Origin of the sequence: Ureibacillus sp. 179-F W5.1 NHS, from assembly GCF_045369345.1 — a bacterium.
Taxonomy (GTDB): Bacteria; Bacillota; Bacilli; order Bacillales_A; family Planococcaceae; genus Ureibacillus; species Ureibacillus halotolerans.
In genome coordinates, this window is record NZ_JBIQFG010000026.1 from 1 (window position 1) to 41,772 (window position 41,772).

36 protein-coding genes, 1 rRNA gene and 1 riboswitch are annotated in these 41,772 nt (G+C 38.0%); of the genes, 5 read left to right on the forward strand and 32 right to left on the reverse strand.

All coding sequences use genetic code 11. From position 1 onward, the window contains the following. Positions 1 to 193: 193 nt before the first annotated feature. From ACH0B5_RS11895 to ACH0B5_RS11975, 17 genes are all read right to left on the reverse strand, one after another. Positions 194 to 1,954: a methyl-accepting chemotaxis protein gene (locus ACH0B5_RS11895; protein WP_122972597.1), complete on the reverse strand. Its 1,761-nt coding sequence runs from the start codon at positions 1,952 to 1,954 to the stop codon at positions 194 to 196. Between the two features lie 276 nt (positions 1,955 to 2,230). Continuing rightward, complete coding sequence (gene rlmD, locus ACH0B5_RS11900) at positions 2,231 to 3,592, reverse strand: 23S rRNA (uracil(1939)-C(5))-methyltransferase RlmD (RefSeq protein ID WP_406927865.1); 1,362 nt, start codon at positions 3,590 to 3,592, stop codon at positions 2,231 to 2,233. Positions 3,593 to 3,706: 114 nt separating this feature from the next. Further along, entirely contained in the window at positions 3,707 to 3,820 is a 114-nt protein-coding gene (gene cydS, locus ACH0B5_RS11905; protein WP_406927866.1) for a cytochrome bd oxidase small subunit CydS family protein, read from the reverse strand. Between the two features lie 12 nt (positions 3,821 to 3,832). Then, complete coding sequence (locus ACH0B5_RS11910; RefSeq protein ID WP_122972595.1) at positions 3,833 to 4,858, reverse strand: cytochrome d ubiquinol oxidase subunit II; 1,026 nt, start codon at positions 4,856 to 4,858, stop codon at positions 3,833 to 3,835. Next, positions 4,855 to 6,201: a cytochrome ubiquinol oxidase subunit I gene (locus ACH0B5_RS11915; RefSeq protein ID WP_122972594.1), complete on the reverse strand. Its 1,347-nt coding sequence runs from the start codon at positions 6,199 to 6,201 to the stop codon at positions 4,855 to 4,857. Before ACH0B5_RS11915 ends, ACH0B5_RS11910 begins: the two co-directional genes overlap by 4 nt. A 258-nt stretch (positions 6,202 to 6,459) precedes the next feature. Beyond that, the gene (locus tag ACH0B5_RS11920; RefSeq protein ID WP_341362725.1) at positions 6,460 to 7,383 is read right to left on the reverse strand and encodes a diacylglycerol kinase; all 924 of its coding nucleotides are present in this window, start codon (positions 7,381 to 7,383) and stop codon (positions 6,460 to 6,462) included. Between the two features lie 100 nt (positions 7,384 to 7,483). Next, positions 7,484 to 8,053 carry a thioredoxin family protein gene (locus ACH0B5_RS11925; RefSeq protein ID WP_122972592.1) on the reverse strand — a complete coding sequence of 190 codons (570 nt, stop codon included), beginning with the start codon at positions 8,051 to 8,053 and terminating at the stop codon, positions 7,484 to 7,486. Between the two features lie 119 nt (positions 8,054 to 8,172). Beyond that, positions 8,173 to 9,618 carry an Asp-tRNA(Asn)/Glu-tRNA(Gln) amidotransferase subunit GatB gene (gatB, locus tag ACH0B5_RS11930; RefSeq protein WP_122972591.1) on the reverse strand — a complete coding sequence of 482 codons (1,446 nt, stop codon included), beginning with the start codon at positions 9,616 to 9,618 and terminating at the stop codon, positions 8,173 to 8,175. 2 nt (positions 9,619 to 9,620) lie between these two features. Then, the gene (gene gatA, locus ACH0B5_RS11935; RefSeq protein ID WP_341362726.1) at positions 9,621 to 11,084 is read right to left on the reverse strand and encodes an Asp-tRNA(Asn)/Glu-tRNA(Gln) amidotransferase subunit GatA; all 1,464 of its coding nucleotides are present in this window, start codon (positions 11,082 to 11,084) and stop codon (positions 9,621 to 9,623) included. A gap of 25 nt (positions 11,085 to 11,109) precedes the next feature. Next, positions 11,110 to 11,403, reverse strand: coding sequence for an Asp-tRNA(Asn)/Glu-tRNA(Gln) amidotransferase subunit GatC (gatC, locus tag ACH0B5_RS11940; RefSeq protein ID WP_122972589.1), 294 nt, complete (start codon positions 11,401 to 11,403; stop codon positions 11,110 to 11,112). A gap of 324 nt (positions 11,404 to 11,727) precedes the next feature. Further along, positions 11,728 to 12,906 carry a CamS family sex pheromone protein gene (locus ACH0B5_RS11945; protein ID WP_341362727.1) on the reverse strand — a complete coding sequence of 393 codons (1,179 nt, stop codon included), beginning with the start codon at positions 12,904 to 12,906 and terminating at the stop codon, positions 11,728 to 11,730. Positions 12,907 to 12,920: 14 nt separating this feature from the next. Continuing rightward, positions 12,921 to 14,921, reverse strand: a complete 2,001-nt coding sequence (ligA, locus tag ACH0B5_RS11950; protein ID WP_406927867.1) for an NAD-dependent DNA ligase LigA — start codon at positions 14,919 to 14,921, stop codon at positions 12,921 to 12,923. A gap of 43 nt (positions 14,922 to 14,964) precedes the next feature. Continuing rightward, positions 14,965 to 17,223, reverse strand: a complete 2,259-nt coding sequence (gene pcrA / locus ACH0B5_RS11955; RefSeq protein WP_406927868.1) for a DNA helicase PcrA — start codon at positions 17,221 to 17,223, stop codon at positions 14,965 to 14,967. 68 nt (positions 17,224 to 17,291) lie between these two features. Next, the gene (gene pcrB / locus ACH0B5_RS11960; protein ID WP_406927869.1) at positions 17,292 to 17,987 is read right to left on the reverse strand and encodes a heptaprenylglyceryl phosphate synthase; all 696 of its coding nucleotides are present in this window, start codon (positions 17,985 to 17,987) and stop codon (positions 17,292 to 17,294) included. Positions 17,988 to 18,165: 178 nt separating this feature from the next. After that, on the reverse strand, positions 18,166 to 18,483 hold the full coding sequence (locus ACH0B5_RS11965) for a YerC/YecD family TrpR-related protein (RefSeq protein WP_122972584.1): 318 nt from the start codon (positions 18,481 to 18,483) through the stop codon (positions 18,166 to 18,168). Positions 18,484 to 18,504: 21 nt separating this feature from the next. Further along, the gene (locus ACH0B5_RS11970; RefSeq protein WP_406927870.1) at positions 18,505 to 19,554 is read right to left on the reverse strand and encodes a DUF3048 domain-containing protein; all 1,050 of its coding nucleotides are present in this window, start codon (positions 19,552 to 19,554) and stop codon (positions 18,505 to 18,507) included. A gap of 16 nt (positions 19,555 to 19,570) precedes the next feature. Then, a complete protein-coding gene (locus ACH0B5_RS11975; RefSeq protein WP_406927871.1) occupies positions 19,571 to 21,301 on the reverse strand; it encodes an adenine deaminase C-terminal domain-containing protein in 1,731 nt (576 codons plus the stop codon). A 199-nt stretch (positions 21,302 to 21,500) separates the two neighbouring features. Between ACH0B5_RS11975 and ACH0B5_RS11980 the strand changes: the two genes are divergently transcribed. Next, positions 21,501 to 22,085, forward strand: coding sequence for a hypothetical protein (locus ACH0B5_RS11980; RefSeq protein WP_406927872.1), 585 nt, complete (start codon positions 21,501 to 21,503; stop codon positions 22,083 to 22,085). Between the two features lie 63 nt (positions 22,086 to 22,148). On the opposite strand, the gene purD is transcribed toward ACH0B5_RS11980, so the two are convergent. The 13 genes from purD to ACH0B5_RS12045 all read right to left on the reverse strand — a co-directional run bounded on the left by purD (position 22,149) and on the right by ACH0B5_RS12045 (position 35,680). Then, a complete protein-coding gene (gene purD, locus ACH0B5_RS11985) occupies positions 22,149 to 23,405 on the reverse strand; it encodes a phosphoribosylamine--glycine ligase (protein WP_122972580.1) in 1,257 nt (418 codons plus the stop codon). A gap of 98 nt (positions 23,406 to 23,503) precedes the next feature. Next, positions 23,504 to 25,030 carry a bifunctional phosphoribosylaminoimidazolecarboxamide formyltransferase/IMP cyclohydrolase gene (purH, locus tag ACH0B5_RS11990; RefSeq protein ID WP_406927873.1) on the reverse strand — a complete coding sequence of 509 codons (1,527 nt, stop codon included), beginning with the start codon at positions 25,028 to 25,030 and terminating at the stop codon, positions 23,504 to 23,506. Between the two features lie 77 nt (positions 25,031 to 25,107). After that, positions 25,108 to 25,674: a phosphoribosylglycinamide formyltransferase gene (gene purN / locus ACH0B5_RS11995; protein ID WP_341362735.1), complete on the reverse strand. Its 567-nt coding sequence runs from the start codon at positions 25,672 to 25,674 to the stop codon at positions 25,108 to 25,110. Continuing rightward, the gene (gene purM / locus ACH0B5_RS12000) at positions 25,674 to 26,729 is read right to left on the reverse strand and encodes a phosphoribosylformylglycinamidine cyclo-ligase (RefSeq protein WP_122972577.1); all 1,056 of its coding nucleotides are present in this window, start codon (positions 26,727 to 26,729) and stop codon (positions 25,674 to 25,676) included. The genes purN and purM overlap by 1 nt, the downstream gene beginning before the upstream one ends. Before the next feature lie 14 nt (positions 26,730 to 26,743). Then, entirely contained in the window at positions 26,744 to 28,171 is a 1,428-nt protein-coding gene (gene purF / locus ACH0B5_RS12005; protein WP_122972576.1) for an amidophosphoribosyltransferase, read from the reverse strand. Continuing rightward, positions 28,147 to 30,375, reverse strand: a complete 2,229-nt coding sequence (purL, locus tag ACH0B5_RS12010; protein WP_406927874.1) for a phosphoribosylformylglycinamidine synthase subunit PurL — start codon at positions 30,373 to 30,375, stop codon at positions 28,147 to 28,149. Before purL ends, purF begins: the two co-directional genes overlap by 25 nt. After that, on the reverse strand, positions 30,365 to 31,045 hold the full coding sequence (gene purQ, locus ACH0B5_RS12015) for a phosphoribosylformylglycinamidine synthase subunit PurQ (RefSeq protein ID WP_341362737.1): 681 nt from the start codon (positions 31,043 to 31,045) through the stop codon (positions 30,365 to 30,367). Before purQ ends, purL begins: the two co-directional genes overlap by 11 nt. A 2-nt stretch (positions 31,046 to 31,047) precedes the next feature. Then, positions 31,048 to 31,296 (reverse strand): phosphoribosylformylglycinamidine synthase subunit PurS, encoded by a 249-nt coding sequence (purS, locus tag ACH0B5_RS12020; RefSeq protein WP_341362738.1) that lies wholly within the window; start codon positions 31,294 to 31,296, stop codon positions 31,048 to 31,050. A gap of 2 nt (positions 31,297 to 31,298) precedes the next feature. Further along, positions 31,299 to 32,009 (reverse strand): phosphoribosylaminoimidazolesuccinocarboxamide synthase, encoded by a 711-nt coding sequence (gene purC / locus ACH0B5_RS12025; RefSeq protein ID WP_341362739.1) that lies wholly within the window; start codon positions 32,007 to 32,009, stop codon positions 31,299 to 31,301. A gap of 93 nt (positions 32,010 to 32,102) precedes the next feature. Further along, on the reverse strand, positions 32,103 to 33,398 hold the full coding sequence (gene purB, locus ACH0B5_RS12030; protein ID WP_341362740.1) for an adenylosuccinate lyase: 1,296 nt from the start codon (positions 33,396 to 33,398) through the stop codon (positions 32,103 to 32,105). A 14-nt stretch (positions 33,399 to 33,412) separates the two neighbouring features. Then, positions 33,413 to 34,537, reverse strand: coding sequence for a 5-(carboxyamino)imidazole ribonucleotide synthase (gene purK, locus ACH0B5_RS12035; RefSeq protein ID WP_122972570.1), 1,125 nt, complete (start codon positions 34,535 to 34,537; stop codon positions 33,413 to 33,415). After that, positions 34,534 to 35,022 carry a 5-(carboxyamino)imidazole ribonucleotide mutase gene (gene purE, locus ACH0B5_RS12040; protein ID WP_406927875.1) on the reverse strand — a complete coding sequence of 163 codons (489 nt, stop codon included), beginning with the start codon at positions 35,020 to 35,022 and terminating at the stop codon, positions 34,534 to 34,536. Before purE ends, purK begins: the two co-directional genes overlap by 4 nt. A gap of 196 nt (positions 35,023 to 35,218) precedes the next feature. After that, positions 35,219 to 35,318, reverse strand: a riboswitch (purine riboswitch). Positions 35,319 to 35,491: 173 nt separating this feature from the next. Continuing rightward, entirely contained in the window at positions 35,492 to 35,680 is a 189-nt protein-coding gene (locus tag ACH0B5_RS12045) for an NETI motif-containing protein (protein ID WP_122972568.1), read from the reverse strand. 215 nt (positions 35,681 to 35,895) lie between these two features. Between ACH0B5_RS12045 and ACH0B5_RS12050 the strand changes: the two genes are divergently transcribed. The 4 genes from ACH0B5_RS12050 to ACH0B5_RS12065 all read left to right on the forward strand — a co-directional run bounded on the left by ACH0B5_RS12050 (position 35,896) and on the right by ACH0B5_RS12065 (position 39,344). Then, positions 35,896 to 36,609 (forward strand): response regulator transcription factor, encoded by a 714-nt coding sequence (locus ACH0B5_RS12050; protein ID WP_341362742.1) that lies wholly within the window; start codon positions 35,896 to 35,898, stop codon positions 36,607 to 36,609. Next, the gene (locus ACH0B5_RS12055; RefSeq protein ID WP_406927876.1) at positions 36,599 to 37,966 is read left to right on the forward strand and encodes a sensor histidine kinase; all 1,368 of its coding nucleotides are present in this window, start codon (positions 36,599 to 36,601) and stop codon (positions 37,964 to 37,966) included. The genes ACH0B5_RS12050 and ACH0B5_RS12055 overlap by 11 nt, the downstream gene beginning before the upstream one ends. Then, positions 37,963 to 38,715, forward strand: a complete 753-nt coding sequence (locus ACH0B5_RS12060; RefSeq protein WP_122972565.1) for a PepSY domain-containing protein — start codon at positions 37,963 to 37,965, stop codon at positions 38,713 to 38,715. The genes ACH0B5_RS12055 and ACH0B5_RS12060 overlap by 4 nt, the downstream gene beginning before the upstream one ends. 104 nt (positions 38,716 to 38,819) lie before the next feature. Beyond that, the gene (locus tag ACH0B5_RS12065) at positions 38,820 to 39,344 is read left to right on the forward strand and encodes a PepSY domain-containing protein (RefSeq protein WP_241559334.1); all 525 of its coding nucleotides are present in this window, start codon (positions 38,820 to 38,822) and stop codon (positions 39,342 to 39,344) included. 49 nt (positions 39,345 to 39,393) lie between these two features. Here the strand turns inward: ACH0B5_RS12065 and ACH0B5_RS12070 are convergent, their stop codons facing one another. Further along, complete coding sequence (locus ACH0B5_RS12070; RefSeq protein WP_341362744.1) at positions 39,394 to 40,488, reverse strand: mechanosensitive ion channel family protein; 1,095 nt, start codon at positions 40,486 to 40,488, stop codon at positions 39,394 to 39,396. A gap of 1,209 nt (positions 40,489 to 41,697) precedes the next feature. Continuing rightward, positions 41,698 to 41,772: ribosomal RNA gene (rrf, locus tag ACH0B5_RS18090) — 5S ribosomal RNA — on the reverse strand; the annotation flags it as partial.

Below are 41,772 nucleotides of genomic sequence, written 5' to 3' on the forward strand. Positions count from 1 at the left end.
AATTCCATCTCCATTACCACTCTAAAAGTATATTTTCACACGTGCAGAGCACGTGGTTTTAAAAGAATTAATAAAAAGAACGATTTCCCATTAGGAATTCGTTCTTCTATCTTTATACTCACTCCTGCTACGTAACTACTTCATAGCATTCAGAGAGTACATCCCACACAGAGTGCTTATTTTGTTAACTAACCTATACTCTAAACTGCTTCACCAAATCATTTAACTCAATTGCTAGTTTGGCAAGCTCTTCGGAACTCGATGCAACTTCTTCCATTGAACTGCTTGTTTGCTGAGCCGAGGCAGAGGTTTGTTCGACACCTGCTGCAGACTCTTCCGAAATAGCCGCAATCTCTTCAATGGACGAATTCATTTCCTGACTTGTGGATTTCATTAGCGTTAGATGATCACTAACGACACTAATTGCCGAAGCCATTTCTTTAACAGAATCATTAATTTTTCTAAACTTCTCTCCTGTTGTTTTCAGCTGATTCGTTCCTTTTTCGACTTCTGAATATCCCGTTTGTAGTGAGTCTACCACGCCAGATGTATCCCCTTGGATTCTACTAACAATTTGTGTGATATCCGTTACAGATTTGGACACCTCTTCCGCAAGTTTTTTCACTTCTTCTGCAACAACTGCAAACCCACGTCCGTGTTCGCCAGCACGTGCTGCTTCAATTGCTGCATTAAGGGCCAATAAGTTCGTTTGTTCAGCTACATCTTTTATGACTGTAACTAATTTAGAAATTTCATTGGATTGAACATCCAACTGCTGTACCTTCACAACGGAATCTTTAACGATACGATCAATATTTGACATTTGCTCAACAGATTGTCGCATCAATTTGGCACCGTCTTCGGTCAATTGTAATACTTCATTTGAAGACTGATAAATTCGTTCGCCATTGTCATTTGCTTCTTCTACTTTTTCCACATACATCCCCATTGATGTCGAAAGATCACCAGACAGACTTGCTTGCGATTCGGTACCAGATGCAATTTCCTCCATTGTTTTAGAGATTTGCTCTGTTCCTACTTTTACTTCATTTGCGGATTGTGTCATTTCCTCACTGTGGGACGAAATCAACTGGGAGGCGTTTGAGATATTTTGAATCATATTTTTTAAATTAGTATGTAAGTCATTGAGCCCATTGGCTAATTGTCCCGTTTCATCTTTTGACTTAATGTCCAGTTCATCAACTGTTAAATTCCCATTAGCGATATGGGTCATTTGTTCCGTTACTTTTTTAATCGGATTCGTCACATTATTAGCAAATAGCCAAATCACTACAATACCAATCAGTAACGTTATCCCCATAACGATGAAATTTAATGACAGAATTTCACCAGCAGGTTTATTAAAATCTACCATATAGGTACCTGATACCACTACCCAACCCCATTCAGGGAATTCTTTAGAGTAGGAAATTTTTTCTCCGAATTTATTTGGGTTATCAATAAACGGAGCGATAAAATCGGTATATCCTCCCCCATTGATACCTCTTTCAATATATTCTTGGACGTAATATGTACCATTTTCATCCTTTTTATCCCAAAGGTTCTGCCCCTCTTTAGAAGGGTGAGCAACAAAAGTTCCTTCGCGATCAGTAATAAACATATAACCATTTTCACCTAAATCAATATTTTTGTTAATTGGTCTTTTTTTGTCTTCTCCCATTTCTCCTAATATCGCTATTTTTACTTTTTCCTGCGCATCCTCAAGGGAAAGTTTGCCTTCTTCTACTTGCTGATTGAGTACATCCATCATTTCAATGGTTTGTTCCACACTATTTTTTAAATTTGTTTGACCCAGTTCATCTAAACTACTACTACTCTTTTCATAACTAAACACACCTAAAACAATCAATGGAATCGTCAATAATAAAATGGAGACAGTCAGTAACTTCCGTTTAATCGTTCCAGTTAAAAATGCAAGCAAATTGAATTTCATTCTTATTATCCTCCCCGAAAATTAATAAAAAAGCATTCACTAATCTATAAGCACTAAATAATATAACAGATGTAGGTCTTTAGACTAGAAGTTATAGTATAAACTTATTAGTCTTACTTTTCTATACTATCTACGAACTTTAGTATATATTTCGTCAAAATTAGCAATAAGAGGAAAAACTTTTTTCATTAAATTCAAATCAAGCTCAACGGATAATAACTAGTTTTCTAAGTAATAAAAAAACGAATTCCCCATCAGGAATTCGTTCTTCTTACTTTATACTAATTCCAACCACGCCACCGCTTCACAGTGCGTCGTTTGCGGGAACATGTCTACGGGTTGGATTTCTTTTGTTTTGTAGCCGCCATCCTCGAGTACCCGTAAGTCCCGCGCTAAGGTCGCTGGATTACAGGAGACGTAAACTACTCGCTTTGGTTTTTGCTCAATAATGGTATTGAGCAATGCCTCATCGCAGCCTTTTCGTGGTGGATCGACGACTAGTACATCCGCTTTTTTACCTTCAGCATACCAACGTGGAATTACTTCCTCTGCTGGGCCGGCTTCAAAATACGTATTTGTAAAGCCGTTTAATTCGGCGTTACGTTTAGCATCTTCAATGGCTTGTTCTACGATTTCTACTCCTAGCACTTGTTTTGCTTTCTTCGCTAAAAATAACGAAATCGTCCCAATCCCACAATAAGCATCAATAACCGTTTCATCCCCGGATAATTGGGCATAATCTAACGCTTGCTTATATAGCACTTCTGTTTGTACAGGATTTACTTGGTAGAAGGAACGAGCTGAAATTTCAAAGCGGACATTACCAATTGTATCCTCAATAAAATCTTTTCCCCAAAGGGTAATCGTTTCATTTCCTAAAATCACATTCGTTTTTTCGATATTAACGTTTTGTACAATCGATGTCACATTTGGGACAAGCTTGCGGATCAATGCGATTGCTGCGTCTTTTTGTGGGAACTTATGTTTATTCGTCACTAACACGACCATTACTTCCCCTGTTGCTCGCCCTTTTCGAATAACGACGTGGCGAAGCATGCCTCGATGGGACTCTTCGTTGTATGGTTGTAAACCGATGTCCATTAGTTCCTTTTTCAAGTTCGCCATGATTTGATCTGCTTCCTCTACTTGAATAATACAACGTTCCATGTCGACAATATCGTGGGTTTTTGATTTATAAAATCCCGCAATCGGACCCGTTTCCGTTTGAGTAAATGGAATTTGAGATTTATTACGATAATTCCACGGATCTTGCATACCTTTCACTGGCAATATTGGCGCATCGATTTTGCCAATCCGTTTCATAACGTTACGTACCATGTTTTCTTTCCATTTCAGCTGCCCTTCATAAGATAAATGTTGCAGCTGGCAACCACCACATTTTCCAAAATAAATACATGGGGCTTTCACTCGATCTGGAGATTCTTCTTTTATATCTACGATTTTTGCAAAGCCGTAATTTTTTAAAGTTTTTAATACATGTACTTCAACCGTTTCTTGTGGAAGGGCGCCTTGAATAAACAACGGATAACCGTCGATTTTCGCCACACCATTTCCATCATGGGTTAAATCTTCTACTAAAACGATTTTTCGATCATTTTTCTTTACTGGTGCTACCATGTTCCGTCCTCCATTCAATTCTTCTATTGTAAAACAAGTGGAGGGTAAAAATCTCTACTTTTGCACGAAATTTATCTCATTTTAAAAAAGAGCTACTTTAACAGCAGCCCTTCCTCATTTTACTTCTTCATCCTTTACGATTTTATCCATCGGTGCTAATAGAAATGCCAGCACAATTGACACAATAGTTATTATAAAGGGGGCGACAAAAATCATGAACTCGTTCATTTTGTATCACTCCTATGCATGATCGTTACTCTTGCCAGTAACATAGTCTTTATTGAATAAAAATAAACGGAACAATAAATATAGGGATGGAAGCAATAAACATAAACCAAGTATAAAGGCAATGACTAAAGCAATCGCCATCTCTTTATTTGTAAATCCAGCGTGTATTGTTAAATATGGATATAACAAATACGGATAATGGGAACCACCATAGGCAAAAAAGGCAAAGGCAAATTGAAGTATTAATAAAATTACTGCCGTACCATATGACCTCTTTTTCCAAATAAACCAAACCGTAACTAAAAATAATAATCCCGAAAGTGCAAATAAAGGCCATATAGCGACGATGTTCTCATAATGTTCTACATTATGACCGCGTAACTCTACGATAATCCCGAAGGCTGTAATAATTAATGGGACAGACCAGATTAGGGCATATTTTCTCATTAAGTTACTTGCTTCTAAATCCTTAGCTTTCCATGCATACCAAGTTAAAAAGACCGCAGATATATAAAGAACTGCTGAAATACTTAATAACACAATGCTCCAAGAAAGGGGGCTTGTATATAGCGCCCAATAATCTAATACAGGCTGTCCGTTTACCATCTCAACGAAGCCACCTTCCGAAATGGTAAAAACGACTGAAAGGGATGCAGGAATTAACAACCCCGCTAGCCCATAGGCAAAGGCATACCCTTTATGGCCTGCTGAACCATAAGATTCAAAGGCATAATAGGAACCCCGGATGGCTAACAACAATAATGAAATGCTCACTGGCACAAGTAAAATCGTTCCATAATAAAAAGCTGTTTGGGGAAAAAATCCAACGATACCTACGAAAAAGAATACAAGAAATACGTTCGTCACTTCCCAAACCGGTGATAAATAGCGCTTAATAATCTCCGTTAGAATATGGGATCGATCGGTTAATAAACTATAGGCATTAAAAAATCCTGCTCCAAAATCAATGGATGCCACAATGACATAACCAAATAGAAATATCCATAATACAGAAATTCCTAACACTTCAAGATTCATCGCACTTCACCACCCTTTTCCGATTCCCTGTCTTCAATTTCCTTTTCAATAGGATTGGAACGAAACATTCTTGATAAGACGACGATACTACCTATCCCTAGCACAATATATAAAATACAAAATAGAAGGAGCATCAAATCTACATTTCCACTTGTCGTTGCCCCTTGCTCTGTCCGCATTATCCCTCGCAATATCCACGGTTGCCTTCCGACTTCTGCTAACCACCAACCCGCTTCAATGGCAATGACCGATAACGGGCCTCCCGCTACGACTACCCATCGATACCATTTGCTTGCGATAAACGACCAGCCACGCCATTTCCCGACTAAATAAATAAAGGAAACAAGAACCATGAACATCCCGATAAACACCATTAAATTAAATAAATAATGGATATAAAGGGGAGGTCTTTCATCTTCCGGAAATTCATTTAACCCAATTACTTCAGCCATCGGATTACTAAAGGCTAATATACTTAACCCATAAGGAATGGTAATTTCATACTTTACCTCTCCATCATTCATAATCCCGAATAGGATAAGATCGGCCCCTTCCTCCGTCTCAAAATGCCATTCGGCAGCTGCTAACTTTTCTGGCTGATACTCAGCCAAATATTTTCCTGAAAAGTCCCCAATAATGGCCGATGCAATCGAAAAAATAAGACCACATTTCATTACAAGATAAAGTGCTTTCTTATGATAAATATGATCTGAACCCTTTAATAAACGGAAGGCTGCGATGGATGCCAATATAAACGCTGCAGTCATAAAGGCTGTAACGAGGACGTGGGTTACTTTTGTTGGCATTGCAGGGTTAAACATGGCGATTAACGGTTGAATATTGACTAACTTTCCGTTTACTACATCGAACCCTTGAGGCGCGTTCATAAATGAATTGACGATTGTGATAAATACCGCTGACATCGATGCTCCGATGGCAACAGGTATGAGCAACAGCATATGCTTCTTTTGACTATCAAAACGATCCCAAGTATATAAATAAATACCTAAGAAAATTGCTTCAAAGAAAAAGGCAAAGGTTTCCATAAATAAAGGTAACGAAATGACTTGTCCTGCTAGCTCCATAAAGTTTGGCCATAATAGAGAAAGCTGTAAACCAATTGCCGTCCCTGTAACAACCCCAACGGCTACCGTAATGACAAATCCTCTAGCCCAGCGTCTTGCCAGTAAAATGTAATGTTCATCATTATTTCGATAACCGACCCATTGGGCAATCATAATCATCAACGGAACGCCGACGCCGATTGTTGCATAAATAATATGAAAAGATAAGGTTGTTTCAGTTAGTACTCGACTCCAAAACACCGCTGACTCGTTAATCAAAAATAAGTCCTCCCTAACTAAATAATCGACCTAAAATCGATAGCAACATAATTGCTGCTACTCCAAAACTTAAGTAAATTAGCCATTTTTCTTGTTTTTTATACATTTGTCTCTCCCCTTACAGCCATTATGCCCATTTTTGTAGAAGTTGAACGGTGTTAATTAGAACTGGTAGTATCCTTTCAAACATTTTTTCAAAATAAAAAACCTGTATAAACGTTAGTTTACCCTAACATTTATACAGGTCATTCCTGCTAATTACACTCGGTCCAATTCACGAATATCCTCGATTGGAACGAATACTTCAATATGGCGTTTTAAGTTAGTAAAAGTAACGGGTGCATCCCCACCATACTCACCATCTAAGTTAATATGAATCGTTTCATTTTCTTCCACGTTGGAAACTTTCACTACACTTGCCTTTCGGTAAATCACATTCGGATCATTTAAGTGTTCCCCGCGGAGTGCTAAAGATGCCACTTTTATAAAATCCGCAATGCTACATTTCTTCAGGATCATCATAGTGAATAATCCATCGTTAATACTTGCATCTGGTGCTATTTTTTCAAACCCACCAACAGAGTTTGTTAATCCACATAAAAACATCATGGCATCTCCTTCGAAAACTTCCCCATCAAATTCGATGCGCATATTCGTCGCTTTTATGGAAGGAATCATTTCAATTCCTTTTAAATAATAAGCAAGTTGACCGAGAAGTGTTTTCATTTTACTCGGTACTTCGTATGTTAATTCCGTTATACGCCCACCTGCAGCAATATTAATGAAATAACGGTCATCATTTATTAACCCGACATCGACTGGTATTGTATCGCCTTTTATAATGATATCGATGGCCTCGTCGATTTTACGCGGAACTCGAATTGCCCTTGCAAAATCATTCGTCGTTCCCATTGGTACTACACCTAACTTCGGTCGATTTTCATAAGGACTCATCCCTGCTACTACTTCATTTAGTGTACCATCACCACCAGCAGCAATGATAATATCAAAACCTCTTTCTACAGCTTGTGCGGCTGCTTGTTTCGCATCTCCTTCACAAGTTGTTGCGTGGCATGATGTTTCGTACCCGGCAATTTCAAGCTTCTCTAAAACTTCAGGTAAGTTTCTTTTAAAAAGCTCTCTACCTGATGTGGGGTTGTAAATGATTCTTGCTCTTTTCATTTTATCTTCCATCCTATACTTCGTAATATGTATAAAACTTTTCAACAAAAGGGAAAGTCCTAAGTAAGAAGAACTTTCAAAGGACCTTTCCGTTAAAACTTTATTTTTGTATAGCTTTTGATAGTACTTTTTTCATATCTTCGTAAACCCATTGTGCACATTGAGGATCATGAACAAATTTGTCCTGCATAGAAGTATACATTTCTTTTTGCTTTTGTTCAAATGTTGGGTCTCCTTTTTCTGGTAATTGTGCCCGCATTTCTGTCACTAATTGTTGTAATTCTGGTGCACGAGGCCCCCATTTCCCAATCACTTCACCTTGTTCATTTAACAATAAATAGATTGGAATAGCCCTTCCGCCATTTGTTAAATAGCGATCGATTAAATCGGTATCCGCATCTCGGAAAGCGCAGCGAATTTCTAAATCCGCTTCTTCAGCTATTTTACGAATAACCGCATTATTTAGCATCGCATCGCCACACCAATCTTCCGTAATGGCTAAAATATGAGGTTTTTCCTCTTTTAATAATGGGAAAAGTTCATCATTCGGATTTACATTGAAATTTTCGTATACTGCAAAACTTTTCTCTTTTAATATAGGCGTCGTCATTTGTTCCATATACTGGGCCATTGGGATGGATTCTTCAAAATATTGTTGTTCTGTTTTCATTATTTACTCCCCCTTTTTCTTTTATTTTGCATAAAATGTGGGCAAATTACAATTTTTAGGATTGGACGAAGAAACCCCTACAAACCAACTTTCATTGGAATGATAGGGGCAAATACTAATTAGCGTTTATTAATTTCTTCAAGAAGGATTTTGTTTACCATTGGTGGGTTCGCTTGTCCTTTAGAAGCTTTCATAATTTGACCTACTAAGAAGCCAATTGCACGGTCTTTACCGTTTTTAAAGTCTTCGATAGATTGCGGGTTCGCATCTAACACTTCTGTTACTAAGCCAAGTAATACAGCTGGGTCAGAAATTTGAACTAACCCTTTTTCTTTCACAATCTTCTCAGCATCTCCACCGTTTTTCACTAATTCACTGAAAACTTTTTTCGCAATTTTAGATGAAATTGTACCATTTGCAATTAATTTCACCATACTTGCTAAATTCTCTGGTGTTAATGCCGTTTGACTAATTTCAATTTGTTCTGCGTTTAAGTAAGCTGACACATCACCCATTAACCAGTTCGCAGAAAGCTTCGCATCCGCGCCGGCAACGACCATTTCATCAAAGAAATCTGAAATCTCTTTGTTCACAACTAGTACACTTGCATCGTAATCGTTTAACCCAAGCTCTTCAACATAACGTTTTTTACGAGCATCTGGAAGTTCAGGAATGGATTGACGAACGCGTTCTAACCATTCATCGTCAATTTTTAAATCAACTAAATCCGGCTCTGGGAAGTAACGGTAATCATCTGTACCTTCCTTCACACGCATTAAAATTGTTTTACCAGTTTTTTCATCGAAACGACGAGTCTCTTGCTTAATTTCGCCACCAGACATTAACACTTCTGCTTGGCGTTTTTCCTCATATTCAAGACCTTTTCGAACAAAGTTGAAAGAGTTTAAGTTTTTAAGCTCTGTTTTTGTACCGAATTCTTCTTGACCGTATGGACGAAGGGAAATATTCGCATCACAACGTAAAGAACCTTCTTCCATACGCACATCGGAAACACCAGTGTATTGAATAATTGATTTTAACTTTTCAAGATAAGCATAAGCTTCAGCTGGCGTACGAATATCTGGCTCTGATACGATTTCCACAAGTGGCGTACCTTGACGGTTAAAGTCAACTAATGAATAACCATCACCGTGGGTTAATTTACCCGCATCTTCTTCCATATGAAGACGGGTAATACCAATTTTTTTCGTATACCCTGGTTGACCGTCTGTACCTTCGATTTCAATTTCAATCCAACCATCATAGCCGATTGGTTTATCAAATTGAGAAATTTGGTAAGCCTTCGGATTGTCTGGGTAGAAATAGTTTTTACGGTCAAATTTTGTTTCTTGGTTTATTTTCATATTTAAAGCTAAGGCAGCCTTCATCGCAAAATCAACAACGTTTTTGTTTAACACAGGTAATACACCTGGATATCCAAGGTCGATTACTGTCGTGTTTGTATTTGGTTCAGCACCGAAATGGTTTGGTGCTGGAGAGAAAATTTTCGATTCTGTTTTTAATTCTACGTGTACTTCTAACCCGATAACTGTTTCAAAGTTCATATTTATTTACCCTCCCAAATTTGAGGAGTTTGTTTATGAAATTCTGTCGCTTGTTCGTAAGCGTAAGCCGTGCGATAGATTGTTTCCTCATCGAAATGTTTTCCGATAATTTGTAAACCTAATGGTAAGCCATTTTCAAATCCACATGGAATAGAAATAGCAGGAACACCAGCTAAATTAATCGGAATGGTTAAAATATCATTCGCATACATCGTTAATGGATCGTTGATGTTTTGACCGACTTTGAAAGCAGGTGTCGGTGCTGTTGGTCCAACAATTACATCATAGTTTTCAAATACTTTATCGTAATCTTCTTTAATAAGCGTACGAACTTGTTGAGCTTTTTTATAGTAAGCATCGTAAGTTCCAGCACTTAAAGAGTACGTTCCAAGCATAATACGGCGTTTTACTTCATCACCAAAACCTTGGCTTCGTGTTTCTTTATAAAGTTCCATTAAGTTTTTCACGCCTTCTGCACGGAAACCATAACGGATACCGTCAAAACGGGAAAGGTTAGATGAAGCTTCTGATGATGAAAGGATATAATAAGCTGCTAAAGCATATTTAGAATGAGGAAGGGATACTTCTTCTACAGTAGCACCTAACCCTTTTAAAACGTCAAGAGCTGCTAATACGGAATTTCTAACTTCTTCGTTTACCCCTTCACCTAAATATTCCTTTGGTACCGCAATACGTAAACCTTTAATGTCGCCATCTAATTTCGATACGTAGTTTGGTACAGGTACATCTGCTGAAGTTGAGTCGTTAGGGTCTACCCCTGCAATTGCTTCAAGAAGTAGAGCATTGTCATAAACGTTACGTGTAATTGGTCCGATTTGGTCTAATGATGACGCGAAGGCCACTAAACCAAAACGAGATACACGACCATAAGTAGGCTTCATACCTACTACGCCACAATATGCAGCTGGTTGGCGGATTGATCCACCAGTATCTGAACCTAGAGAAAATGGCACTTCACCTGCTGCAACGGAAGCTGCAGATGCGCCAGAAGATCCCCCTGGTACATGCTCAAGATTCCATGGGTTTTTCGTTGTTTTATAAGCGGAGTTTTCATTAGATGAACCCATCGCGAATTCATCCATATTCAATTTCCCCACGGTTACCATACCTGCTTCACGTAGTTTTTTAACTACTGTTGCATCATAAATTGGCATAAAACCTTCTAAAATTTTAGAAGCACAAGTTGTTTCTAAACCTTCTGTTACGATGTTATCTTTAACACCGATTGGTAAGCCGAATAATGGTCCCCGTTGTTCAAATGGAACTTTGTCCAACTCTAAGCTTTGCTCCATTGCTTTTTCCTTATTTAAAGCTAAGAAAGCTTGTACATCGTCATCTAGTTTTTCGATGCGAGCAAATGCTTCGTTCGTTAAATCAGCGATTTTCATCTCGCCGTTATGTAAACCTTCTTGTAATTCTTTCGATGAACGTTCAAATAACGTCATGAAGTTCCCTCCTTTTTATCGCGGTTTAGTCTTCTAAAATTGGTGGTACTTTTACTTGACCATCCACTTGCTCTTTTACGTTTAACATCATTACATCACGATCTAAACCTTTTTGGGCAACGTCTTCACGCATAACGTTAACGATCGGTAGAACGTGGGATGTTGGTTTGACATTCGTTGTATCTAATTCGCTCAATGTTTGGGCAAAATCAGTAATTTTTTCTAATTGGTTTGCAAATTTCTCTGCTTCTTCATCAGTAATCGCTAGTCGCGCTAAATGGGCAACGTGTTTTACTTCTTCTTTTGATAATTTCGCCATTTCATTACACCTCCGTTATTCTAAAGCGTGGCAATAATCAATAATAATACCATTTTTCTCATAAAAAATCACAAAATAGGACAAAAACCTGAAAGTTCTTGCACATCAATGGTCATCTACTACAAGGCCTTCATTACTTCCTATATAATCAACTATATTATCGCCTTAAACCGCGCCAATTCAAACCTATTAATAAAAATATCATAAATTAAAGGCAAATTTAATCATTTCCTAATAGATTGAGCTATTCCTTTCATACTTCAACATAAAAAAGTAGCATTAGAATGTTCTAATACTACTTTCCTAAGAAGTGATTAGTCCATATTAATAATCATAAATATGAACAAACGGCTCTTTATCACTACGTTCTTTTATTAAAAGGGCTTCCGGTCCGTTTATCGAAGTAATGCTAACTTCTATATCCACATCTTTAGGCAATTGTTGAACAATAATTCCCGATAAATATTGGGTAAATCCGATGATCTCCGTCGTACCATAAAATTGGATTGGAACCTCAATGGACAACTTTGTGAGCGTGTTATTTTGATAGAATCCTCTACCTATAACACTTGTATAATTGGAGAAATATTCATCTACTTCATGTTTAAAGTTTTGGAAGCTTTCATTAACTTCACGATATACCGCTTCTGGTGAAGACATTGGGAATGTTACGTATGCCTCATTCACATCTTGCCATTCTCCTAAATCCGATTGCCCCTTTTCTGAAATGTTATATGCAAAATAGGATCCAGGTATGATTGCATTATTTGCTTGCTGTTTAAACAAACCAATTACAATTGGAACATCCTTCAGTTCAGGACGTTGACGTAAACGGGAAATGACTTCTTTTGCGATTTCTTTCCCTTTTTGCTCGATTTCAGCATCTGGAATTTTTTCTTCAAAAGTGTCCCCGTACTGTTCTTTTTGGTAGTAGTAGATGGAATTTAAAGCAAGTCCAATCGAAATACCACCAAGTTTTACTTTATTATCATCTGTTTTAACTAGATAATTTTGTTCGACGATATGGGCAAGATAAATGGGTGCTTCTTTCGCCCTTGTTTCAGGGTCCATTTTTTCGCCGCTTTTATTAACATCAGCTGGATTTAACCCTCTTAGTTCTTCTGGTTCATCGGGATTTTGGTTACTACGAGCAAGCCAGTTACTAATTGTATCGCTATCTAAGTACTGACCTTCTTGGAAGAAGTAATTTTCTGTATCAAATACATTTTGTGAAAGGCGCATTAGTCCTTCTTCTACTTCTTTAATGTCGTACTTCGTATTAATATTAGACACGACTAATCCACGGCTAGCACTTTCCTTATACGGAACTAGCGTTTTATAATAATTATCATTTAATTGCATACTTGGGATGATTGTCGTTTCAACTTCTGCTTCAGTTTCATCTGTATCTTGTAACACTTCTGTATCTTCTTTGAATGAAGGTACACAACCTGTTAGCATTGCAACAACGACCATCGCCGGAATCCAGCGAAATCGGTTCATCGTTTGAAACTCCTTTACTGTTGTAATTGTTCAATTAGGCGGTTTTCGTCCCAAACTTCGATGCCTAGTTCATTTGCTTTAGTTAATTTTGAACCTGCATCTTCGCCGGCAATAACAAGGTCTGTCTTCTTACTTACACTACCTGTTACCGTTCCACCCAACTCTTCTATTTTCGCCTTTGCTTCATTGCGTGTCAATTGCGATAATTTTCCAGTTAAAACAATCGTTTTCCCTGCGAATGGATTGTTACCCATTTCCACTTGTACCTTTTTACCTTTATACAGCATGTTGACACCGGCTTCTTTCAGTCTCGTGATCAACGCTTGCACTTCATCACTGTCAAAATACGTAACGATGGAGTCAGCCATCTTACCACCGATTTCATAAATCGCCGTAATTTCTTCTTCCTTCGCTGCCATCAGGGCATCCATCGATTCGAACGTTTCTGCTAATAATTTGGCCGCTTTTTCACCAACATGGCGAATTCCTAGTCCAAACAGCAATCTTTCCATCGAATTTTCCTTTGAACGTTCAATTGCTTCTACTAAATTTTTCGCTGATTTTTCGCCCATTCGTTCCAGTTTTACAAGCTGCTCTGCTTCTAAGTGATAAAGGTCACTTACATCACGAATATAATTTTCACGAAGAAGTTGTTCTACTACCTTTTCTCCTAAACCGTCAATATTCATCGCGTTTCTTGAAACGAAATGTTTAATACCTTCAGCAATTTGAGCAGGACATGTTGGATTGACACAACGTAAAGCTACTTCACCTTCAATGCGGACAAGCTCGCTTCCACAAGCAATACAATTAGTTGGCATTTCAAAAGGAACAGAGTTTTCTGGACGCTGTTCTAAAATGACACCAACAACTTCCGGAATAATATCTCCTGCTTTATGAATGATCACGGTATCGCCAATACGAATATCCTTTTCGCGAATTAAATCTTCATTATGAAGGGATGCTCTTCCAACAGTTGTTCCTGCAACTTGAACCGGAGTTAAAATAGCGGTTGGTGTAATGACCCCTGTTCGACCTACCGTTAGTTCGATATCTAGTAAAGTTGTCATTACTTCTTCTGCAGGGAATTTATAAGCAATGGCCCAACGTGGACTTTTTGCTGTATAGCCTAATTCATCTTGATGAGCATAGCGATTTACTTTTACGACAATCCCATCAATTTCATACGGAAGATGAGGGCGATTTTCAGTCCACTTATTAATGAACGCAAGAACGTCGTCAATTGTTTCACAAAATTCCCGCTCTTTATTGGAAGGGAATCCTAATGTCTCTAAATAATCAAGCATTTCTGCATGGGAATCAATTCCATAAGCTTCCCCATCCCCACCAATGGCATAGATGAATGTGGAAAGGTTACGACTTGCCGCAATTTTCGGGTCAAGCTGACGAAGGGAACCAGCTGCCGCATTACGCGGGTTAGCAAAAAGTTCTTCCCCTTTATCGGCACGAGCTTTATTTAATGCTTCAAAGGATTTTTTCGGCATATATGCTTCTCCGCGCACTTCAATTGTTACAGGTTCGTTTAAACGAAGGGGGATGGCATGGATCGTTTTTAAATTGGCCGTTATATCCTCTCCAACAGTACCGTCCCCTCGGGTTGCCCCTTGAACAAATACGCCATTCTCATAGCGTAATGAGATAGCTAATCCATCAATTTTCAATTCACAAACATAGGAAAAATCGTTCCCAATCGATTGGCGAATTTTACGGTCAAAATCCCTTAAATCTTCTTCACCAAAAGCATTGGATAAGCTTAACATCGGATAATTATGAGTTACTTTCTTAAATCCTTGTAACGGAACACCGCCAACACGTTGAGTCGGCGAATCTGGATAAATTAAAGAAGGATTCTCTTTTTCCAATGCAATTAATTCATTTAAAAGCTGATCATACACCGCATCAGACACAAGGGGCTTGTCTAAAACATAGTAGGCATGACCGTACTTATGAAGAAGTTGATTTAACTCGGCAACTCGTTTTTCAATATCGTTCATTTTATTCCTCCATCTTTTCATCCATTACGAAGATAGTTCCCTTTTACCCTTTCGTAATCGGAGCAAATTTAGCAAGTAATCGTTTGATTCCTATACTTGGGAAGGCGATATCTAATTCCATGCCGTCCCCCTCACCTTTCACACTAACAACCGTTCCAGTCCCCCATTTACCGTGGACAGCTTTATCTCCAGCTTTCCATTGGAGTTGGTCACCGCCAGTCGATTGAAGGTTCGCAATTTGTGGCTTCGTTTGGACATTCCCTATCGTTCTTCGTCTTTGACTTTGAGCCCGTTGGCTACGTCCGGTACTAAATGGTAATTCATCCGCATCTATACGATGGCCGGATTTTGAAATTTGTTCGATAATGTCTTCCGAAATTTCTTGTAAAAAGCGGGAAGGCATATTGTAGCTTGAACGGCCAAATAGAGTACGAGAACCAGCACAAGTTAAATATAAACGTTGCTCCGCCCGCGTAATCCCAACATAAGCAAGTCTCCGTTCTTCTTCCATTTCCGCTGGATCGTCTAAAGAACGGGAATGGGGGAAGACATTTTCTTCCATACCGATAATAAATACAATCGGGAACTCTAATCCCTTTGCAGCATGCATCGTCATTAAGATAATACTTCCCTTTAATGTATCCTCTTTATCTAGAGCATCGATATCTGCTACTAGCGCTAAATCTGTTAAAAAGGCAATTAAAGATTTATCGTCACTACGCTCTTCGAAAGCCTTCGTAACAGATAAAAATTCTTCTATATTTTCTAAACGGCTTTCTGATTCAATCGTTTTTTCATTTTCAAGCATTGCCCGATAACCGGATTTTTCGATCACTTGTTCAACAAGCTCCGTAACGGATAAATACTCTTGCATTTTCGTAAATCCTTCGATTAACTCTCGGAATTTATCAACCGCACCTGCTGCCCTCGGAGTTAAGCCCATGAACAAAACTTCCTTCATCGCATCAAAAATGGAACGGTCTTGTTGAATAGCATATGTAGCCATTTTTTCGAACGATGTAGCCCCAATATTTCTTTTTGGCTCATTAATGATCCGAGCAAGGGATAAGTCATCATCATTGTTGGCAATTAATCTTAAATAGGCTAATAAATCTTTAATTTCTTTTCGATCATAGAATTTTGTTCCACCGACGATTTGGTAAGTCATATTCGATTTAACGAGCACTTCCTCCATCACACGGGACTGGGCATTCGTACGGTAAAGAATCGCAAAGTCATCTAATGAACGGTTTTCTTTTTCCATTAGCTTTTGGATTGTTTGCACAACAAATTGAGCTTCATCTTGTTCATTATAAGCTTTATAAAGAACTATTTTCTCTCCTTCTAAATTGTCCGTACGAAGTTTTTTAGGATATCGACTTTCATTATGTTCAATGACATCATTGGCTGCTTGTAAAATCCGTTTTGTTGAACGGTAATTTTGCTCTAATAAAATAACCTTTGCATTAGGGTAATCCTTTTCAAAGGATAAAATATTGCCGATATCAGCTCCACGCCATCTATAAATGGACTGATCTGAATCACCAACGACACAAATATTTTTAAATTTTTGTGCAAGTAATTGAACAAGTTTATATTGGGAATGGTTCGTATCTTGATACTCATCCACATGAATATATTGGAATTTATTTTGGTAGAAATCCAACACATCTGGAACACGTTCAAACAACGTAATCGTTGTCATAATTAAATCATCAAAATCTAAAGACTGATTACGTCGAAGTCTTTTTTCGTACCCCTCGTACACTTGTGCAACGACTTTCTCATAAGGATTGTTCGGGTTGCTATTTGCTTTATATTGATCTGCAGTAATACATTCGTTTTTAGCTGCACTGATAGCATTTAAAATAGCGCGAGGTTCAAAACGTTTGGAATCAATATTTAATTCCTTTAATACATTTTTTACAACAGACAATTGATCCGCAGAATCTAAAATGGAAAAGTTTTTTGAAATGCCTATTCGATCGATATTGCGTCTTAAAATGCGCACACACATGGAGTGGAAAGTAGAAACCCACATACTTTCCGTCGTACCGTTACCAAGTAAATTATCAATACGTTCGCGCATTTCCCGTGCTGCTTTATTTGTAAAGGTAATCGCTAAAATTTTCGAAGGATAAACTTCCTTTTCCACTACTAAGTAAGCAATTCGATGGGTTAAAACACGCGTTTTCCCAGAACCAGCTCCTGCCATAATTAGTAACGGTCCTTCTGTCGTTTTCACAGCTTCTGCTTGCTGTGGATTCATTCCGTTCAGTAAATTTTTCGTTATTTGTTCCATGATGCACCGCCCTTTATACAAACATTTGTTCTCAATTATACTATAACGAATTTATTCTCGCACTTGGTTTATTCATTTACAACGCCTTTTACAGCTTCTACTGTTTTTAACGCCTGTTTTAAATCGTCATATATAATATTGCCTACTACGACTGTGTCGGCAATTTGTGCCATTTCAGCTGCTTGTTCTACAGTTGTAATACCTCCACCGTAAAACAGTTTCGTGTCATTTAATACTTCCTTTACAGAAGATACTATTTCTTTATCTCCATAAGTTCCACTATATTCGATATAAAAAATCGGTAATTTAAAATAGTTTTCGGCAAGACGAGCATAGGCAATGACATCGTCCTTCGTTAAATCCGTATTGGCATTTGTTACTTGCGCTACTTTGCAATCAGGATTTAAAACGCAATATCCTTCCGCAACTAATTCGTCCCAAACCATGACGTCTCCATACTCTTTAATCGCTTCATGATGTAGGTCTTTCACCCATTTTGTCTCACGGCTATTTAAAACAGAAGGGATGAAGTAATAATCAAAACCAGCTAAAACGGATTCAACATTTGAAATTTCCAATGCAACAGGTACTGAAAAACGTCGTACTCGTAGTAAAATATCAATTACATTATCGATTGTGACACCATCTGTACCACCAACTAAAATGACATCCGTACCCGATTCACATATTTTTTCTAACGATTCATCTGAAATTTCCTTTGCTGGATCCACTTTAAACACATGTCGCCAATTTTTATAATCCATTCTTCCATTCCCACCTATCAAATTTGAAAAATCAATTGTTTTATATACGCTTACAAGTATAACGTAAACTTACATAAAGCGAAAATTACATTCTCTTTACTCAATAGAAAAAGCTGTCTAGGAAGTCTTCTTACTTTTGACTAACTAAACAGCCTAAATTTCACTTTTAAGCTTATCATTATTTAGATGCTTGGAACGGTTTCTCATCTGGATAAAGACGACCTAACATTTCATCATAAGTATCATTTCCATAATCAAAACAACGTCGAACACGAGAAATTGTTGCAGTAGATGCACCTGTTTCTTTTTTAATTGATTCATACGTTTTCTTTAAACGTAATAAATGGGCTACTTCAAACCGTTGGGCTAATGATTGAATTTCACTAATGGTACATAAATCATCGAAAAATTTATAGCATTCTTCAAGATCTTTTAATTCCAATACAGCTTTAAATAATTGGTCCGTTTGATGCCCGCGAATTTTATCGATCTGCATATTCATTCATCCTTTCTATTGCTACGAGTATGTTATAGAGGTTGCAATGCCTGGATCTGTTGGAACAAAATGAATCCACGTTTGTCCAGGTACTAATTTGACTTCACTACCATCTTCTTCTACTGCTTTCAGTACACCATCCTTGTTTTCCCAACGAACTTCTCGCATCATTCCTTGTTGGAATACATACGCGGCTCCACCAGAATGAAGGTCAATTTCACGGCGTCCTTTATTATCAATAATGGAATGTTTCATTTCAAAAATTAAAACATTGGAAAGTTTCAACGGCTCATTTGTTAAATAATCTGTTGTCACAGCGTCTCCCGATTGCCGTGTATAACGATTACTTTTTTCATCATAAGTATAAAGGCTATTAAACGAATTGTCGTTACTGTAAGTAACCGACACGGAATTTGCTTTCTCTCCTATTTTAACACTTTCATCTTCTTTATAAAAAGTATACGATACTTTTTTCTGATAAAGAAGTGAAGCGCTCACTTTATCTGCTGCGGCTTGTATATTTTCACCTGGCATATAGGAGTTATGGGGTGCAACTCGATCCTTCGATCGTTTAAACAACGTCCCATCATACGCCATTCCATTAACATGATCAACGACTCCATTTTCAAGTAATGTTCGCGCTTCTGGACTATAGCCGTGGGCAATATAAAATGCATCTAATCCGGCTGCAATTTCAACAAAATAATCCCTTGCACTACGAATCGGTCCAATATTATTAGGTAGCTCAGATTGATACAAGGCTAGTAATCTTGTAATATCCCCTTCGGCTAACATTTCATAAATGACATCAGCAGAGGCAATACCCGATTGAGGCCTTGCTTTTGGATGATTGTTAATCGTCACAACGACCGGTCGCATTGACACTTCTTCTTGTACTTTTTCACCAGTAAACGGTGTAACAAAGGATTGTTCTACGTTTTCTGATACAGGTATCGTTTCTTTTTCTTCTTCGATAGATTCTACTGATTCATTCTTTTCATCTTTCTTACCGCATCCAACTAATAGAATTGAAATAATTAATAAAAAGCACAGTCTTCTCCATCGAAACAAAAATTTTTCTCCCCCTTTAACGCATCACAGCGGGCAACATCACTTTCTTTTTCATGACATCATATATACCTCGTGGAGTGATACGAATATATGGTAAATGTGTAGCTTGTAAAAATAGTAATGTATAGACTGCATCACTATGACGATAGCCTCTTTCTTTTAGAGCAGATTTTAAAGCTAACTCATATTGAATTAATTCTTCTACATCACCGTCAAAGAGAGTTCCATTTAAGGCAAGGGGAATCGAAACTATAACTTCTTTATTTTCAACTAGCACCATTCCACCTTTTAATCTCTTTAATTCATTAAATGCTACTTTCATATCTTCTATGCTTTTTCCTATTAAAATAATTTCACCTGTATTTGAGTAGGAGGATGCAAACCCTTTTATACCAGTATCAAATCCTTTAATCATTGTGTTAACACGCCATTTTCCTTGACGGTCTACTAACATTAAATAACTTTCATCTTTTCCAAGGGGGAGTTCCTTTTTAGTAAATTGTAAACTAATAGAATATGGTTTAGTAATGACATCGTTAACCATTTCAATTCCAATCGGCATTGAAAATTGGAAATCGTCATCGGTTAAATCAAAGGATAGATTTAATGGTCCTAATCCATCCCATTGAATTTCTGAAAGGGAATTTACTTTTTGATGATTTTTCTTTAACCAAACACCTTTTGATAATACTGACTCTGGGTTTGGACTAAATGGATCGGTTAAAATATTTAATGTAGCAAAACGTCCTGTTGCCACAAGACCATGAAGATGGGTCATATTATAATATCGTGCAATATTATAAGAAGCCATATTATAAGCATCTATTGAAGAAACACCTTCGTCAAGGGCAATACGAATGCATTTATCCATTACGCCATCAAGATGGAAACTCGGTGTAGAACCATCTGTTGTCATCATTAAATGGTCAAAAACATTCAATTTTTTCTCCATAATCCCTTTAAGTAATTGGGGTAAGTCTGGTCGAATCGAAGAATGTCTTAAAGTAACATCTAATCCATGAAGAATTCTTCGTTCTACTTCTTCAACTGTCATCGCTTCATGGTCACCATCAGCGCCAAACAATTTCATACGAGCAAGCGTTTTCTCTGAGGCTCCAGGAAAATGCCCCTCTACTTTTTTCCCTTTATTTTTAGCTAGTTGTATCCAATGAAGCATTAAATCATCACCGCGGACTAAACGTGGCCATCCTGTCAATTCTCCCCCAAGAATCACATCATCTCGTTCAAGCCATTCTAAAACAGATTTATTTGTAAATAATTCATCTTCGTTGTCGAGTTCCGTTTGGGAATCAAACCGAACCCACCAATAGAAAGAAAAAGGTAATTTTTTCAGCTGGTTCAACAATGAAAACGCTTTCTGATTTGGGAGTGAAAAAACAAAGTTCATATTATCTGCGATAAAAGTTGTTGTTCCACTTTGTGCAGAAAAATTTGCAAAGGAGTGTGGATTATATAATTGGAATGGATGTACATGGGGTTCAATATAACCCGGAACAACCACTTTCCCTTCTAAATCCATTACCTCTGTATTATCCAAATTAGAAGGCATTTCCTTACCTACATAAACAATACGATCAGCTAAAATCCAAATATTTCCTACTAACCATTGTTTGAATACACTATGTAAATAACGTGCATTTTTTAAAACGATTGTTGGCGCTTTGTTTCCGTCAATGACAGCTACTTGTTTTCTTATTTCATCTATTTTCCATGTAGACTTTGGCATTTGTAACACTCCCTTCTATTTCTTATAATATTTATTTTGTTTATTCGCTATTTATACGCACATACTAACTTTGCTCAAAAATTGTTCAAATATTTATTTGAGTTGCAAGGAATTTAATGGTTTTATCGTATCACAGCACTTTTTTATATTAAAGTGTTTTATTTGGAATTATATTCTAATAAAAGGAGTGGAACTTTACATGGAAGAAAACATTTCTGAAAGAAGTGGATTTGTCCGTTTAGCCCTTGGTACAGGTTTAACAGCTTGCGGTATTGCCCACCTGGCAAAAGAATCCGGAAATCGTGGTTTAGGGGCACTGTTCGTTGCTGCTGGTGCTATGAAAGTGGCAGAAGGGATTTTTCTATATTGTCCCACAAAGGCATTCATTAATTCAAACGTAAAAAATGCCGTTTCAACGACTTTTGATGAATATTTAGATGGCGATAGCATTATGCAGCAATTTAATCAATCCTATGAGAGCCGATGGGGTACAGGTAACTCCTCTAATAGTACATCCCAATCATCAAGTTCTGGTTCTTCCACAATGCAAAATTTTGCAAATGCTGCTTCACAAGTAGCTCAAACCGTCTCGAATGTTGCTCCAAGCGGAACAATGGCCAATACAGCATCTCAAGTAGCAAAAACAGTGGCGGATACGGTGTCGGGAAATCAATCTAATCAAAACAATAATCAAAGTAATAATCAAAGTAATAATCAAAACAGTAATCAATCTGGTTCAAACAATTCTACAAAAAGTAAAAAGTCAGTAATTAACCCTAGTTAAAATTCATTTTTCTTAAAAAAGAATGGCAAGAAGTCGAAGAGATTCGATTCTTGCCATTGTTCATTATTGGAATGTTCTCCAACCGATATCTTTACGGTAGAAAAATTTCCCCCACTGTTGTTCGTTAATACTTGCATACACTTTTTCTTGTGCTTCTTTTAAAGTATTTGCCTTTGCAGCAACGAGTAGGACACGGCCACCATTACCTACAAAGTGACTATCCACTAATTTCGTCCCTGCATGGTAAATATCAAACTTCTCAGTCAAATCAGCTAAATCCGGAAGAGGATTGCCCTTCTCCACATCTCCTGGATAGCCTTCTGCAGCAATTACAACACCTAACATCGCATCATCTGACCATTGTAAATCAAAATATTGTTCTTCCATTAATGCCTTCATAAATAATCCAAAATCTGAAGTCATTCGTGGAAGTACAACTTGTGTTTCGGGATCACCAAATCGAGCATTAAATTCAATCACTTTTGGTCCTTCGTTTGTTAATATTAATCCTGCATATAAAATACCCGTAAAGGAAACACCCTCTTCCTCCATCGCCTTTACAGTTGCTTCTACAATTTCAATATAGGCACGTCTCACATACTCTTGCGGAATTTGAGGGACTGGGGAATACGCACCCATTCCTCCTGTATTTGGTCCTTTATCACCGTCGTAAGCTCGTTTATGATCTTGGGCAATAACCATTGGATAAATTTGTCCTTTATGAACAAATGACATGAAGGAAAACTCTTCTCCGTCCAAAAATTCTTCAATCACAACCCGTGAAGAAGAATCGCCGAAACGTTGGTTCCCAATCATATCGTAAATGGCATCGCATGCTTCTTGTTCTGTCATTGCGACGATTACACCTTTACCAGCTGCTAATCCGTCCGCTTTGACAACTATTGGTGCACCTTGTTGTTTCACATATTCAACAGCCTTTTCTGCATCCGTAAACGTTTCATAAGCTGCCGTTGGAATGTTGTACTTTTTCATTAATGTCTTCGCATAAGACTTACTACCTTCTATTTGAGCAGCCGCCTTCGTAGGGCCAAAAATCGTTAACCCACGTAATTGGAAAAAGTCGACAATACCTGCTGCCAATGGCTGTTCGGGACCAACAAAGGTAAGGTCAACCGCATTGTCCTTTGCAAATTGGGCAAGACCAGCAAAATCCATTGCATCAATCGGTACTACTTCCGCATCTTGTCTCATTCCGTCATTCCCTGGCGCAACAAACACTCTATTGACTGAAGGGGAATGATTAAATTTTTTCACTATAGCATGTTCACGCCCGCCACTACCGACCACAAGAATATTCATGTGAGATAGCCTCCTTATTTACTCGATGTCCAATGTATCCTCCAAAGGAAACGCTCGCCTCATGACGAGCGTTTTGCCATTTCATACTGTATTCATAATTAATGTTTAAAATGACGAATACCTGTAAATACCATCGCGATACCATACTCATTCGCTTTATCGATTGAATCTTGGTCTTTGATGGAGCCGCCTGGTTGAATAATCGCTGTAATACCAGCTGCCGCTGCTGCCTCTACTGTATCACTCATTGGGAAGAAAGCATCTGAAGCTAATGCAGCTCCCTTCGCTTTATTACCAGCTTGTTCTAATGCAATTTTAGCAGAACCAACACGATTCATTTGCCCCGCTCCAACACCTAAAGTCATTTGTGCGTCCGTTACAACGATCGCATTCGATTTCACGTGTTTTACAACGGACCAACCAAGTTTTAATGCTGCCCATTCTTGTTCCGTCGGTTTACGATCAGTTACAACTTGGATATTTGCATCATTTAATCCATAGGCATCATCTTCTTGAACTAATAAGCCACCTTCTACGGAAACTACTTTAAATGGATCTTGCTTCTCTTGAGCGAAGTTGATTGCCATTAAACGGATGTTTTTCTTTTTCGTTAAAATTTCTAATGCCTTTTCCGTAAACGAAGGAGCAATAATGATTTCTAAGAAAATACCGCTTAGTTTTTCAGCGGTTGCTTCATCTACTTCGCGATTTAAAGCAATAATTCCTCCAAAAATTGAAGTTGGATCTGCCTCGTACGCTTTATCAAAGGCTTCTTCAATTGTTGTACCTGTTCCTACACCACATGGATTCATATGCTTAACGGCTACCGCTGCTGGAATATCGAATTCCTTCACGATTTGAAGCGCTGCATTTCCATCTTGAATGTTATTATAAGATAATTCTTTTCCATGTAATTGAGTAGCATATGCTAATGAGAAATCAGATCCTAGACGTTTTTGGTAAAATGCCGCTTTTTGATGTGGGTTTTCTCCATAACGTAACGTTTGTTTTAATTCATAAGTAATGGTTAAGTTTTCTGGGAATAATTCTTCCGTTAAGTAGTTCGATATGTAAGAATCGTAGGCCGCTGTATGACGGAATACTTTTGCAGCTAGTTCACGGCGTGTTTCAATCGTTGTCGACCCTTGATTTTTTAATTGTTCCAGAACTTTCGGATAATCATTGGAATCGACAATAACCGTTACATATTGATGGTTTTTTGCAGCAGAACGTAACATTGTTGGACCGCCGATATCGATATTTTCAATCGCATCATCCCATGTTACATCGGGCTTTGAAATTGTCTCAACGAAGGGATAAAGATTAACGCAAACAATTTCAATTGGTTCAATCCCATGTTCGTTCATTTGGGCTTGGTGGGAAGGATCGTCAAACTTTCCTAAAAGTCCACCATGAATCATTGGGTTTAATGTTTTTACACGACCATCTAGAATTTCTGGGAACTTTGTAACTTCATCAACCGCTGTTACAGGAACACCATTTTCTTGTAACATTTTTTTCGTACCGCCTGTTGATAAAATTTCATAATCTAATGCTACTAATTCCTTTGCAAATTCTAGAATACCATCTTTATTAGAAACACTTATAAGTGCACGTTTCGTCACGAAAAAGACCTCCAATTTTTATAACAAATATGTAAAATAATCGGGAATCCAACAAGGTGGTACCCTCTTATTCAAAATTAATTTTCAAATAGCTTTTTTAAAGTGTTCGTATATAACTCATGTTCCAGCTCATGGATTCGTTTTTCTGTTGCTTCTCGATCCCCTTCAACTACTTCTACGGCAGCTTGACTAAGAATCGGGCCTGTATCCATTCCTTCATCAACAAAGTGAACCGTTACACCGGTAATTTTGACGCCATGCTCCATTGCCTGTCCAATGGCATCTTTACCTGGAAAGGATGGTAATAAAGACGGGTGAATATTGACAATCCTTTTTGGAAAGGCAGCTAGTAATGTTTGGCCAATTATACGCATATAACCCGCAAGGACAATCCATTCTACCTCTTTATCTCGAAGTTGTTTTATAATCTCTCGTTCATAATGAGCCTTTGATTCATAGTTTTTTGCTTGAAATGCAAAGGTAGGGATTTGAAAGTTTTGTGCCCTTTCTAAGACAAATGCGTCAGGCTTATCCGTTACAACAAGCTTTATTTGAGCATTTAATTCCCCTCGGAGAATCGCCTCTTGAATCGCTTGGAAATTGCTCCCACTTCCTGAGGCAAACACCGCAATTTTCGTCGTCATTATATTAAACTCCCATCATGCTCGCCGTTAAAGTGGACGCCTTCACCTTTTACAACACGACCAATTTGATAAGCCTTTTCCCCATGTTCTTCAGCAATCGCTATTACCTTTTGAGCTTCTTCGGCAGGTACTGAAAGCACGTAACCTATCCCCATATTAAAGACGTTATATAAATCTTTATCAGCTAAAGCTCCTTTATCCTTTAAAAATTCAAAAATAGGAAGAATTGGCCAAGAGCCTAAATTAATCTCCGTTGCTAAACCTTCTGGCATCATACGAGGTAAGTTTTCATAAAAACCTCCACCAGTAACGTGGGCCATTCCATGAACATTTACTCGTTTTAACATGTCTAGCACAGGTTTTGCGTAAATTTTCGTTGGTACAAGAAGGGCCCCACCGATTGGTCCTAGCTCTTCGTATCCTTTTACGACTTCATGTACCTCGTATCCATTATCCTCAAATAGGATTTTGCGAACTAATGAGTATCCATTTGAATGAACACCACTTGAAGCAAGACCGATTAACACGTCACCTTCTACAATGTTTTCACCCGTTACAACCTTCGCCTTTTCTACTGCACCTACTGCAAAGCCTGCTAAATCATACTCATCTTCATCGTAAAGCCCCGGCATTTCGGCCGTTTCTCCACCTATTAAGGCGCTACCAGCTTGTACACAACCGTCAGCAACACCCTTTACGATTTGTTCAATTTTCTTCGGATCTGCCTTTCCAACCGCAACATAATCTAAGAAATAAAGGGGTTCTGCACCTTGTGCTACAATATCATTTACACACATCGCTACACAGTCTACACCAATCGTATCGTGTTTATCGACCATAAATGCAAGTTTTAATTTTGTCCCAACACCATCAGTTCCTGAAATTAAAACCGGTTCTTTTAAGTTTAGGGAGGACAAGTCAAACATGCCTCCGAAGCCTCCAAACGTACCCATTACACCTAAACGATTTGTGCGTTCAACGTGTGACTTCATACGTTTGACCGCTTCGTAACCAGCTTCTATATTAACGCCTGCTTGTTCATATGCTTTAGACATGAGTTAAATCCTCCTTAACTATGTTGTAGTTCCTTTTCATGGGGTAAAACTGTATCTGGGAAAATTTCGGTTGGATATTCACCGGTAAAGCAAGCCATGCAAAGTCCACGATTTGGATCATCAAAAGGTCTGGATGTAGCTTCCACAAGTCCTTCTACAGAAAGGAATGTTAAGGAATCTGCACCAATGGCATCCCGTATTTCTTCGACATTTTTACTTGAAGCAATTAACTCTTCACTTGTAGACGTATCTATACCATAGAAACAAGGGTTTTTCATCGGTGGTGATGAAATGACAACATGCACTTCAGTTGCACCTGCTTCTTTTAACATGTTGACAATACGACGGGAAGTTGTACCACGAACGATGGAATCATCCACCATAATGACCCGTTTTCCCTTTACTACTTGAACGACTGGAGAAAGCTTCATTTTCACTCCGCGCTCACGGAGCTCCTGAGTCGGTTGAATAAACGTACGGCCGGTATAGCGATTTTTAATTAACCCTAGTTCATAAGGAATACCGCTTTCTTCAGCAAAGCCGATTGCTGCTGAAATAGACGAATCTGGTACACCCGTTACGACGTCTGCTTCAATTCCAAAACATTCTTTCGCCAGTTGTTTTCCCATCCGTTTACGAGCCATATGGATATTAATTTGATCTATGTTAGAATCTGGACGTGCGAAGTATACATATTCCATCGCACACATTGCCCGTTTTTCAGCTTCAACAAAACGATCTTCTTCAATTCCTTTATCGGAAATGATTAAAAGTTCCCCTGGCTCCACTTCCCGAATATACTCCGCCCCAATTAAGTCAAAGGCGCAAGTTTCTGAAGCGACTACATACGCATCTCCTAATTTTCCAAGGGACAAAGGACGTAAGCCATTGCAATCACGGGCAACCATCATACTATCCTTCGTAATGATTAAGAACGAAAAGGCACCCTTTAATAAGGACAGGGCTTCTTTTACTTGCGCACGGAAACCAGGTTTTTTACTTTTCTTAATTAAATGGACAACTACTTCTGTATCAGAAGTGGAATGAAAAATGCTTCCGGATCGTTCTAAATGTTGTTTTAAATGATTGGCATTTACTAAATTCCCGTTATGAGCTATCGCTAATGTACCTGTAGAAGAGCGGAATAATAAAGGTTGAACGTTTTCAATTCCGCCACCACCAGCCGTCGTATAACGAACATGACTAATAGCCGCATTTCCTTTTGCACTTTTTAGTTTTTCTTCGTTAAATACATCGTTTACAAGTCCTTCACCTTTTACCGCCCGAAGTTGCTGACCGTCAGTTACAACGATACCAGCTCCTTCTTGACCACGGTGTTGAAGAGCATGAAGACCATAATAGCTTAATTGGGCTGATTCCGGATGTCCCCAAATACCAAATACGCCGCACTCTTCATTTAAGCCTCTGATTTCACCAAGCATGGGATTGCTCCTTTCCAAGCAGAACGGAATTCCTCCACTGCACCTTCTACAAGAATACCCGTATCACCATTAATCGTTATTTTTCCATCGTCCGTTACAATACCGATTTTCTTTGCATCAGGAATCATTGATTCAAAGGCTGCTGCCTTATCTTCTTTCACTGTTACAACAAAGCGAGATTGGGATTCGCTAAATAAAGCAGTTACTGCAGAACCTTCTAGCGTTACATAGACACCTAGTTTGTTAGAAGCAAATGTTTTTTCCACTAAAGCAACCGCTAAACCACCTTCAGAAACGTCATGGGCAGATTGTACAAGCCCTTCTCGAATAGCTGATAAAATTGCTTCTTGGCGATTTGCTTCCACATGTAAATCAATCTGTGGCGCTTTCCCGAAGATTTTTCCATAAACAAGCTTTTGCAATTCTGATCCGCCAAACTCTGTAGTTGTTTCGCCTACTACGTAAATGACATCTCCAGCTTCCTTCACTTGTTGTGTCGTAACGTGGGCCAAATCTTCTACTAAACCAACCATACCGATTGTTGGTGTCGGATAAACGGCTTCACCTGAACGTTCATTATATAAAGAAACGTTTCCGCCAATTACTGGTGAATTCAATACTTCACATGCCGCTGCAATACCATCAGCTGATTTTTCAATTTGCCAGAAAATCTCAGGTTTTTCTGGGTTACCGAAGTTTAAACAGTCTGTAATCGCAAGCGGTTTACCACCTGATGCAACGATGTTACGAGCCGCTTCTGCAACGGCAATTTTCCCACCCGTTTCCGGATCTAAATAAATGTAGCGAGAATTACAGTCAGTCGTCATCGCAAGACCTTTATTTGTACCACGTACTCGCAATACTGCTGCATCTGAACCAGGTGCTACGACAGTGTTTGTACGTACTTGGTAATCGTATTGATCATAAACCCATTCTTTCGAAGCAATAGTTGGTGCTTTTAATAATGATTTTAATGTTTCTTTAAAATCTGCTACTTCTGGTTCACGATTTTCGATTGCTTGGAATTCAGCAAAGTATGCCGGTTCTTTAGACGGTTTATAATAAACCGGTGCATCCTCTGCCAATGCATCGGCAGGAACTTCTGCAACGACTTCCCCTTTATGAAGTAAACGAAGCATTTTATCGTCTGTAACACGACCGATGGCAACAGCATCTAAACCATATTTATCGAAAATTGCTTTAATTTCATCTTCTCGTCCCTTTTTTACGACAATTAACATACGTTCTTGAGATTCTGATAACATCATTTCATAAGCAGTCATCCCTGTTTCACGCTGAGGAACTAAATCTAAGTTCATTTCAACTCCTGAACCCGCCTTTGAAGCCATTTCCGCTGAAGATGAAGTTAGACCGGCTGCTCCCATATCTTGAATTCCGACTAGTGCATCGGATTTAACCACTTCTAAACACGCTTCAAGAAGAAGTTTTTCCATAAATGGATCTCCTACTTGAACTGCAGGGCGTTTTTCTTCAGAAGCTTCTGACAGTTCTTCGGAAGCGAATGTTGCACCATGAATACCATCTCGACCTGTTTTCGCCCCTACATACATCACGGTATTTCCTACTCCAGCAGCAATACCTCGTTGAATATCTTTATGGTCAATTAAACCGACACACATGGCATTGACTAATGGGTTACCTTCATAGCAAGGATCAAATTGAATTTCCCCACCTACTGTTGGAATACCGATACAGTTACCGTACCCAGCTATTCCTGCAACGACTTCTTCAAATAAATATTTGCCTCGCTCTGATTGTAATTCCCCAAAGCGTAATGAATTTAACATAGCAATTGGACGAGCACCCATGGAGAATACGTCACGGATGATACCCCCTACACCAGTTGCAGCCCCTTGATATGGTTCAATAGCAGAAGGATGGTTGTGGGATTCCATTTTAAAAACGACCGCTTGTTCATCGCCAATATCAACAATCCCTGCCCCTTCACCAGGCCCTTGTAATACTTGCGGACCTTTTGTCGGGAACTTGCGTAATACCGGTTTTGAGTTTTTATACGAACAGTGTTCAGACCACATAACTGAAAACAATCCAGTTTCAGTCCAGTTTGGAAGGCGACCTAAAATGTTGCATACCATGTCATATTCTTCATCTGACATACCCATTGTGGCATATAGCTTTTGCTCTTTAATTTGCTCTTGGTTAGGTTCGAAACTAGCTGACATGTGATTCCCTCCACTGTTTGACAATAGATTTAAATAGTTTTAGACCGTCGTTACTGCCAAGTAATGCATCGACAGCACGTTCTGGGTGAGGCATCATACCAAGTACGTTTCCGCGCTCATTTACAATTCCCGCAATATCTTCTATACTACCGTTTGGATTTTCTCCCGCATAAGTAAAGACAATTTGATTATTCGCCTTTAATTGAGCTAATGTTTCTTCATCACAGAAGTAGTTACCTTCTCCGTGGGCAATCGGTATATTAATCACTTCTCCTGCTTCATATTGACTCGTAAATAATGTATTGTTGTTTTCTACTTTTAATTGAATTGTTCGGCACATAAATTTTAAATTTTTATTTCGAAGTAAAGCACCTGGAAGTAAACCGGCTTCCGTTAAAATTTGAAATCCATTACATACACCTAGAACTGGTTTTCCTGCTTCTGCGCATCTTTTTACTTCTGCCATTACGTTAGATTGGTTCGCCATTGCGCCACAACGTAAGTAATCCCCGTAGGAGAAACCACCTGGAACTAAAATGCCATCAAATTCGCTTAAATCTGTAGCATCATGCCAAACATATTCCACCTCTTCACCAAGCTCATCCTTAATGGCATGGTACATATCGATGTCACAGTTTGACCCAGGAAAAACGAGTACTGCGAATTTCATGATTAGTTAGCCTCCTCGACTTCATAGCGGTAATCTTCAATCACTGTGTTTGCAAGCAGCTTTTCACACATTTCTTTGACAAGAGTATCAAGGTCACGTTCAGTATCATCAATTACAACTTCTAAATATTTGCCGATACGTACGTCTTGCACTTCGTTATATCCCATTTTTGCTAATGAGCCTTGGACTGCTGAACCTTGTGGATCTAGTACACTTTCGCGTAATGTAATGTAAATTTTAACTTTCGTCATCTCTATTTGCCTCCAAGTCTAGAAAGAATAATTTCATATACTTCTATTAAACTACCTAAGTCACGACGGAATACGTCTTTATCTAGCTTTTGTTTTGTTTCGGCATCCCATAACCGGCAAGTATCTGGTGAAATTTCATCTGCCAGTAAAACATTGCCTTCTTTGTCACGGCCAAATTCAAGCTTAAAGTCTACTAAAATAACCCCTACATCTTCAAAGATTGGTTGAAGAATACTATTAACCTTCAAACCTAGCTCGTATAACGTTGCTACTTCCTCTTTTGTAGCAATCCCTAAAATATCAATATGGTCGTTATTAATAATCGGATCACCAAGGGCATCGTCTTTATAGTAAAATTCTACGATTGTCCGTTTTAAAGGAGTTCCTTCTTCTACACCAAGTCTTTTTGCCAAACTACCGGCAGCAATATTACGAACGACTACTTCAATTGGAATAATGTCCACTTTACGTACTAGTTGTTCATTGTCTGAAATACGTTCGATAAAATGAGAGTCAATTCCATATTCTTTTAATCTTTCGAAAATTAATGTGGTAATGCGGTTATTTAGTATCCCTTTCCCATCTATCTCTGCTTTTTTTTCACCGTTAAATGCAGTAGCACTGTTTTTATATTCAACGAACAAGATGTCTTCTTGTTCAGTTTGATATAAACGTTTTGCCTTTCCTTCATACAAAAGCTGACCTTTATTCATGACCCGTGCCTCCAATTATTTTGACATGTCCCTCTCCCTAATCTTTAGCGAGAGGGAATGTCATTGATTCAATTTCTCAAGTAGAAAAATAAATTAATTTAATCCAAGACGTTCAAAAATCATATCAACATTTTTAATGTGGTAGTTATAGTCGAAGCAATCATCAATTTCTTCTTTAGTTAAAAGTGAAGAAATTTTCTCGTTTGCTTCTACTAATGGACGGAACTGAATTTGTTCGTCCCAAGCACGAGCAGTTAATGGTTGTACTGTGTCATATGCCTCTTCACGTACTAACCCTTTATCAATTAAAGCAAGTAGAATACGTTGTGAGTAAATTAAACCGAAAGTACGGTCCATATTACGTTTCATGTTTTCAGGGAAAACCGTTAAGTTTTTCACGATATTTCCGAAACGATTTAACATGTAATTTAAGCCAATCGTCGCATCTGGTAGGATGACACGTTCTGCAGATGAATGGGAAATATCGCGCTCATGCCATAAAGAGACATTTTCATAAGCTGTTAACATATATCCACGGATTAAACGAGCTATCCCTGTCATATTTTCGGAACCGATTGGGTTACGTTTATGCGGCATTGCTGAAGACCCTTTTTGTCCTTTTGCAAAAGCTTCTTCAACTTCACGCGTCTCTGATTTTTGTAGACCGCGGATTTCCGTAGCAAATTTCTCAATAGAAGTAGCAATTAAAGCTAACGTTGAGAAATATTGTGCATGGCGGTCACGTTGTAATGTTTGAGTTGAAATTGGTGCAGCAGCTAAACCTAATTTTTCACAAACATATTGTTCAACAAAAGAATCAATGTTTGCATACGTACCAACAGCACCTGAAATTTTACCCGTTTCAATAACTTTAGCAGCTGCTTCAAAACGTTCTAAGTTACGTTTCATTTCTTCACGCCATAAAGCAAGTTTTAGCCCAAATGTAGTTGGTTCTGCATGAACACCGTGGGTACGCCCCATCATGACTGTATATTTATGTTCTTTTGCTTTTTCAGTTAAAATGTCAATGAAGTTGTTAATATCTTTACGTAAAATGGCATTCGCTTGTTTAATTAAATATGAAAGTGCTGTATCTACTACGTCTGTTGATGTTAAACCGTAGTGAACCCATTTCCGTTCTTCACCTAACGTTTCCGAAACGGCACGAGTAAAGGCTACTACATCGTGGCGTGTTTCTTGTTCAATTTCATAAATACGGTTAATGTCAAAGGAAGCATTTTGGCGAAGTAATGCTACGTCTTCCTTTGGAATTTCACCAAGTTCAGCCCAAGCCTCACATGCTAAAATTTCAACTTCTAACCAAGCTTTGAATTTATTTTCTTCTGTCCAAATTGCGCCCATTTCGGGGCGAGTATAACGTTCAATCATTGTTTCTTCTCCTTTTATTCCGACCAAATGCCAGAATTCTCGATTTGATAAAGTGTTTCGTCAATTTTATCGGTCAGTATTGTCACATGTCCCATTTTACGATTCACTTTTGCTTCAGTTTTCCCATAAAGATGGATTGACCAATCAGAATGTTTTGAAATGGAATTACTTAACGGCACAACATGTTGACCTAAGACATTCACCATAATTGCAGGCGACATAAGTTTCGGTTTGCGAAGAGGCCATCCGCAAACGGCACGAATATGTTGTCCAAATTGAGAAATGTTACAAGCTTCAATGGAATAGTGGCCCGAGTTATGTGGTCTAGGTGCTAATTCATTCATCATAATGTCACCATTTTCTAAGACGAACATTTCAACGGCTAATGTTCCAACAAGCTGTAAATAATTTGCAATTTTCTTCGCTGCCTCTATGGCTTTGTCATAAGTTTCATTAGAAATCCGTGCAGGTACAATCGTTTCATGTAAAATGTGATGCACGTGAATGTTTTCTCCTACAGGAAGACAATAGTTCTCCCCATAACCGTTACGTTGGACAATGACAGATATCTCTTTTTCAAAAGGGACAAAACTTTCCGCTACACATGGGGAATGTTCAAATAACTTTTCAGCTAATGGCAAGTCCTCTTTTGAATTTAATTGTTGTTGACCTTTACCATCATATCCACCACGTGCCGTTTTCACAATACATGGGTAGCCAATTTTGTCGATTTGCTCTAATAATTCTTCATACTGATTTGCTACAATATATGGAGCTACTGGACAACCCGCTTCTACTATCGCCGATTTTTCTGTAATGCGATTTTGAGTAATGCGGACTAATTCTGCTCCTTGAGGTACATAAGCGATTTCTGTTAATCTCTTTAAACCTTCATAGTCTATATTTTCAAATTCGTAAGTAATAACATCACTGACTTCAGCTAATTCTTCTAATGCCGCTTCGTCATCATAGGGTGCTACAATTCGCACATCGGCAATTTGCCCACAAGGAGAATCAATCGACGGTTCCAGTACAGCAATTTTATAGCCCGCTTCCTTAGCAGAAAGTGCCATCATGCGACCTAATTGACCTCCCCCAATAATTCCAATCGTTTGGCCAGGATAAATAATCTTTGTCATAGTAGATTACCTGTACTTTCCAACACTTGCTGTTTAATGGATTCTCGACGGTCATCTAGCTTATTGGCTAATTCACGATCGGTAATCGATAAAATTTGAGCTGCTAGTAAACCTGCGTTTATAGCTCCCGCTTTTCCAATTGCTACCGTTGCTACGGGAACTCCACCAGGCATTTGTACAATTGACAATAATGAATCCAATCCATTTAATGCTCTTGACTGAACTGGTACACCGATAACAGGTAAAGTCGATTTAGCAGCAACCATTCCTGGTAAGTGTGCTGCACCACCTGCCCCTGCGATAATGACTTGAATACCTCTTGCACGAGCATTCTCTGCATATTCAAACATAAGGTCTGGCGTACGATGTGCCGATACGACTTGTTTTTCGTAGGGCACTTGTAATTCATCAAGAATTTCACATGCATGTTTCATCGTTTCCCAGTCACTGGAACTTCCCATAATGACACCGATTTTTGGATTCATTTATTTCTCTCCTTCAATCTTTCGCTTTATGTAACTTCAATATGATGCTTTCATTCTCTCAATCTTTTCTATTAAACGATAAAAAAGTCCTCAAATAATCCACTTTCTCTAATGCAAAAGAAAGCAGAATACTTGAGGACATTAATTTGAAAGAAAATGTAGCGGACATTATCTGTACCCACACCTTTCTAAACGCCAAAAGTTTGCTTTCCCGCATAGTCCGACATTTACGGTGCCGGGTAGAGACACTAGAGCCATATTCTCTAGCATATATGTGGGAGGTCTTATTTAATAATCCATTTCACTTTAGTGTAAAATAACCACTAAAGGTTAAACAACTCACATTTGGAAGGTAAGATGTTTATTTCCTAACATCATTTTAACAAGGTATAAACAGAAAATCAACGAAAAAATGCGAACGATAAATTTTCAGAAAACAATAATGTTCGTGTTTTGGTCAAATTATTTTTCAATCGCCCATTAAAATTCCTTTAAATTTAATTTTTTGCCGTAAATATGTTGGTTCTCCATCCACTATATGAAAAACCGGTTCTTCCTTACGCCCCATTGGCATATAGCCTTCTTTTTTCATTCGTTCAAGACATTGTTCGATTGTTTCATTTTCATTTACTTCAAACCATATTTGTTTTTTACTCATACATAATTCCTTTCAACTGTTCATTGTTCTATTTATTTTAACAAACATTTCATTTTTTAAAGGACAATCTAATAAGGTTACGTAAATTTATATATAATTTACCCATTTTTGTTCCATCCTTAAAAATTTTTAAAATCAGAAAGTTTTCTCATTAATTTCTAATTAAAGTTCTGTATTATCAATTATATAAGTAAGCGAAAAAGTGAGTTGATTAGATGAAGCATAAAATTTTAATCATTGAAGATGAAGAAAACATTGCTCGCGTCCTACAACTGGAACTAGAATTTGAAGGTTATGAAACGGACGTGGCACATACAGGTACATCTGGGCTTATTAAGTACCGGGAAGGACAGTTTGATTTAGTATTATTAGATTTAATGTTGCCAGAGATGCATGGTTTAGATGTGTTAAAAAGAATTCGTGCAACCGAACAAACAACCCCTGTCATTTTATTAACTGCTAAAAGCGAAGTGGAAGATAAGGTAAAAGGTTTAGACCTAGGAGCAAACGATTATGTAACAAAACCGTTTGAAATCGATGAATTGTTAGCACGTATTCGAAATACGATACGTTTCTCTAAACAAAGGGAGGAAATAGTAGCTGAGAAGAAAGACGAACACCTTTTAAACTATGGCCACTTATCGATCCACGAACAAACTCGGGAAGTTGTTTATTTTGAAAAAACGATTGATTTAACACCAAGGGAATACGACTTATTGTTATTTTTACTGAAACATCCAAAACAAGTTTTAACAAGGGAGCAAATTTTAGAGGCTGTATGGGGATTTGATTATTACGGTGATACAAATGTAGTAGATGTTTATATTCGATACGTACGACAAAAACTGGATTCTTCTAATCCAACTCCTATTATCCAGACGGTACGTGGTGTTGGATACGTTTTAAAGGAGTCTCCTCATGAAACTTAGAACGAAAATTCATCTATATACAACTTTACTCATGTTAGTTTTATTGATCGTCATGAACAGTGGTGTTTATTTACTTTATGAGCAACTAGCGATTAATACGGAATATAAACAACTAAAATCCGATAGTGAGGAGCTTCTGACTGTCTTTAATAATTTATCCGATGTGACAGATCCGAGTATTGTGTTACGGGCATATATGCCAACCAATGGAGCAGTTCATGTGTTAAATGAAACGGGGAATGAAATTTTCTCGGTTGAAGCCCTTTCCTTTGAACCTATTCAATTCGAAGTAGGTAAAAACGAGGATTATGCCATGAGTGAAATAGATGGACTTCCTATTATTATGCTGGAAACTCCAGCTATTTGGAATGATGGCAGCATTGTAACCCTTCAGCTCATACAACGGTTAGATGATGTTGCCAAAAACTTAAATCTTTTAAAGCTTATTTTAATTGCCGTAACAGCTCTTGTAGCCATCCCCCTTCTATTATCCAATATGGGGCTTAGTCGAATTATTTTAAAACCATTAGAACGTTTAAGTGAAACAATGAAGAAAAATGCCACTTCTAAAACTTATGAAAAAATCGACAAGGTGGATGTAGGAAAAGATGAACTTGCAGAAATTGGTCGAACGTTTAATGGCATGATGGAGGCACTTGAAACAAACTATCGTAAGCAAGAACAATTTGTATCTAACGCTTCCCATGAACTTAAAACTCCCCTTACTGTCATTGAAAGTTATGCGAAGCTTTTACTACGACGTGGATTTACAAACGAAAAGGTTGCAACAGAGGCATTGGAAGCTATCGTTAACGAATCATCGCGCATGAATGATTTGATTGTACAGATGCTTGAATTAGCTAAAAATAAAGAGCGTACTTCCCTTACTATCCATAAAGTAGATATTGCCCAATTGCTTGAAAATACTTTATCCCAAATGCAGCATGCCTATAATAGACCCTTTGAGTTGAAAAGAGAATCACGGCTTTATGCTTATACTGATGAACAGAAGCTAAAGCAGCTTTTATATATATTATTGGATAATGCAAGAAAATATAGTGATGATAAAATCATCGTAACATCAGCAAAACTTGGGCATTCTATTTCCATTACAATTCAAGATTTTGGAGAAGGTATTCCAAAGGATCAACTTCCCCATCTATTTGATCGATTTTATCGAGTAAATAAAGATCGAAATCGTAAAACTGGTGGTACAGGACTTGGTTTAGCCATTGCAAAGGAATTATCCGAACGTCTACAGATTGAAATAAAAGTCGAAAGCGAATTAGGAGTAGGTTCTTCCTTTACATTACTTATCCCTATACAAAACGATTTAAGCGAGGAGGATAACCGATGACAAATTATACGAAATGGATGATTTCTTTAGTTGTATTAATGTTAGCCGTTACCGTATTTGTCGTGTGGATTATTCAAGATCGCTTTTCCAGTCCAGATGAACTAACTGTCGATGAAGCTACTAAAAAAATTGAAACTTTATACGGTGGTTCTGTAGAGTCTTTTGATGAAAAAGACGATATTTTTTATATGGCCTTTGAAAAAAACAATGAAACATATGAGTTACAAATCGATGCGGAAACTGGAAATATTTTAAGTTTGAATAAAACAGAGTCTAATTTAAACAAGACGGTAAAAACAAAAGAAGAGATACGTACCCTTTTAAATTCCCAAAATAACGGAACGATTCAATCCATTACGTTCCAAAATAATGACGAAAATCCTCAATATATTGTTGAAGTAACAGAACAAGAGCGATTAAAAACTCTAGTTGTTAACGCTATAACTGGCGCTATTATTTCAGAAAATGTAAAAGAGCAAAATGCCCAATCCGATACTTCTGTAGTGATTACGAGTGATGAAGCAAAACAAATTGCCCTCTCCCAATTAAACGGTACGGTAGAATATATTGCCTATGAAGAATCAAACGATGGAGGTTATTATTTAGTAGAAATCGACGGGAATAATGAAGAAGAAACATTTCAAATACACGCTGTCTCCGGAAAAATACTTTCCGTAACTCAACGTGACGATGATTTAGATGATGACGACGATGACGACTCAGGCGATGAAAGTGATGACGAAGATTAGACATTCTTTCTTATTTTCTAATCAATTTCTAATCTTATTCTCCCTTTCTTATCATTTTCCTCCAGTAATATAAAGGTATCAAAATCAGTGAGGAGAGATATGACATGAAAAAAGTGATTTTAGTACCTGTATTACTAGGGGTTATGGGCATTGGTGGCATTATTGCTGTAACAGGAGGAAACATTACCGGTTCTGCCAACGCTGAAAAATTAACAACAAGTGAAGTTGAGAAAAAGGCTTTAGCCGAAGTGAAAGGAACAATCCGTGATATCGAATTCGAAACAGGTGTTACAAGAAGCTATTACGAAGTTGAAGTGATTACAGATGATGCAGAATATGATTTAAAACTTGATGCATTTTCCGGTGAATTATTAAAGAAAACAAAAGAAAGACTTGATTATGACGATACTATTCAAAACACTCAAACAAACACAAACACAAATACAAACACAACAAATTCTGCGAAAAACACAAATGTAAATGCATCGACAAAAGCTCCAAAACAAAATAACAATGTTTACGACGACAACCGATATGATGATGATTATGATGATTTAGATGACCGCTATGACGACGATTTAGATGATCGTTACGATGACGATGATGACGACGACCGATATGATGACTAAGCATATAAAGAAAAAGGAAGTAAAAACAGCAATGTTTTTACTTCCTTTTTTAATTTGAAATTAAATCTCGTTCGGAATCGTTTATTTTAATCGAATCTTGGTCAACTAGGATAATGGCGGCATCATCCATCACCTGTTTAATTACAAATAAAATATCCTGCTGTACTTCGTATCTTTCATGTATATCATTAGAAGGAATATAATAACTAACTAACATTCGATAATAATCTGCATGGAACTCATCAATATAAACAAGGATTAAATCATCCTTTGATGTTTGGGGATGTAAAATAATTTGCTTGTTCACCTCATTACAAATATTTCGAATTTCCTCTTCTGTATGTTTCGTCGATAAATAATAATAGGTTTGAATTTTCCGTTTCTCACGCTTTGTTAAATTATAAATCGGTTTATTCATTAAATAAGCATTTGGGACGTAAACAATTCCTTTATCTGCTGTTGCAATTAATGTAGATCGAAGGTTGATATCTTGAATAACACCTTCAATTTTACTATCTTCTGTTGAAATATAATCTCCTACTTGAAAAGGCTTATCCAGCGTCATCGACAATCCTCCAAAAATATGGGAGGATGTATCACGCACACCAAAAGCTAAAGCAACACTGGTAAGCCCTATTCCTGTTAAAAATCCATTCAAATTAAAATTCCATAATGAAGCGATTAATACGATCGCTATAATTGCAATAAAAGCATTCACTATACGTAATGTAAAAGGTGTTAATTTTGTGGATTTACTTACATCAAGATGAAAGGACTCGGGATGATTTGCATAATACGCTAAAACATCATAAACTCCTTTAAAGAAATAAAACACCATTAATGAATACAATAAGTTGCGCATAGAAAGACTGGAAAATAAAGAACTTTCCATAATAATGGACAATGAAAAAAAGACGATTAACGTAAAAATCGCATGTCGAATCTCTCTACTAAAATGCTCGATAATTCTAGCAGTCATTAATTTCGACTTTTTCTCAAAAAATCGAACTATTTTTTGAATCATATATTTTAATAAATAATGTTGCAGCAACCATCCAATTACTATCAATACTAAAGCACTTACTATATCGGTCAACTTTGGATCAATCATATTCGTATATATCCAACGAATTGAATCAATCATATTCTTTTACCCCTATCTAAAAAATCTTCTATTCCCTTCAATAAGAATATGAAATTCCTTTTTTAAAACTTTTATAATCATATCAAATCCAGCGAATGTGTACAATTTTACGCCTTATGTAAAGCTCATTTAATTGCTCATGTAACGAGTCACACCTGCGCTTCGGGCTTCCTTGATTCCTTGTTTTCCTCGGTCCTCCCGCTTCTCGAGTTTTTCCTTCTGCATTTTTGATCGTTGCCGATTAAAGCCTTCGGCTTTTGTATGTTGGGGACTTTTTGGATATAAAAAAAGACCACTGAATTTCAGTGATCTTTAATTGCCTAGCAACGTCCTACTCTCACAGGGGCACCCCTCAACTACCATTGACGCTCTCTGCGAAGCACGATGACACATCGGAAAACTGCGTCATCTACGTCAGTCCGATGCTCATGTACCAAGTACACTGCGCTTCGGGCCTCCTTGATTCCTTGTTTTCCTCGGTCCTCCCACTTCTCGAGTTTTTTTTCTGTACCTTTGTTTGTTTTTAAACGCGCCGACCAAGCCTTCGGCTTTTGTATGTTGGGGGCTGACTTTTTGGATATAAAAAAGACCACTGAATCTCAGTGGTCTCTATTTGCCTAGCAACGTCCTACTCTCACAGGGGGTACCCCTCAACTACCATCGACGCTTTCTGCGAAGCGCGATGACACGTCGGAAAACTGCGTCATCTGCGTCAGTCCGATGCTCATGTACCAAGTACACTGCGCTTCGGGCTTCCTTGATTCCTTGTTTTCCTCGGTCCTCCCACTTCTCGAGTTTTTTCTTCTGTACTTTTGTTTGTTCTTAAACGCGCCGATTAAAGCCTTCGGCTTTTGTTTGTTGGGGGCTTTTTGGATATAAAAAAAGACCACTGAATTTCAGTGGTCTTTAATTGCCTAGCGACGTCCTACTCTCACAGGGGGTACCCCTCAACTACCATCGACGCTTTCTGCGAAGCGCGATGACACGTCGGAAAACTGCGTCATCTGCGTCAGTCCGATGCTCATGTACCAAGTACACTGCGCTTCGGGCTTCCTTGATTCCTTGTTTTCCTCGGTCCTCCCACTTCTCGAGTTTTTTCTTCTGTACTTTTGTTTGTTCTTAAACGCGCCGATTAAAGCCTTCGGCTTTTGTTTGTTGGGGGCTTTTTGGATATAAAAAAAGACCACTGAATTTCAGTGGTCTTTAATTGCCTAGCAACGTCCTACTCTCACAGGGGGAAGCCCCCAACTACCATCGGCGCTAAAGAGCTTAACTTCCGTGTTC

Bases quoted from the DNA above. Each gene is read 5' to 3' on its own strand.
- ACH0B5_RS11895 (WP_122972597.1), bottom strand. From the start codon at position 1,954: ATGAAATTCAATTTGCTTGCATTTTTAACTGGAACGATTAAACGGAAG.
- rlmD (WP_406927865.1), bottom strand. From the start codon at position 3,592: ATGGTAGCACCAGTAAAGAAAAATGATCGAAAAATCGTTTTAGTAGAA.
- cydS (WP_406927866.1), bottom strand. From the start codon at position 3,820: ATGAACGAGTTCATGATTTTTGTCGCCCCCTTTATAATAACTATTGTG.
- ACH0B5_RS11910 (WP_122972595.1), bottom strand. From the start codon at position 4,858: ATGAATCTTGAAGTGTTAGGAATTTCTGTATTATGGATATTTCTATTT.
- ACH0B5_RS11920 (WP_341362725.1), bottom strand. From the start codon at position 7,383: ATGAAAAGAGCAAGAATCATTTACAACCCCACATCAGGTAGAGAGCTT.
- ACH0B5_RS11925 (WP_122972592.1), bottom strand. From the start codon at position 8,053: ATGAAAACAGAACAACAATATTTTGAAGAATCCATCCCAATGGCCCAG.
- gatB (WP_122972591.1), bottom strand. From the start codon at position 9,618: ATGAACTTTGAAACAGTTATCGGGTTAGAAGTACACGTAGAATTAAAA.
- gatA (WP_341362726.1), bottom strand. From the start codon at position 11,084: ATGACGTTATTTGAACGTTCATCGAAAGAATTACAAGAAGGTTTACAT.
- gatC (WP_122972589.1), bottom strand. From the start codon at position 11,403: ATGGCGAAATTATCAAAAGAAGAAGTAAAACACGTTGCCCATTTAGCG.
- ACH0B5_RS11945 (WP_341362727.1), bottom strand. From the start codon at position 12,906: ATGAACCGATTTCGCTGGATTCCGGCGATGGTCGTTGTTGCAATGCTA.
- ligA (WP_406927867.1), bottom strand. From the start codon at position 14,921: ATGAACGATATTGAAAAACGAGTTGCCGAGTTAAATCAACTTCTTCAT.
- pcrA (WP_406927868.1), bottom strand. From the start codon at position 17,223: ATGGAACAAATAACGAAAAATTTACTGAACGGAATGAATCCACAGCAA.
- pcrB (WP_406927869.1), bottom strand. From the start codon at position 17,987: ATGGATTATAAAAATTGGCGACATGTGTTTAAAGTGGATCCAGCAAAG.
- ACH0B5_RS11965 (WP_122972584.1), bottom strand. From the start codon at position 18,483: ATGCAGATCGATAAAATTCGCGGGCATCAAACGGACCAATTATTTAAA.
- ACH0B5_RS11975 (WP_406927871.1), bottom strand. From the start codon at position 21,301: ATGCCAAAGTCTACATGGAAAATAGATGAAATAAGAAAACAAGTAGCT.
- ACH0B5_RS11980 (WP_406927872.1), top strand. From the start codon at position 21,501: ATGGAAGAAAACATTTCTGAAAGAAGTGGATTTGTCCGTTTAGCCCTT.
- purD (WP_122972580.1), bottom strand. From the start codon at position 23,405: ATGAATATTCTTGTGGTCGGTAGTGGCGGGCGTGAACATGCTATAGTG.
- purN (WP_341362735.1), bottom strand. From the start codon at position 25,674: ATGACGACGAAAATTGCGGTGTTTGCCTCAGGAAGTGGGAGCAATTTC.
- purM (WP_122972577.1), bottom strand. From the start codon at position 26,729: ATGTCTAAAGCATATGAACAAGCAGGCGTTAATATAGAAGCTGGTTAC.
- purF (WP_122972576.1), bottom strand. From the start codon at position 28,171: ATGCTTGGTGAAATCAGAGGCTTAAATGAAGAGTGCGGCGTATTTGGT.
- purL (WP_406927874.1), bottom strand. From the start codon at position 30,375: ATGTCAGCTAGTTTCGAACCTAACCAAGAGCAAATTAAAGAGCAAAAG.
- purQ (WP_341362737.1), bottom strand. From the start codon at position 31,045: ATGAAATTCGCAGTACTCGTTTTTCCTGGGTCAAACTGTGACATCGAT.
- purS (WP_341362738.1), bottom strand. From the start codon at position 31,296: ATGACGAAAGTTAAAATTTACATTACATTACGCGAAAGTGTACTAGAT.
- purC (WP_341362739.1), bottom strand. From the start codon at position 32,009: ATGAATAAAGGTCAGCTTTTGTATGAAGGAAAGGCAAAACGTTTATAT.
- purB (WP_341362740.1), bottom strand. From the start codon at position 33,398: ATGATTGAACGTTATACTCGCCCCGAAATGGGCGCAATTTGGACAGAA.
- purK (WP_122972570.1), bottom strand. From the start codon at position 34,537: ATGACAAAGATTATTTATCCTGGCCAAACGATTGGAATTATTGGGGGA.
- purE (WP_406927875.1), bottom strand. From the start codon at position 35,022: ATGAATCCAAAAATCGGTGTCATTATGGGAAGTTCCAGTGACTGGGAA.
- ACH0B5_RS12045 (WP_122972568.1), bottom strand. From the start codon at position 35,680: ATGAGTAAAAAACAAATATGGTTTGAAGTAAATGAAAATGAAACAATC.
- ACH0B5_RS12050 (WP_341362742.1), top strand. From the start codon at position 35,896: ATGAAGCATAAAATTTTAATCATTGAAGATGAAGAAAACATTGCTCGC.
- ACH0B5_RS12055 (WP_406927876.1), top strand. From the start codon at position 36,599: ATGAAACTTAGAACGAAAATTCATCTATATACAACTTTACTCATGTTA.
- ACH0B5_RS12060 (WP_122972565.1), top strand. From the start codon at position 37,963: ATGACAAATTATACGAAATGGATGATTTCTTTAGTTGTATTAATGTTA.
- ACH0B5_RS12065 (WP_241559334.1), top strand. From the start codon at position 38,820: ATGAAAAAAGTGATTTTAGTACCTGTATTACTAGGGGTTATGGGCATT.
- ACH0B5_RS12070 (WP_341362744.1), bottom strand. From the start codon at position 40,488: ATGATTGATTCAATTCGTTGGATATATACGAATATGATTGATCCAAAG.